At 53.1% G+C, this 57,671-nt stretch carries 48 protein-coding genes and 2 pseudogenes (2 of these 50 cut by a window edge); 23 read left to right on the forward strand and 27 right to left on the reverse strand.

All coding sequences use genetic code 11. The annotated features are described in order from the left end of the window. The 7 genes and pseudogenes from hisH to lysA form a co-directional block, all read left to right on the forward strand. Positions 1-115: the end of an imidazole glycerol phosphate synthase subunit HisH gene (gene hisH, locus G604_RS0100240; protein ID WP_028908779.1), read on the forward strand. Its footprint begins 473 nt before the window's first position; only the last 115 of its 588 coding nucleotides appear in the window; its start codon lies beyond the left edge, outside the window; it ends in the stop codon at positions 113-115. Continuing rightward, a pseudogene (gene hisA / locus G604_RS15115) lies at positions 112-834 on the forward strand (1-(5-phosphoribosyl)-5-[(5-phosphoribosylamino)methylideneamino]imidazole-4-carboxamide isomerase); the annotation flags it as partial. The gene hisH and the pseudogene hisA, both read left to right, overlap by 4 nt. Continuing rightward, positions 820-1,602: an imidazole glycerol phosphate synthase subunit HisF gene (gene hisF / locus G604_RS0100245; protein ID WP_028908780.1), complete on the forward strand. Its 783-nt coding sequence runs from the start codon at positions 820-822 to the stop codon at positions 1,600-1,602. The pseudogene hisA and the gene hisF, both read left to right, overlap by 15 nt. 66 nt (positions 1,603-1,668) lie before the next feature. Continuing rightward, positions 1,669-2,319: a bifunctional phosphoribosyl-AMP cyclohydrolase/phosphoribosyl-ATP diphosphatase HisIE gene (gene hisIE / locus G604_RS0100250; RefSeq protein WP_028908781.1), complete on the forward strand. Its 651-nt coding sequence runs from the start codon at positions 1,669-1,671 to the stop codon at positions 2,317-2,319. 5 nt (positions 2,320-2,324) lie between these two features. Beyond that, positions 2,325-3,041, forward strand: coding sequence for a cell division ATP-binding protein FtsE (locus G604_RS0100255; protein WP_028908782.1), 717 nt, complete (start codon positions 2,325-2,327; stop codon positions 3,039-3,041). Positions 3,042-3,298: 257 nt separating this feature from the next. After that, positions 3,299-4,618: an aspartate kinase gene (locus tag G604_RS0100260; RefSeq protein ID WP_028908783.1), complete on the forward strand. Its 1,320-nt coding sequence runs from the start codon at positions 3,299-3,301 to the stop codon at positions 4,616-4,618. 7 nt (positions 4,619-4,625) lie between these two features. Continuing rightward, entirely contained in the window at positions 4,626-5,783 is a 1,158-nt protein-coding gene (gene lysA, locus G604_RS0100265) for a diaminopimelate decarboxylase (RefSeq protein ID WP_028908784.1), read from the forward strand. A 113-nt stretch (positions 5,784-5,896) separates the two neighbouring features. Here lysA and G604_RS0100270 read toward each other — a convergent pair whose 3' ends face one another. Together G604_RS0100270 and G604_RS0100275 are read right to left on the reverse strand one after the other, a co-directional pair. Continuing rightward, positions 5,897-6,181 (reverse strand): type II toxin-antitoxin system YafQ family toxin, encoded by a 285-nt coding sequence (locus G604_RS0100270; protein WP_036904181.1) that lies wholly within the window; start codon positions 6,179-6,181, stop codon positions 5,897-5,899. A gap of 2 nt (positions 6,182-6,183) precedes the next feature. Then, a complete protein-coding gene (locus G604_RS0100275) occupies positions 6,184-6,453 on the reverse strand; it encodes a DUF6364 family protein (protein WP_028908786.1) in 270 nt (89 codons plus the stop codon). A gap of 112 nt (positions 6,454-6,565) precedes the next feature. On the opposite strand from G604_RS0100275, the gene G604_RS0100280 reads away from it, so the two are divergent. From G604_RS0100280 to G604_RS0100290, 3 genes are all read left to right on the forward strand, one after another. Further along, entirely contained in the window at positions 6,566-7,747 is a 1,182-nt protein-coding gene (locus tag G604_RS0100280) for a glycosyltransferase family 2 protein (RefSeq protein ID WP_036904184.1), read from the forward strand. A gap of 8 nt (positions 7,748-7,755) precedes the next feature. Beyond that, positions 7,756-8,634: a glycosyltransferase gene (locus tag G604_RS13090; protein ID WP_051220128.1), complete on the forward strand. Its 879-nt coding sequence runs from the start codon at positions 7,756-7,758 to the stop codon at positions 8,632-8,634. 69 nt (positions 8,635-8,703) lie between these two features. Then, positions 8,704-10,692: a fructose-bisphosphatase class III gene (locus G604_RS0100290; RefSeq protein ID WP_028908788.1), complete on the forward strand. Its 1,989-nt coding sequence runs from the start codon at positions 8,704-8,706 to the stop codon at positions 10,690-10,692. A 45-nt stretch (positions 10,693-10,737) separates the two neighbouring features. Here the strand turns inward: G604_RS0100290 and G604_RS0100295 are convergent, their stop codons facing one another. Together G604_RS0100295 and lepA are read right to left on the reverse strand one after the other, a co-directional pair. Next, positions 10,738-11,334: a Crp/Fnr family transcriptional regulator gene (locus tag G604_RS0100295; protein WP_028908789.1), complete on the reverse strand. Its 597-nt coding sequence runs from the start codon at positions 11,332-11,334 to the stop codon at positions 10,738-10,740. A gap of 42 nt (positions 11,335-11,376) precedes the next feature. Continuing rightward, positions 11,377-13,170, reverse strand: a complete 1,794-nt coding sequence (gene lepA / locus G604_RS0100300; RefSeq protein WP_028908790.1) for a translation elongation factor 4 — start codon at positions 13,168-13,170, stop codon at positions 11,377-11,379. 121 nt (positions 13,171-13,291) lie between these two features. Between lepA and G604_RS0100305 the strand changes: the two genes are divergently transcribed. Continuing rightward, complete coding sequence (locus G604_RS0100305; protein ID WP_316928657.1) at positions 13,292-13,690, forward strand: hypothetical protein; 399 nt, start codon at positions 13,292-13,294, stop codon at positions 13,688-13,690. A gap of 91 nt (positions 13,691-13,781) precedes the next feature. Here G604_RS0100305 and G604_RS0100310 read toward each other — a convergent pair whose 3' ends face one another. The 5 genes from G604_RS0100310 to G604_RS0100330 all read right to left on the reverse strand — a co-directional run bounded on the left by G604_RS0100310 (position 13,782) and on the right by G604_RS0100330 (position 21,020). Next, the gene (locus G604_RS0100310; RefSeq protein ID WP_028908792.1) at positions 13,782-14,516 is read right to left on the reverse strand and encodes a YebC/PmpR family DNA-binding transcriptional regulator; all 735 of its coding nucleotides are present in this window, start codon (positions 14,514-14,516) and stop codon (positions 13,782-13,784) included. Between the two features lie 58 nt (positions 14,517-14,574). After that, on the reverse strand, positions 14,575-17,043 hold the full coding sequence (gene pheT, locus G604_RS0100315) for a phenylalanine--tRNA ligase subunit beta (protein ID WP_028908793.1): 2,469 nt from the start codon (positions 17,041-17,043) through the stop codon (positions 14,575-14,577). A 193-nt stretch (positions 17,044-17,236) separates the two neighbouring features. Then, on the reverse strand, positions 17,237-18,457 hold the full coding sequence (locus G604_RS0100320) for a rhomboid family intramembrane serine protease (RefSeq protein ID WP_196801072.1): 1,221 nt from the start codon (positions 18,455-18,457) through the stop codon (positions 17,237-17,239). A gap of 360 nt (positions 18,458-18,817) precedes the next feature. Then, on the reverse strand, positions 18,818-19,438 hold the full coding sequence (locus G604_RS0100325; RefSeq protein WP_028908795.1) for an AAA family ATPase: 621 nt from the start codon (positions 19,436-19,438) through the stop codon (positions 18,818-18,820). Positions 19,439-19,445: 7 nt separating this feature from the next. Beyond that, positions 19,446-21,020 carry an NAD(P)/FAD-dependent oxidoreductase gene (locus tag G604_RS0100330; protein ID WP_028908796.1) on the reverse strand — a complete coding sequence of 525 codons (1,575 nt, stop codon included), beginning with the start codon at positions 21,018-21,020 and terminating at the stop codon, positions 19,446-19,448. Positions 21,021-21,151: 131 nt separating this feature from the next. Between G604_RS0100330 and G604_RS0100335 the strand changes: the two genes are divergently transcribed. The 5 genes from G604_RS0100335 to G604_RS13095 all read left to right on the forward strand — a co-directional run bounded on the left by G604_RS0100335 (position 21,152) and on the right by G604_RS13095 (position 29,349). Then, positions 21,152-22,357, forward strand: coding sequence for a pyridoxal phosphate-dependent aminotransferase (locus G604_RS0100335; RefSeq protein ID WP_028908797.1), 1,206 nt, complete (start codon positions 21,152-21,154; stop codon positions 22,355-22,357). A 1-nt stretch (position 22,358) separates the two neighbouring features. Then, the gene (locus tag G604_RS0100340) at positions 22,359-23,609 is read left to right on the forward strand and encodes an ABC transporter permease (RefSeq protein ID WP_036904187.1); all 1,251 of its coding nucleotides are present in this window, start codon (positions 22,359-22,361) and stop codon (positions 23,607-23,609) included. Between the two features lie 121 nt (positions 23,610-23,730). Next, positions 23,731-25,392 carry an AMP-binding protein gene (locus G604_RS0100345; protein WP_028908799.1) on the forward strand — a complete coding sequence of 554 codons (1,662 nt, stop codon included), beginning with the start codon at positions 23,731-23,733 and terminating at the stop codon, positions 25,390-25,392. 21 nt (positions 25,393-25,413) lie between these two features. Beyond that, positions 25,414-27,078: an AMP-binding protein gene (locus tag G604_RS0100350; RefSeq protein ID WP_028908800.1), complete on the forward strand. Its 1,665-nt coding sequence runs from the start codon at positions 25,414-25,416 to the stop codon at positions 27,076-27,078. 93 nt (positions 27,079-27,171) lie between these two features. Further along, on the forward strand, positions 27,172-29,349 hold the full coding sequence (locus G604_RS13095; protein WP_051220156.1) for a helix-turn-helix domain-containing protein: 2,178 nt from the start codon (positions 27,172-27,174) through the stop codon (positions 29,347-29,349). 34 nt (positions 29,350-29,383) lie between these two features. Here G604_RS13095 and G604_RS15690 read toward each other — a convergent pair. Continuing rightward, positions 29,384-29,710: pseudogene (locus G604_RS15690) on the reverse strand (Bro-N domain-containing protein); the annotation flags it as partial. Here G604_RS15690 and G604_RS15455 point away from each other — a divergent pair. The 3 genes from G604_RS15455 to G604_RS0100380 all read left to right on the forward strand — a co-directional run bounded on the left by G604_RS15455 (position 29,675) and on the right by G604_RS0100380 (position 32,154). Further along, entirely contained in the window at positions 29,675-30,031 is a 357-nt protein-coding gene (locus G604_RS15455; protein ID WP_051220129.1) for a hypothetical protein, read from the forward strand. The pseudogene G604_RS15690 and the gene G604_RS15455 sit on opposite strands and share 36 nt — an antisense overlap. 770 nt (positions 30,032-30,801) lie before the next feature. After that, positions 30,802-31,095 carry a hypothetical protein gene (locus tag G604_RS0100375; RefSeq protein WP_028908803.1) on the forward strand — a complete coding sequence of 98 codons (294 nt, stop codon included), beginning with the start codon at positions 30,802-30,804 and terminating at the stop codon, positions 31,093-31,095. Positions 31,096-31,113: 18 nt separating this feature from the next. Next, a complete protein-coding gene (locus G604_RS0100380; protein ID WP_081657592.1) occupies positions 31,114-32,154 on the forward strand; it encodes an acyltransferase family protein in 1,041 nt (346 codons plus the stop codon). A 205-nt stretch (positions 32,155-32,359) separates the two neighbouring features. Here G604_RS0100380 and pyk read toward each other — a convergent pair whose 3' ends face one another. Beyond that, entirely contained in the window at positions 32,360-33,805 is a 1,446-nt protein-coding gene (gene pyk / locus G604_RS0100385; RefSeq protein ID WP_028908805.1) for a pyruvate kinase, read from the reverse strand. Between the two features lie 192 nt (positions 33,806-33,997). On the opposite strand from pyk, the gene G604_RS0100390 reads away from it, so the two are divergent. The 4 genes from G604_RS0100390 (at position 33,998) to G604_RS0100405 (ending at position 40,037) form a co-directional block, all read left to right on the forward strand. Continuing rightward, a complete protein-coding gene (locus G604_RS0100390) occupies positions 33,998-34,270 on the forward strand; it encodes an HU family DNA-binding protein (protein WP_028908806.1) in 273 nt (90 codons plus the stop codon). Positions 34,271-34,533: 263 nt separating this feature from the next. Continuing rightward, a complete protein-coding gene (locus G604_RS0100395; RefSeq protein ID WP_028908807.1) occupies positions 34,534-36,105 on the forward strand; it encodes a ribonuclease E/G in 1,572 nt (523 codons plus the stop codon). Positions 36,106-36,319: 214 nt separating this feature from the next. After that, positions 36,320-38,041 (forward strand): single-stranded-DNA-specific exonuclease RecJ, encoded by a 1,722-nt coding sequence (gene recJ / locus G604_RS0100400; protein ID WP_028908808.1) that lies wholly within the window; start codon positions 36,320-36,322, stop codon positions 38,039-38,041. A gap of 91 nt (positions 38,042-38,132) precedes the next feature. Continuing rightward, a complete protein-coding gene (locus G604_RS0100405) occupies positions 38,133-40,037 on the forward strand; it encodes a RecQ family ATP-dependent DNA helicase (protein WP_028908809.1) in 1,905 nt (634 codons plus the stop codon). Positions 40,038-40,179: 142 nt separating this feature from the next. On the opposite strand, the gene ilvC is transcribed toward G604_RS0100405, so the two are convergent. The 16 genes from ilvC to G604_RS0100485 all read right to left on the reverse strand — a co-directional run. Next, entirely contained in the window at positions 40,180-41,229 is a 1,050-nt protein-coding gene (gene ilvC, locus G604_RS0100410; protein ID WP_028908810.1) for a ketol-acid reductoisomerase, read from the reverse strand. 140 nt (positions 41,230-41,369) lie between these two features. Beyond that, positions 41,370-42,152 carry an acyl-[acyl-carrier-protein] thioesterase gene (locus tag G604_RS0100415; protein ID WP_028908811.1) on the reverse strand — a complete coding sequence of 261 codons (783 nt, stop codon included), beginning with the start codon at positions 42,150-42,152 and terminating at the stop codon, positions 41,370-41,372. Positions 42,153-42,304: 152 nt separating this feature from the next. After that, complete coding sequence (gene ilvN / locus G604_RS0100420; RefSeq protein WP_036904193.1) at positions 42,305-42,853, reverse strand: acetolactate synthase small subunit; 549 nt, start codon at positions 42,851-42,853, stop codon at positions 42,305-42,307. Positions 42,854-42,934: 81 nt separating this feature from the next. Further along, positions 42,935-44,656, reverse strand: a complete 1,722-nt coding sequence (gene ilvB / locus G604_RS0100425; RefSeq protein ID WP_028908813.1) for a biosynthetic-type acetolactate synthase large subunit — start codon at positions 44,654-44,656, stop codon at positions 42,935-42,937. Between the two features lie 13 nt (positions 44,657-44,669). Then, entirely contained in the window at positions 44,670-46,472 is a 1,803-nt protein-coding gene (gene ilvD, locus G604_RS0100430; RefSeq protein ID WP_028908814.1) for a dihydroxy-acid dehydratase, read from the reverse strand. A gap of 310 nt (positions 46,473-46,782) precedes the next feature. Beyond that, positions 46,783-47,832: an OmpA family protein gene (locus G604_RS0100435; protein ID WP_028908815.1), complete on the reverse strand. Its 1,050-nt coding sequence runs from the start codon at positions 47,830-47,832 to the stop codon at positions 46,783-46,785. A 202-nt stretch (positions 47,833-48,034) separates the two neighbouring features. Next, entirely contained in the window at positions 48,035-48,916 is an 882-nt protein-coding gene (gene folD, locus G604_RS0100440; RefSeq protein WP_028908816.1) for a bifunctional methylenetetrahydrofolate dehydrogenase/methenyltetrahydrofolate cyclohydrolase FolD, read from the reverse strand. Positions 48,917-48,958: 42 nt separating this feature from the next. Further along, positions 48,959-50,314 (reverse strand): signal recognition particle protein, encoded by a 1,356-nt coding sequence (gene ffh, locus G604_RS0100445; RefSeq protein WP_028908817.1) that lies wholly within the window; start codon positions 50,312-50,314, stop codon positions 48,959-48,961. Positions 50,315-50,428: 114 nt separating this feature from the next. After that, positions 50,429-50,992: a hypothetical protein gene (locus tag G604_RS13105; RefSeq protein WP_155941815.1), complete on the reverse strand. Its 564-nt coding sequence runs from the start codon at positions 50,990-50,992 to the stop codon at positions 50,429-50,431. A 95-nt stretch (positions 50,993-51,087) separates the two neighbouring features. Then, complete coding sequence (locus G604_RS0100455; protein WP_028908818.1) at positions 51,088-52,428, reverse strand: NAD(P)-dependent oxidoreductase; 1,341 nt, start codon at positions 52,426-52,428, stop codon at positions 51,088-51,090. A gap of 3 nt (positions 52,429-52,431) precedes the next feature. Continuing rightward, entirely contained in the window at positions 52,432-52,914 is a 483-nt protein-coding gene (locus G604_RS0100460; RefSeq protein WP_028908819.1) for an outer membrane beta-barrel protein, read from the reverse strand. 110 nt (positions 52,915-53,024) lie between these two features. After that, the gene (locus tag G604_RS0100465; protein ID WP_028908820.1) at positions 53,025-53,810 is read right to left on the reverse strand and encodes a prephenate dehydrogenase; all 786 of its coding nucleotides are present in this window, start codon (positions 53,808-53,810) and stop codon (positions 53,025-53,027) included. 1 nt (position 53,811) lies between these two features. Further along, positions 53,812-54,876: a bifunctional 3-deoxy-7-phosphoheptulonate synthase/chorismate mutase type II gene (locus tag G604_RS0100470; protein WP_028908821.1), complete on the reverse strand. Its 1,065-nt coding sequence runs from the start codon at positions 54,874-54,876 to the stop codon at positions 53,812-53,814. A 104-nt stretch (positions 54,877-54,980) separates the two neighbouring features. Continuing rightward, positions 54,981-56,147: a pyridoxal phosphate-dependent aminotransferase gene (locus G604_RS0100475; RefSeq protein ID WP_028908822.1), complete on the reverse strand. Its 1,167-nt coding sequence runs from the start codon at positions 56,145-56,147 to the stop codon at positions 54,981-54,983. A gap of 117 nt (positions 56,148-56,264) precedes the next feature. Continuing rightward, positions 56,265-57,095 (reverse strand): prephenate dehydratase, encoded by an 831-nt coding sequence (locus G604_RS0100480; RefSeq protein ID WP_028908823.1) that lies wholly within the window; start codon positions 57,093-57,095, stop codon positions 56,265-56,267. Positions 57,096-57,525: 430 nt separating this feature from the next. Next, positions 57,526-57,671 carry the 3' portion of a hypothetical protein gene (locus G604_RS0100485; RefSeq protein ID WP_155941816.1) on the reverse strand. It continues 85 nt past the right edge of the window, so 146 of the gene's 231 nt are visible here — the last part of the coding sequence; its start codon lies beyond the right edge, outside the window — the gene reads right to left on this strand; its stop codon occupies positions 57,526-57,528.

Raw genomic sequence — 57,671 nt, forward strand, 5'->3', positions numbered from 1 at the left:
TATCGTCCCCTATAGTGCCGCGCTCCACAAGGACAACTTCTATACCACCCAGTTCCATCCCGAAAAAAGCGGGAAGATCGGAGAACAGATTCTGAAAAATTTCCTCGCCCTATGAACAGCATTGAACTCATCCCAGCCATCGACCTCATCGACGGCAAATGCGTCAGACTCACCAAGGGCGACTATGCCCAGAAGAAAGTATACAATGAAGATCCCGTCGCCGTGGCCCGTCATTTCGAGGCCCTCGGCTTCACGCGCCTGCATGTCGTAGACCTCGACGGCGCAAAGTCGAAGCATATCGTCAACGACGGCGTGCTGCGGGCCATCACCGACGCCACGAACCTCACCGTCGATTTCGGCGGAGGCATCAAGACGGAGGAAGATATCGAGAAGGCCTTCGCCGCCGGTGCCTCCATGGTCACCGTGGGCAGCATCGCCGTCACGGAGCCCAACCTCTTCCTGCGCTGGCTCGACCACTATGGCGCCCATCGCATGATCCTCGGTGCCGACGTACGCAATGGTAAGATCTCCATCAACGGCTGGAAGGAGGACTCCTCGGAAGACCTCCTGCCCTTCCTGAAGAAATATGTAGACCATGGCGTGAGGAATGTCCTCTGTACGGAGATCAGCAAGGACGGCACCCTTCAGGGTCCCGCCACCTTATTATATAAGGAGATCATGGACGCCTATCCACAGCTCCACCTCATCGCTAGTGGCGGCGTGAGCAGTAATGCCGATATCGAGGCTCTGCAGCGTGAGGGCATCCCCGCCGTCGTCTTCGGCAAGGCCTTCTATGAGGGAAAGATCGACGTGGCACGGCTGCCCCTCCATCGTCCCACCGGTCATGGTTTGGCAAAGCGTATCATCCCCTGCCTCGACGTGAAGAACGGCGAGACGGTGAAAGGCACGAATTTCGTCAACCTCCGTTCCGCCGGGGATCCCGTGGAACTCGGCAAGGCCTATAGTGATGCTGGTGCCGACGAGCTCGTCTTTCTCGATATCACAGCCTCCTTTGAAGGCCGCAAGACCTTCACGGATATGGTCACACGAGTGGCCCGGGAGATCAATATTCCCTTCACCGTCGGCGGCGGCATCAACAGTCTTGAGGATGTCGACCGACTGCTGAATGCCGGTGCTGACAAGATCAGTGTCAACAGTGCCGCCATCCGCCGTCCCGAGCTCATCACGGAGATCACGCGGCATTATGGCTCACAGGTCTGTGTCTGTGCCATCGATGCCCGTCAGGATCCCGACGGATGGCATTGTTACGTGAAAGGCGGCCGGGAGCGGGTGGAGCTCGGCCTCTTCGACTGGGCCCGTGAGGTCGCCGACCGTGGTGCCGGAGAGATCCTCTTCACGAGTATGGATCATGACGGTGTGCAACAGGGATTCGCCAATGAGGCCCTGGCACGTCTGGCCGATGAGGTCGATATCCCCATCATCGCCAGTGGTGGTGCCGGTAAGCCGGAGCATTTCCGTGATGCCTTCGTCAAGGGCAAGGCCGATGCCGCCCTCGCCGCCAGCGTCTTCCACTTCGGCGAGATCAAGATTCCAGACCTCAAGGCATACCTCCGGGAGGAAGGGATCAACGTGAGAATGTAACCCCTGCAATGGACAATGGAGAATGGACAATAGATAATGGACAATAGACAATAAGAAATAGAAACAATGACACTCGACTTCAATAAAATGGGCGGACTGGTTCCCGCCATCATCCAGGACGCCAAAACGAAAAACGTCCTCATGCTCGGATTTATGAATGAGGAAGCCTACCAGAAAACCCTCGAGACCGGAAAGGTAACTTTCTGGAGCCGCAGCCGCCAATGCCTGTGGACAAAGGGCGAGACTTCCGGCAACTTCCTCCACCTCGTGAGTATGAAGGCGGACTGCGACAATGACACCCTCCTTGTGGAGGCGAAACCCGACGGCCCTACCTGTCATAAGGGCACCGACACCTGCTGGGGCGAAGATAACCTCTATAATCCGATTCTCTTCCTCACGGAACTGCAAGACTTCATCAACAAGCGCCACGAGGAGATGCCCGAGGGATCCTATACCACTGCCCTTTTCAAGAAAGGGACGAACCGTATCGCCCAGAAGGTCGGCGAGGAAGCTCTGGAGACCGTCATCGAGGCTGTCCGCGGTAACAAGGAGAAGCTCGTCTATGAGGCCTCTGATATCCTCTACCACCTCATCGTCCTGCTCGCCGACCAAGGGCTGCGCATCGAGGATGTCGCTGCCGAGCTCCTCAAACGCCATAATCCCAACTGGGACAAGGACCGCCGGTTGGCAAAGTTTAATGGTACTTATAAGAAATAAACATCATGCTAGTCAACTATCAGAACGTCAATATCTATCAAGAGGACAATAAGGTCCTCGAGCATGTCAACTTCCACGTTGACGAAGGGGAATTCATCTATATTATCGGAAAGGTAGGCTCAGGCAAGACGAGTCTGCTGAAGACCTTCTACTGTGAGCTCGACCTTCACAAGGACGAAGCAGAGAAAGCGGAAGTCCTCGGTCGTGAACTGAAGACGATCCACCGCCGGGAAGTTCCTTCCCTGCGTCGTGAGATGGGGATCATTTTCCAGGATTTCCAGCTGTTGCGTGACCGCAGTGTCCGTAAGAACCTGGAGTTTGTACTAAAAGCTACGGGATGGAAGAAAAAGAAGGAGATTGCCACACGTATTGATGAGGTTCTCGAACAAGTCGGTATGTCTGACAAGATTGACCGCCTGCCTCATGAGCTCTCTGGTGGTGAGCAGCAGCGTATCGCCATCGCGCGCGCTTTACTGAACAAGCCGAAAATTATCTTTGCCGATGAGCCGACGGGAAATCTCGATCCAGAGACTGCCAGCGATATCATTGCCTTGCTCCGCGACCTGACGAAGAGTGGCACCGCCGTTGTCCTGACCACCCATAACATCCCCCTGCTGAACCAGTTCCCCGGCATCGTCTACCGTTGCAAGGACGGACATATCAGTGACGTTACGGGAGAATACCGCCAGCTGGATCTCACCGAAGACGGAGAAGAGGGATAAGATCCACCGTAGGGGCACCCCTTGTGGGCGCCCTAACCGGGAATGCAGGGGCCGTCCACCCCCTTCGTTTCCCCCGTGCCCGGGGGACAGAAATGTGGCGGCCCGATGCCGGTTACGGCATTCCATATGCGCATTACCATTCGGCGTTCCGCCGACGGGCCGCCACAAGGGACGGCCCCTGCAAGAGGACCATGAGGCTAAAAAAGCCGCACCCTACGGTGGGAAAAATAGAAAAATTTAAATTTTTAAGTTGCGATATGAAAGTAATGAAATTTGGAGGTACATCCGTAGGAAGTCCCGAACGGATGCAGAATGTAGCCTCACTGATCACGGAATCGGGCGAACCCACTTTCGTTGTCCTCTCTGCCATGAGCGGCACCACCAACTCCCTCGTGGAGATCTCCGACTATCTGTATAAGAAAAATCCTGAGGGTGCCAACGAGGTCATCAATAATCTGGAGAAGAAATACCTCAAGCATGTCGAGGAGCTCTACGCCACGGAAGAAGCCAAGAAGACCACCCGTGACTTCCTGCAGGGTGAGTTCGACTACCTCCGCTCTTTCACCAAGGATCTCTTCACGAGTTTCGAGGAGAAGAGCATCGTAGCACAGGGTGAGATCATGTCGACCAATATGATGGTCAACTACCTCAAGGAGCAGGGCGTGAAGGCCGTCCTCCTCAATGCCCTCGACTTCATGCGTACGGATAAGAACGCTGAGCCCGACACACAGTATATCAAGGAGAAACTGCACCCGATCATGGAGGCCAACCCCGATCAGCAGATCTATGTCACCCAGGGCTTCATCTGCCGTAATGCCTATGGTGAGGTTGACAACCTCCAGCGTGGCGGCTCCGACTATACGGCATCGCTCATCGGTGCTGCCCTGCCGGCCGACGAGATTGATATCTGGACGGATATCGACGGTATGCACAACAACGACCCGCGTGTCGTCGACAAGACGGAGGCTGTCCATCAGCTCAACTTTGAGGAGGCTGCCGAGCTGGCCTATTTCGGCGCGAAGATCCTCCATCCTACCTGTGTCCAGCCTGCCAAGTATGCCGGTATCCCCGTTCGTCTGAAGAACACGATGGACCCGAAGGCTGAAGGTACGATCATCGACAATGTCATCGTACGCGGCAAGATCAAGGCCGTCGCTGCCAAGGACAACATCACGGCCATCAAGATCAAGTCGAGCCGTATGCTCCTGGCTACGGGGTTCCTGCGTAAGGTCTTCGAGATCTTCGAGAGCTACCAGACTCCGATCGATATGATCGCCACCTCTGAGGTAGGTGTGAGCATGAGTATCGACAATGTCAGCCATCTCGGTGAGATCGTCGATGAGTTGAAGAAATATGGTACCGTAACGGTAGACCAGGACATGTGCATCATCTGTGTCGTCGGTGATCTCGACTGGAGCAATGTCGGCTTCGAGACGCTCGTCATGGATGCCATGAAGAATATCCCTGTCCGCATGATCTCCTACGGTGGCAGCAACTACAATATCTCCTTCCTCGTTCGCGAGAGTGACAAGAAGCGTGCGCTGCAGAGTCTGAGCGATACGCTGTTCAATAAATAAGAAAACGATGAAAGGGACATTTCCTATAGATAAGTTTGCCAAGATGCAGACACCGTTCTACTATTATGATACGGATCTGCTGCGGGAGACACTTCGTACGATTAATGCCGAGGCCGGTAAGCATCCGAACTTCGTCGTGCACTATGCCATCAAGGCGAATGCCAATCCGAAGGTCCTCAACGTCATCTGTCAGGCCGGTCTCGGTGCCGACTGTGTCAGTGGCGGTGAGATCCAGCGCTGCGTGGAGACAGGTTTTCCGGCTTCGAAGATCGTCTACGCAGGTGTCGGCAAGAGCGACTGGGAGATCAACCTCGGCCTCGACCGTGATATCTTCTGCTTCAACGTGGAGAGTATTCCCGAACTGGAGGTGATCAACGAGCTTGCCGGCAAGAAGGATAAGGTGGCACGTGTCTGCTTCCGTATCAACCCCGATGTCGGTGCCCATACCCATGCGAACATCACCACGGGACTCGCCGAGAACAAGTTCGGCATCGCCATGCGAGACATGGAGTCTGTCATCTCCGAGGCAGAGCAGATGGCGCATGTGAAGTTTATCGGTCTCCATTTCCATATCGGCAGTCAGATTCTTGACATGGGTGATTTCGAGGCCCTCTGCAACCGTATCAACCAGTTGCAGGACCAGCTCGAACAGCATCATATCAAGGTGGAGAACATCAATGTCGGTGGCGGTCTCGGTATCGACTATAATCATCCGAACCGCGTGCCCATCCCCGACTTCAAGAGCTATTTCGACACCTTCGCCCATCATCTCAAGCTCCGCGAGGGCCAGAAGCTCCATTTCGAGCTCGGCCGTTCCGTCGTCGGACAGATGGGCTCACTGATCACCCGTTGCCTCTATGTCAAGCAGGGCACGGCGAAGCAGTTTGCCATCGTCGATGCCGGCATGACGGACCTCATCCGTCCGGCGCTCTACCAGGCTTATCATAAGATCGAGAACCTCACGAGTGATGAGCCCGTAGAGACGTATGATGTCGTCGGTCCGATCTGTGAGTCGAGTGATGTCTTCGCCAAGGCCATCGACCTCAACAAGACGCACCGTGGTGACCTCATCGCCCTGCGTTCCGCCGGTGCCTACGGTGAGATCATGGCCAGCCAGTATAACTGCCGTCCGTTGCCGAAAGGATTTATCACGGAAGAACTGTAAGAGAAGTAAAAAAGTAAGAGAAGTAAAAAAGTAAAAAAGTAAAAAAGAAAAATGCGCGCGAACCTTGCGGCAGCTTTACTTTTTTACTTCTTTACTTTTTTACTTTTATAGAACTATTTCTTCTTTCCTTTACCGAATAATTCAGCGTGAGACCCCAAACGGAGTAATTTGATAACAGGTTCCGACTTATCAAACCAGATAAGAAGAAAGTCATCCATAACATGACATTCCATACAATCCTTATAATCTCCACGTAAAGGATGGGGAAGATATTCCGGAGCAACTTCTCCTTCTTCCTGTAATCTACAAAGAACGATTTCAAGAGAATTCATCAAATTGACATGATGCTTGTATCTCTTCAAGTCTTTTTTGAACTGTGTAGTGACCTTAAGTTCCATCACTATAAAGATTTTACGAAATCCTTAAAATGATCCATATGAAGAGTTTCCAACTCTTGGCCCGATTTGGCTTCGTTTATAGCATCTAATGTGGCTTGATTAGGAATATCCTTCTCTACTTCCTTATCTGAAAGGATATTAGAGATCAGAGTCTCCGTAAGATTACTGAGACTACGATTATGCTCTTTAGCTATAGCTTTGAGTTTATTGACCAGTTCTGCATTCCATCGGAAAGAGACGGTCTGCTTGGGAGATACGATTGCCTGATCCATTTTCGTTTCTATTTATTGTCTGCATGCAAAAATACGACAAAATATTTGAACAGACAAATTTATTTTTATATTCTTTCTTATCTCAAAAAAATAAAGTAACTTTGCAGTCGTTATGGTAAAGATCAGTTTTAACATCGACACAGTTACGATTATTCTCGGGTCTATGACCCTCCTCATAGCGATCATAGCCTCTATCGTCAACCCCTTCCTATGGACATACCAACGGAAGAGCAAGACGGATGAAGACGGCGGGAGCAGTGAGGCGGAAGGCTCGGCGCTGCCCGGCATCAGCATCATCCTCACCACCCATGATGATGCTGAGGTGCTGCAGCACAACCTTCCTCATTTCCTCACTCAGGACTACCCCGACTATCAAGTCATCGTCGTCTCCGAACAGGGGCAGGGCGAGACCGAGGAGATCCTCAAGCGCATGAAAGCCAACTATGGCGACCGCCTCTACTATACCCTCATTCCCGAGAGCTCCCGCTATATGAGCCGGAAGAAACTGCAGATCACCCTTGGCGTGAAAGCTGCCAAGCATGAGTGGATCCTGCTCTCCGATCCATCCTGTTGTCCCCAGTCAGACCACTGGCTGGCAACGATGGCCCGTGGTTGCCACAGAGGAAACCATGTCGTCATGGGACCCGTTCTCTTCGATGAGGAAACCCCTACCGGTCGCCGTTTCGAGCATATCCTCACAGCTGAAGACCTGCTGCATGCAGCCTCCCAAGGAAGGGCTTGGCGGACAAACATGCAGAACATCTGTTTCCATAAGGATGAGTTTCTTCAGCAGGAAGGCTTCCGCGGCAACCTGCAGCTCATCCGTGGTGAGTACGACTTCATCATCAACAAATATTCTCAGGGAGATGACACGGCCGTCATTGATGACGAGAAGAGCATCCTCATCGAACGGGCACCGAGCGACAAGACCTGGCACAACCGCCATCTCTTCCTCCGTGCCTCCATGCCTCTGTTGAGGAACCACTGGCGGCTGCGGCTTTGGCACTATGCCACCAACGGTTTTCTCTACCTCAGCATTTTCATGAGTCTGGGAAGTATCATCTTCGCGGCCATTACGCAGCGCTGGATCCTCCTCACTGTCGCCGTCATCGCCCTCCTCATACTCTTCCTTGTCCGTCTGTACACCGGACGCAAGGCCATCCGTCAGTGGGATGACAGCATCTCCACCATCGCCATCCCCTTCCATGAACTGGCCTTGATGTGGAAAGGTATCGGCAACACCTTCCGCTACTGTTTCGCCGACAAAAATGATTTCACGAGCCATAAGCTATAAAAGAATATATGAAAGTTTTCTTTTATATGAGTCCACGCCTGAAGAAATATTCCTTCCATGAAGATTATTTCAAGGTTTTGAGCGAGGGAGACCACGTCGCCACCCTTGCCGAGGCCGATGTCGTCCATCTCTTCGGCACCTGGGACCACCGTCTGGCGACGATAGCCCGTAAAGCTCAGCGCATGGGCATCCCCTATGTACTCACGCCGATGGGTGGCATCTCCCCGTGGAATATGAAGAAGCCGGCAACACGCCGTCCGCTGCAGCGACTGTGCTATCTCCGCAGTCTCGTCCGCCATGCCGGTGCCGTCATCACGACGACCCCAATGGAGAAGGCCTATGTGCTGAAGACGAAATGGAATCTCCGTACAGTATGTATTGCCAACAGCATCTTCACCCATCATATCAGTGACACTGAGATGCTCGCCGAACATGCCGAGGCCCACCGGGATGTACTGGAGAAATATGAGGCCGACAAGGCGGCAGTCATTGCCAAGAAAGTCGTCAGGGCACTCTCCGACGAGCTCACGGCAGAGCGTATCTTCCTGGAGGAAAAGAGTGAGGTAGCCCCGAAGGAGCCGCAGAACTCCGCCGATCACTATACCGCCGAACAGGCTATCCTCAGACAGATCGTACAGATCCACTCGCGGATGCCCCACCGGAACATCCCCCACAGCTACCTCGACGAGCTTCACCGCCTCCTCAACGAGACTGACTATGACGAGGATCTCCTCGACGCTACGCTGAAGCGTATGAAGCTTCTACCGTTCGCCCGCCAGCTCTTTGAGGTCATGACCCAGGCGACGGGGCTCACGGAAGGGTTTATGCCCGCCGAAGCGAAGAAAGGCCATACGGAGAAGCTCATCCGCGAATACTTAACTCAGTAAGTGTAAGCCTCTCCCAACCCTCCCCCCAAAAGGAGGGCTTTAAAATACCAACATTCAAATTTTACCGCTATGACGAAACATTATGACATTGACAAAGACCTACGCTATCTGGAACTACTATCCCACACCTTCCCTACTGTCGCCGATGCCAGTACGGAAATCATCAACCTCCAGGCCATTCTGAACCTCCCGAAAGGAACGGAACATTTCCTGGCCGATATCCACGGAGAGTATGAGGCTTTCCTCCACGTGCTGAAGAACGCGTCGGGAAATATCAAGCGTAAGGTCAACGAACTCTTCGGCAACACGCTCCGTGAGGCTGAAAAGCGCGAGCTGTGTACGCTGATCTATTATCCCGAACAGAAACTGGAACTCGTCAAGCAGAGTGAGGAGGATATCGACGACTGGTATCATATCACCCTCCATCAGCTCGTTGCCGTCTGCCGTGACGTGTCGAGCAAATACACCCGTTCGAAGGTGCGCAAGAACCTGCCGCCCGACTTCTCCTATATCATCCAGGAGCTGCTCCATGAGCGTACCGACGACTACGACAAGCGTGACTATGTCAACGTCATTGTCGATACCATCATCTCCACAGGACGCGCCGACGACTTCATCATCGCCATCGCCAATGTCATCCAGCGTCTGGCCATCGATCAGCTGCATATCCTCGGTGATATCTACGACCGCGGTCCCGGCGCACATATCATCATGGACACGCTGCGCCACCGCCGTAACTGGGATATCACGTGGGGCAACCACGATGTTCTGTGGATGGGTGCCTGCGCCGGCAATGACGCCTGCATCTGCAATGTCGTACGCATCAGTCTGCGCTATGCCAACCTCGCCACCATCGAGGAGGGCTACGGCATCAACCTCATCCCCCTGGCCACCTTCGCCATGGATACCTATAAGGACGACCCTTGTACGGAGTTCATGCCGAAGATCAATCCCGACGACCATCTCATCGACGACAAGACCATCCGCCTCGACGCCCAGATGCACAAGGCCATCGCCATCATGCAGTTTAAGATTGAGAGTCAGATCTTCGAGAGTCATCCCGACTGGCAGATGACCGACCGTTGTCTGTTGAACCATATCGACTACGAGAAAGGAACGATAGACCTCGACGGGAAGACCTACGCGCTGACTTCCAACAACTTCCCCACCATCGACCCGAAGGACCCCACACGGCTCACCGATGAGGAGAAGGAGCTCATGCGCAAGCTCCATCACTCCTTCGTCATCTCCGAGAAACTCCATAAGCATATCAACGCCTTGCTGCAGCATGGTTGCATGTATGCCGTATACAACAATAACCTCCTCTTCCATGCCTCCGTGCCCCTCAATGCCGACGGCACGCTGAAAGAGGTGGAGATCAACAAGGGCCAGCGCTACTGTGGCCGTCAGCTCCTCCACCGTATCGGTATGCAGATCCGTACGGCCTTTCAGAGTGACAGCGATCCCGAGGAGCGTCAGTATGCCATCGATTATTTCCTCTATCTGTGGTGTGGTCCCGACAGTCCCCTCTTCGACAAGAGTAAGATGGCGACGTTCGAACGCTATTTCATTGCTGATAAAGAGACGCATAAGGAGGTGAAAGGCAACTATTTCACGCTCCGTGACTCTGAGGAGACGGCCGACTATATTCTCGACGCCTTTGGCGTAAAGGGGCCCAACCGGCATATCATCAACGGTCATGTGCCCGTGAAGGCGACGAAGGGTGAGAACCCCATCAAGGCCAAAGGCAAGATTCTCGTCATCGACGGTGGCTTCTCCAAAGCCTATCATAATGAGACAGGCATCGCGGGCTACACGCTCATCTTCCACTCCCGTGGCTTCCAGCTCGTACAGCATGAGCCGTTCACGAGTACCGAGGATGCCATCCTCCGCGGCACGGATATCAAGTCGACAACCCAGATCGTGGAGATGTCCAACCGCCGTCTCCTCGTTGCCGATACGGACAAGGGTGTGGAGCTCCGCCAGCAGATTGCCGACCTCGAGGAGCTCCTCTTCGCCTACCGCCACGGCTATCTGAAAGAGACGGAGAAAAAATAGGGGCCTTGTGCTTGCAAAGCGCAAGCACACAATGGCAGGCCCTCACTACACTCCGAGTTCCTCCTTTCTCACGCGGGATAAAGTCTCGGGGGTCATCTGGAGATAGTTGGCGATATAGTTCAGGGGAGCCCGGAGAACAATCTGCGGACATAGCTTACTGAACTTCTTGTAACGGGCCTGTGCCGACTCGAAACGGACGAGGTCGGCATGGACCTGTGAGATAATCAGACTCTCCTCAAGAATCTTACGATAGAGCATCTGGATATTGACATTATGGATAGCCTCACGCTCCAATGCCGCCTTCGGCAGCGCAAAGATCAGCGTCGGTTCGAGGGCTTCCACCTGCAGGTGTGTCGGCTCCTCCTTGAAGAGACTCTCGATACACATGAAGATAGAGCGGTCACAGCCGAGATGCTCCGTGAGTTCCTTGCCATTCTTATAATAAAATTGTCTGACGAGACCATGCTCGATATAGCTGATATCACGGCAGACCTCTCCTTCCTTGAGGATCATCTCGCCCTTGGCATATTTCCGAGGCACGAGGATGCTCTCGAGGACATCCAGCTCAGCATGGGTCATCGTACTGTATTTCCGAGCCAGTTCCCTGGAAATATCATGTGCCGTTTTTGGTTCCTGTTTCATTTTCTTCCTCCCTATAATTGTTTAGTAAATTTCTTCTTTTACCTAATCAAGTTTCAGCACGGCGAGGAATGCCTTCTGAGGTACCTGGACGTTGCCCACCTGCTTCATGCGTTTCTTGCCTTTCTTCTGTTTCTCCAGAAGCTTACGCTTTCGACTGACATCACCACCGTAGCATTTCGCCGTGACATCCTTACGGACCTGCTTGACGGTCTCACGGGCCACGATCTTGCCGCCGATAGCTGCCTGGATGGCGATATCAAACTGCTGCCGTGGGATGAGCTCCTTGAGCTTCTCGCACATCCGACGTCCGAAGGCCACAGCATTGCTCTCATGGGTCAGCGTCGACAAGGCATCGACGGGCTCTCCGTTGAGCAGGATATCGAGCTTGGCGAGTTTCGAGGGCCGGTAGCTGTCGATATGGTAGTCGAACGAGGCATAGCCCTTCGAGATACTCTTCAGCTTATCGTAGAAATCGATGACGATCTCTCCCAACGGCAGGAAGAAATGCAGTTCCACACGGTTGCCACTGACATACTCCTGGTTGATGAGCTCGCCACGCTTGTCGAGGCAGAGCTTCATGATCGGCCCGATATAGTTCGTACTCGTGATGATCGAGGCACGGATATACGGTTCCTCGATATGGTCGATGAGCGTCTGGTCGGGCAGTCCAGAGGGGTTATGGACCTCCTTGGCATGTCCTTGCTTGTCGTAGACCATATAACTGACGTTCGGCACCGTCGTGATGACATCCATGTTGAACTCACGGTCGAGGCGCTCCTGGACGATTTCCATGTGGAGCAGACCGAGGAATCCGCAACGGAATCCGAAGCCGAGGGCCACGGAACTCTCCGGCGAGAATGTCAGCGACGCGTCGTTGAGCTGCAACTTCTCCAGCGATGCCCGCAGGTTCTCATAATCATTGGGATCGATGGGATAGACACCGGCGAAGACCATCGGCTTCACCTCCTGGAAACCCTCGATGGCCTCCTTACACGGGTTGTCGACCGACGTGACGGTATCACCGACCTTCACCTCCGTGGCATCCTTGATACCCGAGATGATGTAGCCTACCTCACCGCAGGCCAGTTCCTTGCGTGGCACCATGTCCATCTTCAGCACACCGACCTCATCGGCGGTATACTCCTGACCGGTATTGAAGAACTTCACCTTCTCTCCCTGGCGGATCATGCCGTTCTCCATCTTACAGAGTACGATGATGCCACGGAAGGAGTTGTAGAGGGAGTCGAAGATCAGGGCCTGTGCCGGTGCCTTCGGGTCGCCCTCGGGATGGGGGATGCGCGTCACGACGGCCTCGAGGATCTTATCGACACCCTCACCGGTCTTGCCACTGGCGCGGATGATATCCTCACGGTCACAGCCGATGAGTTCCACGATCTCGTCCTCCACCTCGTCGGGCATGGCATTGGGCATGTCAATCTTATTGATCACGGGGATGATCTCCAAATCATGCTCGATAGCCATATAGAGGTTCGAGATCGTCTGCGCCTGGACGCCCTGGGTGGCATCAACGACGAGCAAGGCACCCTCGCAGGCAGCGATGCTGCGGCTCACCTCATAGGAGAAGTCGACATGTCCCGGGGTATCAATGAGGTTGAGGATATATTTCTTCTTGTCCTCCGCCGTATATTCCATCTGGATGGCATGGCTCTTGATGGTGATGCCACGCTCACGCTCCAGATCCATATCATCGAGCATCTGACCCTCCGTGATCTGGATGGTCTTCGTCTTCTCCAGCAGCCGGTCCGCGAGGGTCGACTTGCCGTGATCGATATGGGCGATAATGCAGAAATTGCGGATTTGATTGATATTGTCCATCGTTAATAATTTTCGTTTGTGCAAAATTACTGAATTTTTTCGAGAAAAGCACTATCGTACCCGAAAAAAGATGTACCTTTGTAATAATATTTAGATAAAGCGTAACAAATAAGGTATTAGAATGATGAAGAAGAAAAACGCGTTAATCGGTCTTGCCACCGCTCTCCTACTGTTGCCCCTGACGGCCTGCCATGAGAGCATCGAGGACCGTGCAGCCCGTGAGGCGAAGGAATATACGGAGAAGTTCTGTCCCACACCGGTGAAAAACGGCCAACGCACGGACAGTATGACCTTCTCAAAGGATACGAAGACGTTCAACTACTATGTCACCCTCAGTGGCATGGCGGATAATCCTGTTGCTCTGGCGAAAAACAAGAAGAAGATCACGACACTTCTCTCCCAGGGTCTCCATGACGATCCCGGTACGAAGGTCTATCGTGACAACGGCTTTCAGTTCCGTTATATCCTCCGGTCCACCAAACAGAAAGGGAAAGTCCTCTACGAAGCAGTTATAAAGTAAAGAAGTAAAAAAGTAAAAAAGTAAAAGGAGGCAGGGATGTGATCCACTGCGGTAGCTTTACTTTTTTACTTCTTTACTTTTTTAATTTTCCTTACTCTTCTTCTGCCGGCTTCATGTTGGTGTACACATTCTGTACATCATCGAAGTCCTCGAGCTTCTCAACCATCTTATCGATCGTCTCGCGCTCCTCGGGCGTGACGTCCTTCAGGTCATTGGGGATACGCGTGAACTCAGCACTCGTGATCTCATAACCATTATCCTCGAGATATTTCTGGATATCACCGAAGCTCGTCGGGTCACCATAGATCGTGATCTCACCCGTCTCCTCGTCAGTGTCATACTCGTCGTCCACACCGTAGTCGATGAGGTCGAGGATGAGGGAGTCCATATCCATGTTGTCCTTCGGCTTGAAGGTGAACACGCACTTATGGTCGAAGAGGAAACTCAGGGAGCCCTGTGTGCCGAGGTTACCATTAAACTTATTGAAAACGGAACGGACGTCAGCGACGGTACGTGTGGTGTTGTCCGTCAGCGTGTCGACGAAGATAGCGATGCCGTGGGGGCCATATCCCTCATAGGGCACCTCTTTGTAGTCGCTCTGGTCCTTACCCATGGCATTCTTGATGGCACGGGTGATATTGTCCTTCGGCATGTTCTCACGCTTGCAGGTGGCGATGATGGCACGCAGGCGCGGGTTGTTCTCAGGCTCCGGACCACCGGCTTTCACAGCGATGGCAATCTCCTTACCTAATTTCGTAAACGTACGGGCCATGTGACCCCATCTCTTCAGCTTGGTAGCTTTACGATATTCAAATGCTCTTCCCATTGGAATGAAAAATTTATTTTATTTGTTTTCTTGTTATTATCAATCTTCCGCAAATGGATTATCTTAATTCCGCGTGCAACTTATTCGTCAACTGCTTGATGAGCTTCTGCATCATGGCGTCGATAGCCTTGTCGTTGAGGGTCTTCGTGTCATCCTGAAGGATGAAGTTGACGGCATAGCTCTTCTTGCCCTCGGGGAGGTTCTTTCCCTCGTAGACATCGAAGAGCTCAACACGCTTCAACAGTTTCTTCTCCGTCTGACGGGCGATCTGCTCGATATCGGCGAACTTCACGCTCTTGTCGACGAGGAGGGCGAGGTCACGGCTGACCGCCGGATACTTGCTCAGCGGCTGATAGAGGAGTTCGTTCTTCTTCGTGGCCTTCATCACCTGATCCCAGTGGATATCGGCATAGAACACTTCCTGCTCCACACCAACCTCCTTGGCGAGTTTCGGAGAGATGATACCGACCTCGGCGAGGATCTGTCCCTGGCGGGTCTGCAGCGTCTGTGCCTTGGCGAAGATATTGTTGTCACTCTCCTTCTCCACGATGATGCCGGGGTTGACACCGCAGCGCGTGAAGATATTGTCGACATCAGCCTTCAACTCATAGAAACTGCTGTCCTCATCGGGATGAGCCCAGGAGCCCTCGACACGCTTACCCGTAAGCCACAGGGCGATATGATGCTCCTGCGTATAGGCCTTGATGGGAGCCTCGGGGGTACGCTTCTCGGCATGGAAATGATAGCAGTTGCCACTCTCGAAGAAGCGGAGGTTATGGAGCTTGCGGTTGATATTTCTTGCGATACTCTCCAGACCACCGAAGAGCAGCGTCTGACGCATCACGCCGAGATCAGCGCTCAGCGGGTTCATCACCTTCACCGTCTCTGCCCACGGATAGGCATTGAGGGTATCCTGATCATAATAGGAGGTCTTCGTGAGTGAGTTGTTGAGGATCTCATTGAAGCCACAGCCGACGAGCTGCTCACCGACGAGATTCTCCAAGTGTGCATGATGATCGGCATCACCCTGCACGTTGAGGGACGACTTCAGCGTCGTGGGGATCTCCACATTATTATATCCATAGATACGGAGGATATCCTCGACGACATCACAGGGACGCTGCACGTCGACACGGTAGGCGGGGACAACGAGGTCGAGACCGTCCTCATCCTCCTTTGTGATCTTCATCTCCAGACTTGTGGCGATGTTCTTGATCGTCTCCTTGCCGAGCTGCTTACCGATCAGGCGGTCACAGTACTCATAGTTCAGACGCACGGGGAAGTCGGGCAGCGGATCGGGATAGACATCCTTGATCTGCATGCTCACCTTTGCGCCGGCGAGTTCCTTGGCAAGGATAGCGGCCTGCTTGAGGGCATAGATCTGACCATTGGGATCGACGCCACGCTCGAAACGGTAACTGGCATCGGTGCTCAGGCCGTGATGGCGGGCACTCTTGCGGATCCATGTGGGATGGAAATAGGCACTCTCGAGGACCACATTCTTCGTCGTCTCATAGGTACCACTACCTTTGCCGCCGAAAATACCGGCGATACACATCGGCTCCTCACTGTTGCAGATGCTCAGGTCATGCTCACCGAGGATATGCGTCTCTCCGTCGAGGGTGACGAACTTCGTTCCCTCGGGCTGCGTGCGCACGACGATCTTATGACCTTTCACCATGTCAGCATCGAAACAGTGCATCGGCTGGCCGTAAGCCATCATGATATAGTTCGTGATATCCACGATATTGTTGATCGGACGGAGACCGATGACGGTCAACTTATCCTGCAGCCATTTCGGACTCTCCTTGACGTCACAGTCCGTCAGACTCAGACAGGCATAACGCTTGCAGGCCTCATGGTTCTGAATCTCCACATCGATCGGCAGGTCCTCATTGTCCACCGTAAAGGCGGAGCAGTCGGGACGGTGCAGACTCGTTGGATAGCCGTTCTGCTTCAGCCAGGCATAGAGGTCACGGGCCACACCATAGTGAGAGAGGGCATCGGCGCGGTTGGCGGTGATGTCGATCTCGATGACCCAGTCGCTCTCGAGGTGATAATATTCTGCAGCGGGCATGCCCACGGGGGTATCCTCGGGGAGGACGATGATGCCGTCATGGCTCTTGCCGACGCCAATCTCATCCTCAGCGCAGATCATGCCGTAGCTCTCAACGCCACGGAGCTTGCTCTTCTTAATGGTAAACTCCTTGTCACCGTCATAGAGCGTGCAACCGAGGTCGGCGACGATGACCTTCTGACCAGCAGCAACATTCGGAGCACCACAGACAATCTGCTGCGGCTCGCCCTTACCGAGGTCGACGGTGGTGATATGGAGATGGTCGGAGTTGGGGTGCATCTCACACGTGAGCACCTTACCGACATACAATCCTTTCAGGCCACCACGGATAGCCTGTACTTCTTCGAGATCGTCAACTTCCAGACCCGTGGACGTCAGCGCGTCTGCCGTCTGCTGCGGGGTCATGTCGATGTCAACGTATTCTTTCAACCATTTATAAGAAATCTTCATTATAATGAGTTTTTATATCATTTTCGAAAACGGTGCAAAATTACAAAAAATTCTGATAATGAACAAATATCCCACATATTTTTTAGTTCCGCCCTCAATCGTAGGGACAAGATTCACCATGTTCCGCAACAGAGGCAGAGGAAAAAGACAGAGTAACAGATGGAACAGATACTGTGCTGAATAGGAAGATATATTATTCCGCCTTCACCATCCCATACAACATTCTGAGGGACTCGATGACAAAGCCACCGGCAAGGCCACCAAGATGTCCGGTGAGACTGAATCCGAACCCGAAACTGGACAATAAGGTGAGGGCTGTCAGAATGCCCACGATGAGCAATCCTTCTTTGTTGACTCCCTCCCCTTTCAAGAAACGGAATATCTCGATCGTGATATATGCGCCGGCCATACCCATGATGCCACCACTGGCCCCAATCGTCGATCCATGCGAGAACATGAACACGGCCAGACTGGAGGTCACCACGGTGATGAGAAAGATGGCAGAGGCACGGAAGGCATTCATCTCCGAACAAAGATAGTAAGATACGACGACAAAGACGCTCAGATTCCCCGCCAGATGCTTGATTGAACCATGGAGGAATCCACAGGTCAGCATTCTCCACCACTGTGGCTCATAATCCAACGCGTAAGTATCGAATCCACCTAACCGATAGACAACATCCGGGTAAGGATGGACACCATAAGACATCAGAACTTCAATCAGAAACATCACACCCCATGACGCGCCGATGAGCACCAAGGGTCCATAAGCCTTGACAAACCTCACCACTTCATCCTGAGCCCACAACGACTCAGCCTTTTCTTCTTCTTTCACGGCGACGATATCCTCCCGCTTTCCTTTCTTCAGATAGGGGAACAAGAACACCAGAAGAGAGAAGACGAGATAAAAGAGAAAGAGGTATACGCCTACCGAAATTTCCGACCATAGCGACGGAGCCTCGTTGATATCAGGGATTCTCAGCATGACACAATGGTCCTCATCGAGATCGTTCTGCTCTAAAGAGTACGCTGCCGCTTGGAGATTTCCGGATGACGGATGAAGTACCCGCTCCAAATGTGACACACGATGTGACAACACGTACTTCAAATCATCATTCAACCTCTCCGATATCTTCTTTTGGACTTGATTTGCTTTTTCGTCAGAACCGGAGATATAGCCCGTCTCTTCACTTCTCTCCAAGAGCAGACAGGCATGATGAAGGCCTTTGATGGGTATCGTCACACTGCCTTTGTATCGGATATTCTCATCCCCACGGCTGTAGTCAACTACAGAACTCTCCATGGCCGTGCCTACCATCATCGTATTTAAGGGCAGATGGGCGACATCGAAGAAATAGCCATCCCTGACATTCTCGTCCGTCAACACGTTCACCTTCTGAACACTGCTATTCAAAACGCGGTAGCCTTTTGACAATGATGCTCCCACAAAGATGAGTGTCACCAATCCCACAATATAAAAAATATTACGCACCCATCCGTGCCGTATCACTTGCAGGCGTTGACGGACAAGATACCACCAGATGCCAAAACAGGGAAGGGCAGTAAAGATGAATAGACCTTTCCGTGACAGAATATCATCATCAATAAAGATCCAAATAACGCCAAACAGTATGCTACATCCCAAGAATGTCAACAGGGTCATGCCCCATGCATTCAATATTCTTTTCACTTGTATATTCATTGATCCACTTGTAGGTGGCCGCCATGTTGCGGCCACACACCCGCATTGGGCGGAACATGATGAATCATGTCCCTACAATATTCTCATCAGGAACTCCACGGCACCGTTGACACCGATGTTGCCGACATTCATGGTGAAGTCGTAGTTGCGGGCATCGAAGACCTCCTTACCCGTGAACGTCTTCGTATAGAGCTGGCGCTGATAGTCACTGTCGGCAATGCGCTGGCGGGCCTCGGCATCACTGCAGTGGTAACGGCTGACGATCCGCTCCACACGCTTCTCCATCGGCGCATGGACGAAGAGGCGCAGACTGTTGGGCTCATCCTTGAAAATGTCGAAGGCACACCGGCCGATGATCACGCAACTCTCCTTGGCCACGATCTGCCGCATCGCCGTGGCCTGAGCATAGAAGAGCTGACGCGACGTGATCTCCGGCTGTATGCCTTCCTCATAGGGATTCACGGAGATGAACCGCTTATAGAACATGGCAAAGTCCTCCCACCACGACGGCCGCTTGTTCTCCAGCCGCTCGGCGTCGAGCTCGGAGATGCCGAACTTCTCGGCCACGGCCTTGAGGAGCTGCTTGTCGATGAGTTTCACACCCAACCGCTGAGCCAGCAGACTGCCTATGGCATGTCCGCCGGATCCGTATTCCCGGTTGATCGTAATCAAGAATTTTTTCTTCGTGTCCATATCGTTTCTATTTGTTTACTTTCACATAAAGCTCCGCCGCATCCGCGCACCGCTCCCCGTCAACACCCGCGCTGACGATGCCACCGGCATAACCGGCACCCTCACCGCAGGGGAAGAGGCCCTCGATACGTACGTGCATCAGCGTCTCACGGTCACGGAGGATTCTGACGGGCGACGACGTCCTCGTCTCCACGGCGATACATACGGCCTCATTCGTCAGGAAGCCATGGGCCTGACGGCCGAAGACCTTAAAGCCCTCCTGGAGCCTGTGGGCGATACCCTTCGGCAACCAGAAATGGAGCGGTGAGGAGATCAGTCCCGGCGCATAACTGCTCTTCGGCAGGTCATACGACAGTTTCCCGTTGACGAAGTCAGCCATGCGCTGTGCCGGTGCCGTCTGCCGCCGGTTGCCCTGTTGCCAACAGTCTTTCTCCACCCGTTCCTGGAAGTGCATGACCCTCAGGGCATCGTCACCGGGGATATCCTCGGGGCGCAGCTCCACGACCATACCACTGTTGCTCCATGCCGTGCCACGGTTGCTCGGACTCATGCCGTTGACGACGATCTGCTCGGGACCCGTGGCAGCGGGGATGACGAAACCACCGGGACACATACAGAACGAGTAGACGCCACGGCCGTCGACCTGCGTGACAAAGCTATACTCCGCCGCCGGGAGATATTTCCCGCGGCCGTTCTTATTATGATACTGTATCTGGTCGATGAGCTGACTCGGATGTTCCAGTCGCATGCCCACGGCGATACCCTTCGCCTCGATCTCCACCTTCGCCTCGGCGAGATAGCGATAAACATCACGGGCACTGTGGCCTGTGGCGAGGATGACGGGCCCGCGGAAATTTTTCTCCTCCCCCGTCCGCAGATCCACGGCCTCGACACCGACGACGGTATCCCCCTCGAGGATGAGCCGCGTCATCTTCGTCTGGAAATGGACCTCACCGCCACAGCGCAGGATCGTCTCGCGCATGCCCTCGATGACACGCGGCAACTTGTCGGTGCCGATATGCGGATGGGCATCGGCGAGGATCGCCGTGGAGGCACCATGCTGACAGAACACGTTGAGGATCTTCTCCACCGACCCGCGCTTCTTCGACCGGGTGTAGAGCTTACCGTCACTGTAGGCACCGGCGCCGCCCTCCCCGAAGCAGTAGTTGCTCTCGGGATCCACCTGCTGCGTCTTCGTGATGAGCGCCATGTCCTGTTTCCGGGCCCTGACATCCTTGCCACGCTCGAGGATCACGGGGCGCAGGCCGTGCTCGATGAGCCGCAGGGCCGCGAAGAGTCCGCCGGGGCCCTCACCGATGACGAGGACACGCGGTGCCCCCTCGGGGACCTCCCGGTAGTCGGTGGGCGTATAGGCGAGGTCGTGCGGGTCCTCGTTGATATAGGCGCGGACCTTCAGGTTCACGAAGATCTGTCCGTGACGGGCGTCGATGCTGCGGCGCAGCACCCTCACGGCATGGATCGTCCTGATGTCAAGGCCTTTCTCCTGTGCCAGATAGCGTTTGATATGCTCTTCCGTATAAGCGGTCTGCGGCGTCACCCGCAGCTGATATTCATTTTCCATAAACTATTTATTTTCTATCGCAAAATTAAATAAAAAAGTTGAGACAACAAGGATATTGGCGAAAAAGTTTGGCATTTAAAAATAAAATCTCTACCTTTGCCCCTTGAAAAGAAAAAATAACAACTATAGCAATGCCTGAAATATCAGTACGCGGACTGGAAATGCCCGAGTCGCCCATCCGGAAACTGGCACCGCTGGCAGCAGCTGCCAAAGCACGGGGTATCAAAGTCTATCACCTCAACATCGGACAGCCCGACCTGCCCACGCCGCAGTGTGGCCTTGACGCCCTGAAGCATATCGACCGGAAAGTCCTCGAATACTCTCCGAGCCAGGGCTATCTCAGCTACCGCAAGAAGCTCGTTGACTATTATAAGAAATACAACATCAATGTCACGCCCGATGATATCATCATCACCTCGGGAGGAAGTGAGGCTGTGCTCTTCGCCTTCATGAGTTGTCTGAACCCCGGCGACGAGATCATCGTCCCCGAGCCGGCCTATGCCAACTACATGGCCTTCGCCATCTCCGCGGGCGCGAAGATCCGCACCATCGCCACGTCCATCGAGGAAGGCTTTGCCCTGCCGAGGGTGGAGAAGTTCGAGGAGCTCATCAACGAGCGTACGCGCGGCATCCTGATCTGTAACCCCAACAACCCGACGGGCTACCTCTATACCCGCCGTGAGATGAACCAGATCCGTGACCTCGTGAAGAAATACGACCTCTACCTCTTCTCCGACGAGGTCTACCGTGAGTATATCTACACGGGCTCACCCTATATCAGTGCCATGCACCTCCAGGGCATCGAACAGAACACGATCCTCATCGACTCCGTCTCGAAGCGCTACAGTGAGTGCGGCATCCGTATCGGTGCCCTCATCACGAAGAATGCCGAAGTACGCAAGGCCGTGATGAAATTCTGTCAGGCACGCCTCTCCCCGCCCCTCATCGGACAGATTGTCGCCGAGGCCTCCCTCGACGCCCCCGAGGAGTACTACCGTGATGTCTACGACGAGTATGTCGAGCGCCGTAAATGCCTCATCGACGGACTGAACCGCATCCCCGGCGTCTATTCGCCGATCCCCATGGGTGCCTTCTATACCGTCGCTTCCCTCCCCGTCGACGACAGTGAGAAGTTCTGCCGCTGGTGCCTCAACGACTTCAACTACGAGGGAGAGACGGTCATGCTCGCCCCCGCCGCCGGCTTCTACACCACGCCCGGCGCCGGCATCAACCAGGTGCGTATCGCCTATGTGCTGAAGAAGGAGGACCTCACACGCGCCCTCGTCGTCCTGCGCAAGGCCCTCGAGGCATACCCCGGAAGGGTTGATCCCGAATAATATGAGAAATTTTCCACTATTTATCGCCCGGCGGATCTATGGATCCCACGACGGGAAACAGAAGGCATCACGACCCGCCATCAACATCGCCACGGCCGGTGTCGCCATCGGTCTGGCCGTGATGATCATCTCCGTGGCCATCGTCCTGGGCTTCAAGCATACCATCCAGCGCAAGGTCATCGGCTTCGGCGGACAGATCGAGGTCGCCGACTTCATGACGCTCCAGAGCTCCGACCAGTATCCCGTCGTGATGAACGACTCCATGCTCACGGTCCTGCGCCGCATCCCCAATGTGGCGCATGTGCAGCGCTATGTCCTGAAGGAGGGTATCCTCAAGACCGACTCCGACTTCCTCGGCGTGGCCTTCAAGGGTGTGGGACCGGAATGGGACTCCACGTTCATCCATCAGAACATGGTGGCGGGCTCCATCCCCCGTTTCTCCGACAGCGCGAGCCATAACCGCATCGTCATCTCCCAGGCCCAGGCCGACAAGCTCCACCTCCATGCCGGCGACCGTATCTTCGCCTATTTCATCGACCATAACGGCGTGCGCACACGACGCTTCACCATCGCCGGCATCTATCAGACCAATCTGAAGAAATTCGACGAGAGCATCGTCTTCACCGACCTCTATACCGCCCGGAAACTCAACGGCTGGTACGACGACCAGGCCAGTGGCGCCGAGGTCATGCTCCATGACTTCAGCCGCCTCGACGAGACGGAACAGTATTTCGTGACCCTCGTCAACCGCACCGTCGACCACTACGGCGAGACCTATGCCTCCGCCACCATCCGTGACCTCTATCCGCAGATCTTCCAGTGGCTCGACCTGATGAACCTCAACGTATGGGTCATCCTCGGACTGATGATCGCCGTGGCCGGCGTGACGATGATCTCCGGCCTGCTCATCATCATCCTCGAACGGACCACGATGATCGGCATCCTCAAGGCCCTCGGCGCCCGCAACAAGACCATCCGGCACACCTTCCTCTGGTTCGCCGCCTTCATCCTCCTGAAGGGCCTCGTCATCGGCAACGCCATCGCCCTCGGGCTCCTCGCCCTGCAGCGCTATACGGGCTTCGTACATCTCGACGCCCGTACCTATTATGTCTCGACAGTCCCCGTGGAGTTCGCCTGGCCCTATTTCGTTGCCATCAACATCGTCACGATCCTCCTCTGTCTCCTCATCCTCGTGGGTCCGAGCTTCCTCATCAGCCATATCCACCCGTCGAAGAGCATGAGATACGAATAAGTAGGTGGCCGCCATGAGGGGTTTGCGCATAATTTTCCCCTCTAAATGAAAATTTTGCACAAAATATTTTGAAATGTGCAGAAACGTTTGTAACTTTGCACAAAATTTGAAATATTGTGCAATGCAACCCATACCAAGTTTCAATCAAATCATTGAGGAGAGCATCATCAAGTTCTGGGACCGCGATGCTTTCACCGACTACAAGGGCGCCACGCTCCAGTATCACGATGTAGCGCGCAAGATCGAGAAGGTACACATCCTTTTCGAGGCCTGCGGCGTGAAAGTCGGCGACAAGATCGCCCTCTGCGGCCGTAACAGCAGCAACTGGGCCGTGGCCTTCCTGGCCACGCTGACCTATGGTGCCGTTGCCGTGCCCATCCAGCATGAGTTCACCTCTGAGCAAGTCCACAACATCGTCAACCACAGCGGCGCCAAGCTCCTCTTCGTCGGCGATGTCGTGTCCACGCAGCTCGACGCCCGCATGATGCCGGGCCTCGAGGGCATTGTCTATATCCCCGACTTCTCCGTCACCCTGGCGCGCACGGAAAAGCTCGTCTATGCCCGTGAGCACCTCAATGAGCTCTATGGCAAGCGATTCCCCAAATATTTCCGCAAGGAGCATGTCCACTACTACCGTGACCACAGCGATGACCTCGCCATGATCAACTATACCAGTGGCACCACAGGATTCTCCAAGGGCGTCATGCTCCCCTACCGTGTGATGTGGAGCAACTGGGACGGCCTGAAGCATGCCTTCCTCGAAGGACACATTCCCTCGGGCAGCAATGTGCTGAGCATCCTCCCCATGGCCCATATGTACGGTCTGATGGTGGAGTTCATCATCGAGTTCTGCTGGGGAAACCATATCTATTTCCTCAACCGGCTCCCCTCCCCGACGACCATCGCCCAGGCCTACAGCGACATCCACCCCTCCGTCATCGTCGCCGTGCCCCTGATCATCGAGAAGATCGTGCGCAAGAAGATCTTCCCGCTGATCCAGAACACACGCATGAAACTCCTCATGTCCATGCCCGTCGTCCGTGAGAAGATCCGCGAGCGCATCTGCGAGATGACACGTCAGGTCTTCGGCGGCAACATGTATGAGATTATCGTCGGCGGCGCCGCACTGAACAAGGAGATCGAACAGTTCTTCACCTCCATCGGCTTCCCCATCACCATCGGTTATGGCACCACGGAGACCGGCCCGATGATCTCCTATTCCGACTGGCATGACTTCGAGCCCGGCTCCTGCGGCACCGTCATCGAGCACATGGAGCTCCGTGTGGCCAGCGATGATCCCGCCCATGTCCCCGGTGAGATCCTCTGCCGCGGACTCAACGTCATGGACGGTTATTATAAGAACGAGCAGGCCACGAAGGCCGTCATCGACGACGAGGGCTGGTTCCATACCGGCGACCTCGGCACGATGGACCAAACGGGCCACCTCTTCATCAACGGACGTATCAAGAACATGCTCCTCGGCGACAACGGACAGAATATCTATCCCGAGGAGATCGAGAACAAGCTCAACTCCATGGCCATGGTCGGCGAGAGCCTCATCATCCAGCGTGACAACAAGCTCATCGGCCTCGTACACCCCGACATGGAGGAAGTGCGCAGCCTCGGTTTCTCCGATGCTGACCTCGAGGCCATCATGGAACAGAACCGCAAGGAGCTCAACGCGCAGCTCCCCGCCTTCTGCCGTCTGGCACAGATCCAGCTCCACGACCAGGAGTTTGAGAAGACACCGAAAAAGAGTATCAAACGATACCTCTATCAATAAACTATTTATTGGACTTATTCTATGGAAACTATTCCGTCTTTCAATGCCCTTATCGAGAAGAGCATCATCGACCACTGGGATCTCGACGCCCTCACCGATTACAAAGGGGCCACGCTGCAGTATCATGACGTAGCGCGGAAGATCGAGAAACTGCATATCCTCTTCAAGGCCTCCGGCGTCGTCAAGGGCGACAAGATCGCCCTCTGCGGCCGTAACAGCGCCTGCTGGGCCGTGGCATTCCTGGCCACACTCACCTACGGCTGCATCGCCGTGCCCATCCTCCATGAGTTCACCCCCGACCAGATCCATAACATCGTCAACCACAGCGACGCCAAGCTCCTCTTCGTCGGCGATGTCGTCGCCACACAGGTCGACGCCACGAAGATGCCGGGCCTCGAGGGTATCATCTATATCCCCGACTACAGCCTCGTCATCTCCCGTACCGACAAGCTGACCTATGCCCGGGAGCACCTCAACGAGATGTTCGGCCACGAGTATCCGAAGTTCTTCCGCAAGCAGCATGTACACTACTATCACGACGAGGACCCCGACGAGCTCGCCGTGATCAACTATACCAGTGGCACCACGGGATTCTCCAAGGGTGTCATGATCCCCTACCGTGCCCTGTGGAGCAATGCCGACTTCGCCGAGAGCGTCCTGGGCAAGATCCTCAAGGCCGAGGACAGCGTCATCAGCATCCTCCCCATGGCCCACATGTACGGCATGGCCTTCGAGTTCCTCTATGAGTTCCTCAAGGGCTGCCACGTCTACTACCTCACACGTATCCCCTCCCCGGCCATCGTCGCCGAGGCCTTCGGACGCGTCAAGCCGAAAGTCATCATCTCCGTGCCCCTGATCATTGAGAAGATCATCCGCAAGAAAGTGTTCCCGAAGATACAGAACAACTACATGCGCATGCTCCTCCACATGCCCGTCGTGGCCAAGAAAGTACGCGACAAGATCTGCGAACAGGTCACGAACGCCTTCGGTGGCGAGTTCTACGAGGTCATCATCGGCGGCGCCGCCTTCAACCAGGAGATCGAGCGTTTCCTCCATAAGATCAACTTCCGCTACACCGTGGGCTATGGTGCCACGGAGTGCGCCCCGATCATCTGCTATGCCGACTGGAAGACCTTCCGCCCCGGCTCCTGCGGTCGTGCCGCCCTCCATATGAAAGTACGCATCGACAGTCCCGACGCCGAGAACACGCCGGGAGAGATCCTCTGCAAGGGTCCCAACGTCATGCTCGGATACTATAAGAACGAGGCCGCCACGAAAGCCTCCATCGACAGCGACGGCTGGTTCCACACCGGTGACCTCGGCACCATGGATGCCGACGGCAACGTCTTCATCAAGGGACGGTCGAAGAACATGCTCCTCGGCGCCAACGGACAGAACATCTATCCCGAGGAGATCGAGGACAAGCTCAACTCCATGCCCCTCGTCAGCGAGAGCGTCGTCATCCAGGAGGGTGAGAAACTCGTCGGACTCATCCATCCCGACTACGACGAGGCCAACAACCTCGGACTCTCCAAGGATGATATCCAGAAGATCATGGAGCAGAACCGCGTGGACCTCAACGCCGCCATGCCTGCCTACAGCAAGCTCGCCGCCGTCCGCGTCCACGAGGAGGAGTTTGAGAAAACACCGAAAAAGAGTATCAAGAGATTCTTGTATCAGAAATAAAAAAAAGGGAAAATTCTTTCCACCATAGAGACATCACAGATACATTTTCTATCTGTGATGTCTTTCATGATCATCCATTTCATTCTTTTGCCTATGACTAATCCTGAACTTCGTAACGCATGGGAGTTTGTCAACAATACGGACATCTCCATCTTCCTTACCGGTAAGGCCGGAACAGGTAAGACCACCTTTCTCAAGACCCTCAAAGACCGCTGCACGAAACGCAAAATTGTCGTGGCACCCACCGGCGTTGCTGCCATCAATGCGGGAGGCGTCACCATCCATTCCTTTTTCCAGCTTCCTCTCTCCCCGTTTGTCCCCAGCATGAAAACGGAGCAGCGTTTTGCCTTCTCCAAGGAGAAAAGGAATATCCTCAAGACCCTCGACCTCCTCATCATCGATGAGATCAGTATGGTGCGCTGCGACCTTCTCGATGCCATTGACGATGTGCTGCGGCGCTATCGTGAACATGACAAGCCTTTCGGAGGGGTACAGCTTCTGATGATCGGTGACCTGCAACAGCTGACACCCGTCGTCACGCCGGAAGACGAGAAAATTCTGTCTACTTATTATCAAACCCCTTATTTCTTTGGCAGTAAGGCGTTGCAAAGCATCAACTATGTTACAATCGAGCTCACACATGTCTATCGTCAACAAGATGAGCGGTTCATCAATATTCTCAATCATGTCCGCAACGGGAAACCAACCGATGAGGACCTGAGTGTTCTCAACAGTCGGGTAAATCCATCGTTTACGCCTCAAGAGAGTGAGGGATATATCCGACTCACCACCCATAACCGCATTGCCGATGAGGTCAATGATCACCAGCTTCAGCAACTCAATACGCCTATATTCTACTATAAGGCTGAAACGAAAGGAGAATTTCCGGAATATATCTATCCCACCAGTCCCATGCTTCAGTTGCGGGTAGGTGCCCAGGTGATGTTCATCAAAAACGACAATTCTTCCGATCATCTCTATTATAATGGAAAAATCGGGCATATCACCTATCTTGATAAGGACAAGATCGAAGTGCTCTGCCCCGATGACGAAGAAGCTATTTCCGTGGAGAAGGCCCAATGGGACAATGTGAAATATACCCTCAACGAACAGAGCAAGGCCATAGAACCGGAAGTACAGGGTTCTTTCTTTCAATATCCGTTACGACTGGCCTGGGCGATCACGATCCACAAGAGTCAAGGCCTGACCTTTGAACATGCCATCATTGACGCGCAACTGTCGTTTGCCTCCGGTCAGGTCTATGTAGCCTTGAGCCGTTGCAAGACTTTGGAAGGAATGGTACTGTCAAGTCCTCTTGAACGCCGGAACATCATCACGGACAGTCGCGTGGACGAGTATATAGCCCATCAACATGAACGGGCACAGGAGAGTATCCGTCAGTTACCAGTACTCAAACAGGAATATGAGCGCCACCAACTCATCGACCTTTTCACCTTCCAACAGTGTGTCAATGCCAAACAGCATCTCTACCGGGTGCTGGCGGAGGACTTCCCAAAATATCCCAAAATCATCAGTCTACACCATATCGCCATACAGGATGCGGAGAAGAATATCCTCATCATTGCGGAGAAATGGACGGGAAAAATCCGCCAAATGCCCTACGACATGCTCCGAAACAAGGACTTTTTGGACCGTGTGGGCCGTAGCTGCTCCTATTTCCTGGAACAGTTGGATCATGTCTTCGCCTCACCGCTGGACTTTACCAAGGGCGTGGCGAGTCAGAACAAACAGAATGTGAAACGGCTGGAAGCTGCCTTCAGTGACGCCCGACAGACCTATCTCGCCAAGCGATACTTGCTGAAAGATATCGAGACCAATGGCTTTACCGTTGACGCCTATATCAAATATAAGCAGGAGGCTATTCTCGATGCCGTGGAGGGCAACGCGAGAAAGCGGAAAAAAGAGAAACGGGAGCGTCCCAATCCTACGAGTCTCGTTACCCTCACCCTCTTCCGTCAGGGCAAGAGCATTGAGGAGATAGCGAAAGAACGGGAACTGGCCCCATCGACGATATTCTCCCATCTCGCGTCCTTCGTTGCCTCGGGTGCCGTGGATCCCCGCCGACTATTGTCGAAGGAGAAGCATGACCTCATTTTCAAGGTCATTGCTGAGGTCGGTGCCGACAAGGGCAAAGGCATCATCAAGGAACATTGTCCCGACAAGATCACGTATAACGACATCACCGTGGCACTGGGAGAATGGAAAAAGAAGGACTCTTCCAACCCTCCCCAAAATGCAGGACGTTCGTAGGGACATGATTGATTATGATCCGCCATAAACGGATTCTTGTCACCCAGTGCTTGAACTTCTTGGCGGAGGGGAGTTTGCTGCCGAGGATGAGACTGTAGAGGCCGGACTCGTTGATCATATTTACTCTCGAAACCAAATGCTGATTTCCCAGATACCCGTTTTGAGTACCTCGGTTGATTATCAGCACTTTACGGTTATCGCAGTCAACATGTGATGTAGTAGCGTTCTTAGGATTGACATATCCAAGAGCGCGTGTTACATCAATACCCGTGAACCAGGGCTCGCCCTGCTCGTCGACCATCGTCCGGACCGTTCCGAAGACCGGATGATTGAAGTTCAAGATTTCATTGTTCTGTTCCATAACTTTACATTTTTATTGTTTTACATTTTATCTTTGCAGGGGCCTGCAATTGGCCTCGTTTTGTTTTCTGTTTGCAAAGATAGTTCAGAAATTCAAAGAAAAAAAATCCGAATTTATCCGAAAAACCATTTTCGGATAAGTCTTGACAGCCAACCGGTTACCCCTCCTTCTCATAAGTTGCCGAAATGGGCTTGGTTACAGCGCCTTATCCACCATGAAAAAAACTGCCCCAAATGGCTGCGCAAAAGTGCATTTTCGGATAAATCGGCGTTTGAGCATGATAAGTGGTGTCATCGAAAAGTAAAATTTTATATTTCGTAGATAAATAGCAATGATTGGTTGGTGATATTTTATCCGATGATCATGAACGGATAAAAAATATCACAAAATCACAAAATCACAGTTTGGCGCAATCTGAGGGACTGCCACCCCGGGGGATATATTATATTATAATAACTATTATAATATAATATATCATTATTTTTGTGATAATCTGAAACTATCCCCAAACCCAACTTACGGCAATTTGTGATTTTGTGATTTTCGAGCATCTGTCGGAGACGCTCAATTCTCTCTCGAAGAAAAATTTTTCTCTTCGTCATTTTCATCCGCCAAAATCAGCGAAAATTTTTTCCCGATGGTGTTTTGTAAATATTTGATAATCAATATCTTGCAGAGCCTTTTTCGGGAAGATTCGGGCTCCGCGGCCAGCCTTAAAATATAGTATTTTACAATATTTAACTACAACAAGCCATTTTGTTAACAGATTTTCACAGGTTATCGAGGCCGAAAATTTGGAGATCCTTGTTTTCCGTTGTATCTTTGCCATGTCGAAAGGAAAAACCGCATAACGTTCGGAAAAACATCGATCTCATTAACCCTTTAAATATCAACGCTTATGCTTAAATCCATATTTACAAGAACAACAACAAGAAGAGCACGACGACGGTTAACCCGTAATCCGGGCCTGGTAGGTGGCCGTCCTATTGCGGCCACGCCAGGAAAATGGGAAATAAGTAGGGACATGATTCATCATGTTCCTTCCAATGTAAAAAAATTTTCGTACATTTGCAGACGAAAGAAAAGAAATTATGGCACATAAATACAGATATCGGTGTAAGGCATGCGGGTATGAAGCGGAGATCTATGACGGCTTCGGCTTCATGGGTCAGCATATCGTGACGGTGAGCTGTCCGGACTGCCGGACGCTGCAGCCCCTCGTCGTCGGGGGCGTCATCGGCGACGCGGCACCATCGTTCTCCACGGAGGCGGGGCGGCTGTGTCTGAACTGCGGCAGTGCCCTCATCCGTCGTTGGGACGGGAAGACGTGTCCTAAATGTGGCGGCGAGATGGTGAAGACGGGAGATGTGGGATTTTGGACATAAATATGGTCAATAAGAAAAATGAAGATTATTCCTATCCGACAGCATGAGCTGATACCGCCATTGAAGGGCGGACGGCTCGAGGGGCTGGACTTTCTGAAATGTGTCATGATCCTGCTCATGATCACGTTTCACCTGGTATATATCGAAGGACTCTACCCTACGGTGAAGACGGCGGTATATACGTTTCACATGCCCGTATTCCTCGTGATCTCGGGGTTTCTGATGAACCTGAACAAGAATCCGCGGACGTTCTATGGCCGTACGATACTCTGGCTCCTCGTACCCTATCTGTGGATCGAAGGGGCGTATATCGTCGGGGCTGCTGTGCTGCCGATCCATGAGCATATCGACGGGCTCACGGCGGCGGTGTTCCTCGACCGGCTGCTGCTCCATCCTCTGGGACCGTACTGGTATCTGCAACTGATGGTGATCTGCGGCAGCTGCTACTATGCCGTATGTTGGGCGACAGACAGGCTGTTGGAGCAGTGCACTCCCCTGCCCCGTCCGTTATGCAACCCGAACGTGCGCCTCTCAGTGAAGATGTTGATTCTCTTCGGATTATACTATCTCTTCGGGGCTCTGGGCATCGTATCATTCCCCTGCGCCCTGTATTTCCTCCTGGGGGCACTGCTGCGCAACGAGGGCGGCGAGCGGGCATTCACGCAACTGTTTATCCCGCGCCGGCCACTGCTCTTCATCGCCATTGCCCTGCTCCTGGTGCCGGAGTTCCGTGACAAGGCGAGCTTCGGGGGCATCCTCGTCGTCGTCGCCATGACAGGGGGCCTGATGGGTGTCTTCGCGAAGATGAAAGACGGAAAGGTCCGGCAGACGGCGTGCTTCCTGGGGCGTAACTCCCTGCTGCTCTATATCTTCTCACCGGTATTTACGATCCTCTGTAAAGTACTCATCCCCCTTTTCCGGTTTGATCCCACGGGGATCCTCTACTGGATCATTTGCCTCACCGTCTGTGTCTGCGGCTGTCTCGCCGTAAGCTGGTTCCTGGAACGGACGAGGCTCTCCGTGGTCCTTTTCGGGAAGAGACAGATCATCTCGGTTTAACATTTGTAGGTGGCCGCCATGTTGCGGCCACGCACCCGCATGGGATGGAAAAAAGTAAAGAAGTAAAAAAGTAAAAAAGTAAAGCTGCCGCAGAGGTAGAAGTAAAAAAGTAAAGAAGTAAAAAAGTAAAAGCTGGCAGGGACGCGATCCACTGCGGCAGCTTTACTTTTTTACTTTTTTACTTCTTTACTTTTTTACTTCTAAATTATTCTTTGTTTTCCGGCAACTTGAACTTATAACTGTTGTCGAAGACTTTCTGGACCTTGTTAATCTCCACGAAGGTCGTGCCGCCACCCTCACCGAAGGAACCGGAGAGGTAGGCGATGTTGTCCTCGTTCTTCAGATAACCTTTCTGACGGAGCATACGGACGGCAGCGAAGAACATCTTGTCGGCACCAATCTGGTCACGCTGATACACGGGGATGACACCATAGCTGAGGTTCAGCCACCGCTGCGTCTTCTCCTTATAACAGATGGCGAGCACGGGGACGGGACCACGGAAAGACGCGAGGTTTCGGGCCGTCTCACCCGTCTCACTGTCGGTGATGATACCCTTCACGCCGATGCGGCGTGTCGACTCGATGGCTGCCTGGGCCAGGAAAAGGCGCTGGTCGGCAGCATTGCCCTGCGTCGGGTCGATCATGTCCTCGGGCGTACGGTCCTTCTCCGCCTGTTCGGCAATGCGGGACATCGTCTGTACGGCCTCGAGGGGATACTTGCCGCTGGCGGTCTCCCCACTGAGCATGAGGGCATCGGTGCGGTAGAAGATAGCGTTGGCGATATCCGTCACCTCCGCACGTGTAGGCCGCGGGTTGTTGATCATCGTATGGAGCATCTGCGTAGCCACAATGACGGGTTTCTTCTTCAGGATACACTTACGGATGATACGGCGCTGGATGCCCGGGATACGCTCGATGGGCACCTCGATGCCGAGGTCACCACGGGCCACCATGATACCATAGGAAGCATCAATGATCTCGTCGATATTGTCAACACCCTCCTGATTCTCAATCTTCGAGATGATCTTGATGTCGGAGTGATGCTCGTCGAGGATCTTCTGTACCTCATGGACATCATCGGCATTGCGCACGAAGGAGTGGGCGATGAAATCGATGTCGAGCTCGATGGCCAGGAGGATATTGCGCTTGTCCTTCTCCGTGAGCGCCGGCAGGTCGATATGCTCGCCGGGAACGTTGACACTCTTGTGGGCGCCGAGATCACCGTCGTTCTGCACCTGGGCCACGAGATAGGGACCGACATTCTCGATGACCTTCATATCGATGAGACCATCATCGAAGAGGACATCATCGCCGACCTTCAGGTCGGAGGCAATATTCGGATAGGACACGTTGATGATGTCGTGCGTCGTGTCCATCCCGGGACGACCGAAGATCTTCACCACCTCACCGGTCTTATAGTGTATGGGAGCCTCGACATTCGTCGTGCGCACCTCCGGACCCTTGGTATCGATCATGATACCGATATGGGGGGAGACGGCTCTGACATTACGCACTATCTTACGGATTCCCTCCTCCGTGGCATGGGCGGTGTTCATACGCACGACATTCATGCCGGCGAAGAAAAGCTGGCGGATGAAGTCGACATCACATCTGAGGTCACTGATGGAGGCTACAATCTTGGTCTGTTTCATATTCTTTTTACCTTATTATATATACAACGTTCTGTTTCTAGTGCAAAGTTACTAAAATAATATCATTCTCAACAAGTTAGGGAAAGATTTTTTGCAAAAAAATTGAAATACATTTCCTTTTCTCACAAAAAACTTGTACCTTTGCACTCCGAAAAAAGAATAACAATTAGAAAGAAGTAAGATTTTAAGACAATGACGAAAGCAGATATCATCAACGAAGTCGCCGAAGCCACAGGCATGTCAAAGAAAGAGGTGACGGCCGTTGTCGAGTCCTTCATGGAGACCGTCAAGGGCCACATGATCAAGAAAGAGAGCGTATTCCTCCGCGGATTCGGCAGTTTCATCATCAAGCACCGTGCTGAGAAGACTGCCCGCAACATCTCCAAGAACACCACGATGGTGATCCCTGCTCATGATCTGCCGGCCTTCAAGCCTGCCAAGAGCTTCATGGAGGAGATGAGATAAGCAAAAGAAGATTATAACAATAACATTTTAAAAAATTCATTATTATGCCAAACGGAAAGAAAAAGAAGGGCCACAAGATGGCTACTCACAAGCGTAAGAAAAGACTGCGCAAGAACAGACATAAGAGCAAGTAAGGCCCCTCGGGGCCATAGACCGCTCGAGGTCTGTGTCTAAAAAAAAGACTGGGGGTGTGCCGATGGATCTGAAGTGATAGCCATGAGGCCCACCCCTTTTTTGGTTATATCTTATAAAAAGAAGAAGAAATGACAAGCGAAGTAGTGATCGATGTCCAACAGAAGAATATCTCCATCGCTCTGCTGGAAGACAAGCGACTGGTAGAATACCAGAACGAGCCCCGCGAGGCGAGTTTCTCTGTGGGCAACATCTACGTGGCAAAAGTTAAGAAAATGATGCCCGGCCTGAACGCCTGCTTTGTGGACGTAGGCTATGAGCGCGACGCCTTTCTTCACTATCTCGACCTGGGACCGCAGTTCGCGAGTTTCCAGAAATACCAGAAACAGGTACAGAGCGACCGCCGGAAGCTGTTTCCTTTCAGCAAGGCCTCCCGTCTGCCCGATATCGACAAGGACGGCACCATCACCAGCCTCCTCAAGCCGGGTCAGGAGGTCCTCGTACAGATTGTCAAAGAACCCATTTCCACCAAGGGGCCGCGCCTCACGGGAGAGCTCTCCTTCGCCGGCCGTTACCTGGTGCTTATCCCCTTTGGGGATAAGGTCAGCGTCTCCTCAAAGATCCGCAAGGGCGAGGAGCGTACAAGATTGAAACAGCTCATCCAGAGCATCAAGCCGAAGAACTGTGGCGTCATCGTGCGTACCGTCGCCGAGGGCAAGAGGGTTGCCGAGCTCGACAACGAACTGAAAATCCTCACCCAGCGTTGGGAGAAAGCCCTGGAGAAAGTACAGAAGACGCAGAAGCGGCCCCAGCTCATCTATGAGGAGACAGGGCGCGCCGTGGCTATGCTCCGTGACCTCTTCAACCCCAGCTACGAGAGCATCGTGGTCAACAACGAGGAGATCTTCCACGCCGTGAAGAACTATATCGGACTCATCGCCCCTGAAAAGGCGGGTATCGTGAAGCTCTATGACGGAAAGGTCCCCGTCTTCGACGCGTATAATGTCACCAAGCAGATCAAGGCCAGCTTCGGAAAGGTCGTCAACTACGCCCATGGCGCCTACCTCATCATCGAGCATACCGAGGCACTCCATGTCGTGGATGTCAACAGTGGCAACCGTACACGCGAGAAGGAACAGGAGGCCAATGCCCTCGATGTCAACCTCGGTGCCGCCGACGAGCTTGCCCGCCAGTTGCGGTTGCGTGATATGGGTGGCATCATCGTGGTCGACTTCATCGACATGCACCTCGCCGAGGACCGTCAGATGCTCTATGAACGGATGTGCAAGGACATGCAGAAAGACCGTGCGAAGCACAACATCCTGCCGCTGAGCAAGTTCGGCCTGATGCAGATCACGCGCCAGCGTGTCCGTCCCGCCATGGACGTCAATGTCGAGGAGACCTGTCCTACCTGTAACGGTACGGGAAAGATCCGGTCGTCCATCCTCTTCACGGATCAGTTGGAGAGGAAGATTGACCGACTGGTGAACAAGATCGGCATCCGTAAGTTCTACCTCTACGTACACCCCTACGTAGCCGCTTATATCAACCAAGGCATGATTTCCTTGAAGCGGAAATGGCAGATGAAGTTCGGTTTCGGCGTTCATATCGTACCCTCACAAAAACTCGCCTTCCTGCAGTATGAGTTCTACGACGACAAGGGGGAGTTCATCGATATGAAAGAAGAGATAGAGACGAAGTAGGGACATGATTTATCATGTTCCGCCTGCCTACAAAAAAAAGACAGAGTAACAGATTTATACATATCTTTTGCAATATATGTTTGAGTCTGTTACTCTGTTTTTTATATTATATCTGTCCGCATCTGTTGCGGAACATGATAAATCATGTCCCTACTATTTGGCAGATTTACTTTTTTTTTGTACTTTTGGGGCTAGAAAGAAAAAAGAAAAAAGCATGCATTATAAATGGAAATATTCATCGCCCTCGACAGCGGAAGATGAAGCTGCTAAAGAACTGGGAGAGAAGCTGAATATCAGCCCTATCCTCGCCCATCTGCTCATCCGCCGCGGCATCACGACGGAATCGGCGGCGAAGCGCTTTTTCCGTCCGCAGCTCGCCGACCTCATCAACCCCTTCCTCATGAAGGACATGGATGTCGCCGTCGACCGCCTCAACGATGCCATGGGACGAAAGGAACGCATCCTCGTCTATGGTGACTATGATGTCGACGGATGCACGGCCGTGGCGCTGGTATACAAGTTCCTGCAACAGTTCTACTCCAACATCGACTACTATATCCCCGACCGCTACGACGAAGGCTATGGCGTCAGCAAACAGGGTATCGACTACGCGCATCAGACGGGCGTGAAACTCATCATCATCCTCGACTGTGGCATCAAGGCTATCGACGAGATCGCCTACGCCAAGAGCCTGGGCATCGACTTCATCATCTGTGACCATCATGTGCCCGACGAGGAGATGCCTCCGGCTGTGGCTATCCTCAACCCGAAGCGTCCCGATGATCCCTTCCCCTTCAAGCAGCTCTGTGGCTGTGGCGTGGGATTCAAGTTCATGCAGGCCTTCGCGAAAAACAACAGCATTCCCTTCTCGCGTCTTATCCCCCTCCTCGACTTCTGTGCCGTGGCTATCGCCGCCGACATCGTCCCTGTGGTGGAGGAGAACCGCATCCTCGCCTTCCATGGCCTCAAACAACTCAACCAGAACCCGTCAGTGGGCCTGAAGGCCATCATCGATATCTGCGGGCTCAGCGGCCGTGAGATCTCCATGAGTGACATCGTCTTCAAGATCGGACCGCGCATCAATGCCTCAGGACGTATGGAGAACGGCAAGGAGAGCGTGGACCTCCTCGTGGAGCGCGACTTCTCTACGGCCCTGAGAATGGCCAAACATATCAATGAATATAATGAGCAGCGTAAGGGTATCGACAAGCAGATGACGGAGGAGGCCAACCAGATCGTCTCCCGCCTGGACGCGCAGACGCACCACTCCTCCATCGTGCTCTACGACGAACACTGGAAGAAGGGGGTCATCGGCATTGTCGCCTCCCGGCTGACGGAACTCTACTTCCGACCCACCGTCGTCATCACGCGTGACGGCGACCTGGCGACAGGATCGGCACGCAGCGTCACCGGATTCGATATCTATTCGGCCATCAAGAGCTGCCGGGACCTCCTGACGAATTTCGGCGGACATACCTATGCTGCCGGACTGACCTTGAAATGGGAGAATGTCGTGAAATTCCGGGACCGCTTCCAGCAGTATGTCGAGGAACATATCCAACCGGAGCAGACGGAACCGATCCTGAATATCGACGCGGTCATCGACTTCCGGGATATCACGAAGAAGCTCTTCAACGACTTGAAGAAATTCTCTCCCTTCGGGCCGGGAAATCAGAAACCCCTCTTCTGTACGATCGGCGTCTACGACTATGGGACCAGTAAGGTCATCGGAAGGCACCAGGAACATATCAAACTCGAACTCGTCGACTCGAAATCGAGCAATATTGTCAACGGCATCGCCTTCGGACAGTCTGCCTCCGCACGGTATATCAAGAGTAAGCGCTCCTTCGATATTGCCTATACCATAGAGGAGAATGTCTTCAAACACGGACAGGCGCAGCTGCAGATCGAGGATATCCGCCCGTCGGAGACATAATCACGCCGTTGGGGCAACCTAAATGCCACCTACAAGAGGATCCTCCGACCCTAAGTTTAATTTTTTACTTCTTTACTTTTTTAATTTTTAATTGGATTATCGTCAGGTTCTTCAACAATACTGGGGATATCCCGACTTCAGGGGTATCCAACGGGAGATCATCGAGAGTATAGGAAGCGGTCATGATACACTCGGACTGATGCCTACGGGCGGTGGAAAGAGTATCACGTTCCAGGTACCGGCGATGACGATGGAGGGTACATGCGTCGTCATCACACCCCTCATCGCCCTGATGAAAGACCAGGTGCAGCATCTCCGCGACCGAGGCATCACTGCCGCCGCCATCCATTCGGGGATGAGCCGCCGCGATATCGTTCAAACGCTGGAGAACGCCATCTTCGGTGGGTGTAAGTTTCTCTACGTCTCGCCCGAACGACTCTCTTCGGAGCTTTTCCTGACGAAGTTCCGCCACATGAAGGTCTGCTTCATCACCGTCGACGAGGCCCACTGCATAAGCCAGTGGGGCTATGACTTCCGGCCTTCGTATCTCCATATCGCCGATATAAGGGCGTTGAAACCCGACGTCCCCGTCCTTGCCCTCACGGCGACGGCAACACCACAGGTGGCTGAGGACATCCAGCAGCAACTCCATTTCCGGGAGCCATGCCTCTTCCGCATGAGTTTTGAGCGGAAGAATCTCACCTATGTCGTACGACCGACCAATGACAAGAAGGAGGAGACACGTCATATCCTTCAGGCCGTCGACGGCTGCGCCATCGTCTACACCCGTAACCGGGAGAAGACGGGCGAGATCGCTGAAGCGCTCAACAGTGTCGGCATCTCAGCCACCTCCTTCCATGCCGGCCTCGACACCGCTACGAAGGACGAGCGACAGAAAGCCTGGCAGGAGGATAAGATCCGCGTCATGGTGGCCACGAACGCCTTCGGTATGGGTATCGACAAGCCCGACGTGCGCATGGTCATCCATGCTGACGTACCCGACTCCATGGAGGAATATTTCCAGGAAGCGGGACGGGCAGGAAGGGACGGTAACCATAGCTATGCCGTACTCCTCTTCGACCAACATAGTGATATCACAACGCTTGAACGCCGCATCGACAACACCTTCCCCTCCCGTGACTATATCCGGGATATCTATGAGCATCTCGCTTATTTCTTCCAACTGGCCAGCGGTGACGGCTGTGGCAGGACGTTCGAGTTCAATATGGGACAGTTCTGTCATATCTATCATTTCTTCCCCATACCCGTCAATGCCGCCCTCCATATCCTCGAAAGGGCGGGATATATCCATTATGAGGAGAACCCCGACAGTGCGGCACGCGTGTATATCCCCATCGATCGGGATGACCTCTACCTGCTCGACAATCTAGACGCCAGAGAGGATCAGATTCTCTCAGAGATGCTGAGGATGTATGAGGGGCTGTTCTCAAAATTCGTGTATATCCGTGAGGAAGATATCGCGCAAAACTGTGGGCTGACACGGCAACAGGTCTATATGACGCTCAAAGAACTCCGGGAGAAACGTATCATTCAGTTTGTCCCAAGGAAAAAAATTCCGATGATCACCTATCTCACGGACCGAGAGGACGAGGACCGCATCATCATCCCACGGGAGATCTATGAGGACCGCCGGAAAATCTATGCCCGTCGCATCAAGGCCATGGAGGACTATCTGCAGAACAGCCATGTATGCCGCAGCCGGCAGCTCCTCGACTATTTCGGCGAACGATCAACGGCAGACTGTGGCCGTTGTGATGTCTGCATCGATCACCGCCACCATCCCGAGCGTATTGCCGAGGATAACCGCCGGCATGCCATGGACCTCATCATGAACCTCCTCGCCGACGGGAAGCCCCATGAACTCTCCACCCTGGATCAGCTCCTTCCCCTGGCCCCCGAAGAGATCACCGACGCCCTCCGGGCCCTCGTGGCCGAGGAAGTGATCCACGTGAACGGAACGACTGTAGGGACATGATTTATCATGATCCACCGTGGGTTTCGGAACATCATAAATGATGTCCCAATACAAAAAGAAAGGGAATTCATTCCTCACGGAACAAATCCCCTCAAAACATTATGTACGAGAAAAAAATTAGTCTTTCTCTGTCAAACAACCATTAGTTGTTCTCATTCTCCGGACGGAGCTTGCGGACGGTCTCACCGGCGCGCCACATCTCCATATCGTGCATAGCCTTCAGCTCAGCATTCAGCTTCTCACGATAGTCGGGCTTAGAGTTGCTGTCGATGGAGATCTGTGCCTCCTCGCCAGTCTTCACACTCAGATACAGCCACTCCATGACCGGCGTGATAGCCTCACGGAAACGGGGAGCCCAGTCGAGGGCACCACGCTGAGCGGTGGTAGAGCAGTTGGCATACATCCAGTCCATACCCTTCGCACCGAACAGCGGCATCAGGGACTGCGTCAGCTCCTCAACGGTCTCGTTGAAAGCCTCAGAAGGTGTATGGCCATGACGACGCAGCACATTGTACTGTGCCTCCAGCAGACCCTCGATGGCACCCATCAGTGAGCCACGCTCACCCGTCAGGTCGGAGGTAGCCTCACGCTGGAATGTTGTCTCGAAGAGGTAACCGGAACCAATACCGATACCCATTGCCAGGGTCTTCTCCTTGGCCTTACCGGAAGCATCCTGGTAAACAGCGTAAGAACAGTTCAGACCACGGCCCTCCTGGAACATCGTACGCAGAGACGTACCGGAACCCTTAGGAGCTACCATGATGACATCGATATCCTTGGGAGGAACGACACCCGTACGGTCCTGCCAGTTGATGGCGAAACCATGAGAATAGTACAGAGTCTTACCCGGAGTCAGATATTTCTTGATCTTCGGCCACTGATCAATCTGGCCGGCATCGGAGAGCAACATGCAGATGATGGTACCCTTCTCGACAGCCTCCTCGATGGAGAACAGCGTCTTGCCCGGCACCCAACCGTCGGCCTTGGCCTTCTCGAAGGTCTTGCCCTGACGCTGGCCGACAATCACGTTGAAGCCATTATCACGAAGGTTGCAAGACTGACCAGGACCCTGGATACCGTAACCAATGACGGCGATGGTCTCATTCTTCAGAACTTCACGTGCTTTCTCCAAAGAGAACTCTTTACTGGTGACGACATTCTCAACTACGCCACCGAAATTCATTTCTGCCATACTACTAATTTTTTATGCAACGTCCTCTCTCGCGGGCGCCGCGGTTTACATATTTAATCTATTTCTTCGTTGTGATTCTAATTATCTCTCGAAAACATTTGCAAAGGTAATAACTTAAAACGAAACTACCAAATAAAATTTCATTTATTTACAAATTTAACACTACTTCTTACGACTTCATTTTCATTTCCATCACCATTCGTAGATTTTGTAAGGCGGATAGTCCACTCATTTTCACCACTTTGAACCGTATAAAAATGCAGACTGTCACCCCAATAGGTCTCTGCGACATAAGCGATCTCCAGACGCTCCAGACGTTTGGTCTCCCAGATGTCACGGGGGAAGAGGTCGAGAATATGCTCGATATATTTCACGGAGTTGATATGTCCGTTGACGTCGACATCATGATAATAGGTGCCGATGGTACGAACCAGCGTCCCTTCCTCCTTCATCACTACCCTACTGCAGGGCTTGATGGGACAAGGTTTCTCCTTTTCTATATAATCTGTGATAATACCGTCGTTTACCTCAAGGATATTCGACGGTTCACGCGTATCGGTATCGATCATCGCCCAGATGGAACGGCCATAACCATAGACGTGTCCGTCGGAACCCGTCACGGCGAAGTTTCGCGACGTGAAATAACGCATGGCACTCTCAACCCATGTCTCAATACTGAAATGATCATAGGCCGCGGGCATCGTCTCCATCTCTATAGCCAAACGGCTGAGGACCCAAGTACGATGGATGGTATTGAGATAGGTCATCCCATACCCTCGCTCCTGACTGTGGAAATCGGCTGCATTAAGCATGAGATTTCCTACATGTCCCAGCAACAGGTGATGGGTGAAATCGCAATGAAAGGGCTCCGCCAGGAAGTCATATTTTCCTACCTTGGAAATGAATTGTCTTTTCTCACACATAATCATAAAGTATTATTTGTAGGGGCAGTCCCATTCCGATTGCAAGGGCCGTCCCTTGTGGCGGCCCGTCGGCGGTACGCCGAATACTATGGGGAGGGAATGCCGTACCGGCATCGGGCCGCCACAAGGGACGGCCCCTGCAGTTGATTCTACTATTCTCCCAGCAGCTCACTCACCGGCTCCTCAAAACTGCGCGTCACGGCAATGCGGCCACTGCGCGTGTACTGCAGGATGCAACCGAAACTGTTCAACTTCTGAAACAGATCGGCTATATCCGGGGTAAGACCCGCCAAGAGGACCGTACTGTAGGTAGGATTCACCTCCATCATGCGGGCATCATGCTTACGGATGGTACGGCTGATCTCCGGATTCTCCAACAGTTTCGCTGTGGAGATCTTGAAGAGGGCGACCTCATGGATGAACAGGTCCTCATCAAGATAATAATCGGCCTTGACGACATCAATCTTCTTTTCTATGGCCTTCGTGATCTTCTGGATCTGCTCCTCGTCACTCCATGCCGTGATGGTATACTTATGAATATTCTCTATGCTGCTGGCACTCACATTGAGACTCTCGATATTCACCTGACGGCGCGTGAACACGGCTGTCACCTGATTCAGGATACCGGCCACATTCTCTGAATACACCAACAGCGTATAGAGTTTCTTGCCTTCGTGATTCTTCGGATTTGTATCACTCATATCTATTATCTTCGTTTTTATTCCTACGAAGAAACTGCTTGCGGCAGCTTTACTTCTTTACGTTTTACCTTTTTACTTTTCCTAGCAGTCCAGATGCAGCTGCATCTCGTTGACACTCTTGCCCGGAAGGGTCATCGGTACGATGTTCTCATCCTCCTTCACGGCACACTCCAAGAGGAACGGGCCCTTGTGAGAGAGCATCTCAGCGATCTTCGCGTCGAGGTCCTTACGGTCGGTGACAACGGCATAGCCGATGCCATAGCCCTTACAGATCTCCTCATAACGCGGGTTGAGCATATGGGTGAAGGAACGACGGCCACCGAACATGAGGTCCTGCCACTGACGGACATTGCCGAGGTAGTTGTTGTTGAGCATGATCATCTTCACCGGTACCTGCTGCTCCATGATCGTACCCAACTCCTGGATACTCATTTGGAAGCCACCATCACCCGTGAAGAAACAGACCTGACGGTCGGGAGCGCCGAAACAGGCACCGACGGCAGCGGGAAGGCCGAAGCCCATAGTGCCGAAGCCGCCACTCGTGACGATGGACCGCTTCTTGTTGAAACGGAAATAACGGCTGGAGATCATCTGATTCTCTCCGACATCATTAACGAGGATAGCGTCGCCCTTCGTAGCCTCGGAGACCTTACGGACAATCTCGCCCATGAGCAACGGGCCCTCCTTCGGATGGGTGGCCGGCTCAATGACCTCACGTTCCTCTTCATCCTGATACTGCTTGAAAGAGTCACGCCATTCACGGTGGGTATTCTTCTTCAACAGTCGCGTGATGGCGGGGAGACTCATCTTACAGTCACCGAGAACGGGGACGTCGACGGGAATGTTCTTACCAATCTCCGCACGGTCGATATCGAGGTGGATAATCTTGGCTTGTTTGGCATAAGTAGAAGGCAGTCCCGTGACACGATCGCTGAAGCGCATACCAATGGCGATGAGGACATCACATTCCTGTGTCTTCATATTCGTGGCATAGGAGCCATGCATGCCGAGCATGCCCATATCGAGGGGATGTCCCGTGGGGAGAGCACTGAGACCGAGAAGGGTACGGCCGGCAGGGATATCAGCTTTCTCCAAGAACTCCACCAGCTCATTCTGTGCGCCACCGAGTTCCACACCCTGACCAACGAGGGCGAAGGGGCGCTTGCTGCTGTTGATCAGTTCGGCGGCCTCCTTGATACGGGCCTCGTCGAGCTCGGGATAAGGACGATAGCTGCGGACATTGTCGACCTTCACGGGCTCCCAGGCACACTTATGGGTCTGCGCGTTCTTCGGGAAGTCAAGGACTACAGGTCCGGGGCGGCCGCTGCGGGCGATATAGAAGGCACGGCTGACGGCCCATGCCACATCCTCCGGACGCTGGATCTGATAGGCCCATTTCGTGATCGGCTGGGCAAGACCGACGAGGTCTACCTCCTGGAAGGCATCGGTACCCAGGGCACCGACACTCACCTGACCGGCGATGACGACGATAGGCGTGGAGTCCATCATCGCGTCGGCAACACCCGTCAGCGTGTTCGTAGCGCCGGGACCACTGGTGACAATGGCTACACCGACTTCACCGCTGACGCGGGCAAAGCCCTCGGCGGCATGGGCAGCTGCCTGCTCATGACGTACGAGGATATGGTTGAAGAGTTTATTCTCACCTCTTGTATACTTATAGATGGCATCATAGACCGGCATGATGGCACCACCGGGATAACCGAAGATGGTCTTTACCCCTTCGTTATGCAGCGAGCGCATCAAGGCCTCTGAGCCGGTAATCATCTCTTTCTCGTTACTCATATCTCATTCTTTGTTAATCGATTATTCTCACACCACCCTTGTCAGCACTGGAAACACTCTGAGCATAGGCCCGGAGCGCCTTACTGACGACGCGATGGCGCTTCAGCGGCTGTTGTGGACGGGCAGCGAGTTCTTCATCGGAGAGCTTGACATTGATGGTACGGCTCGGGATATCGATGACGATGATGTCACCATCCTTGAGCTTACCGATATTTCCACCGCTGGCGGCCTCCGGAGAGATATGACCGATGCTCAGGCCACTCGTTCCGCCGGAGAAACGGCCGTCGGTGATCAGCGCACACTCCTTGCCGAGGTGACGACTCTTAATATAAGAGGTAGGATAAAGCATCTCCTGCATACCCGGGCCACCCTTAGGACCTTCATGGGTGATCACGACGCAGTCGCCGCTGTTCACCTTACCATTCAGAATACCCTCACAGGCATCCTCCTGGGAGTCGAAGCAGACGGCGGGGCCCTCGAAATGCCACAACTCGGGAGCAACACCGGCGGTCTTCACAACACAGCCGTTCTGCGCGATATTTCCGAAGAGGACAGCGAGGCCGCCATCTTTCGTATAGGCATGTTCGAGATCACGGATACAGCCATTGGCACGGTCGGTATCGAGACTCTCCCACTGCTCGTTCTGTGAACCCATGACGGTGGAGAACCGACGGCCGGGAGCGCTGTGATAGATACGGCTGGCCTCGGGATCGATGGTGTCGCCCGTGATATCATATTTCTTCATCTGCTCATCTAGGGTCTTACCGTCAACACGCTTACAGTTACCGCGGATCAGGCCGCCCTTATTGAGTTCATTGAGGATTCCGAGGATACCACCGGCACGGTTGCACTCCTGAACACTGTATTTCTGCGTGTTCGGCGCAAGCTTGCAGAGGCAGGGGACATGGCGGCTGAGCTTGTCGATATCCTCCATCTTGAAGTCTACCTCTCCCTCCTGGGCAACAGCAAGGAGGTGGAGCACGGTATTCGTACTGCCACCCATGGCGATATCAAGCGTCATGGCGTTGAGGAAGGCATCACGTGTGGCGATATTACGCGGCAGCACACTGTCGTCGCCATCCTCATAATAGGCAAAGGCATTCTTCACGATCTGACGGGCAGCATCCTTGAAGAGCTGGATGCGGTTCTTATGGGTGGCGAGGATCGTACCATTGCCGGGGAGGGCAAGTCCGATAGCCTCCGTCAGCGAGTTCATCGAGTTGGCGGTGAACATTCCGGAACAACTGCCGCAACCCGGACAAGCACACTGCTCGATCTTCGTCAGGTCCTCATCGCTGACACTCTTGTCACCACCATTGATCATGGCCGTGATGAGGTCGGCATTCTCTCCTTTCCAACGACCGGCCTCCATAGGACCGCCGGAACAGAAAATCGTAGGGATATTCAGACGCATGGCAGCCATGAGCATACCCGGCGTCACCTTATCACAGTTGGAGATACAGATCATGGCATCTGCCTTGTGGGCATTGACCATATATTCCACGGAATCAGCGATGATATCACGACTGGGAAGGGAATAGAGCATGCCGTCATGTCCCATGGCGATACCGTCGTCAATGGCGATGGTGTTGAACTCTGCGGCATAGCAACCCATGGACTCGATCTCGTTCTTCACGATCTGACCAATCTCATGGAGATGGGTGTGACCAGGGACAAACTGAGTGAAACTATTGACAATGGCAATAATCGGTTTTCCAAACTGCTCGTGCTTCATTCCGGCTGCTACCCACAGGGCACGCGCTCCGGCCATTCGTCTTCCTTCCGTACATACTGCACTTCTCAACTGGTGTTTCATAAGCTATAATCTTGTTCTTATTCTATTTCTTTCCTGAATATGTTGTTTTACTTACAAATTTCTTGCAAAGATACACATATTTATAATAACTCACAAACTTTTTCATGAATATTTTTAAGATTTCACCATAAACACCCGTTTGAACTTTAAAAATAGGAATGGCTTGCCCCCGAGGCAGCGTTGAATGGCCTGCCGTCCAGTGTCGTTGAATGGCCTGCCGTCCAGTGCTTGCGCTTTGCAAGCGCAAGGCAAAAAAAAAGCGCCGCCACAAATGTGGCAGCGCCCTATCTTAAGTTGTCTCTTGTTTCGATTACTTCACATAAACGACAGCGATACGGTTGGAGGTAGTACCCTGTACACCCTTACCGGTAGCCTCGTCAACAGTGACACCCTTGCTCTTCAGGTAGTCAGCGACAACGTCAGCACGAGCCTGAGAAATCTTGTCGTTGATTTCCTTAGAACCCTCAGGAGATGCAGTACCAACGATCTGTACGTGCTTGCCGGCAGCAACACCGTCGAGAGCCTTCTTGGCTTCCTTGGTCAGAGCGCTCTTGCCCTGTGCGAAGGTGACGAAGATCAGATTGTCTACGCGTACCTCAGGAGCAGCCTTGACAACCTCCTTAACAACCTCCTTAGGCTTCTTGGCGAGTTCCTCACGGAGCTGGTTGATCTGGTCGTTCAGACCGTCGATCTCAGCCTGGTCGCGGAGCTGTGCGATCTTGAAGTTGTGAGTACCGTTGGAGTTACCAAACTTGTAAACGATACCAGCATTGAGCTGAACGAAGCTCTTGTTGATATTGTAAGCAACTTCCTGCTTGCCGTCGAAGCCGTTGAGTGCCCACGTGATAGAAGGCTCAACGTATGCCTGCCACTGCTTTGCAGAACCGAAGTTGAAGGCGAAGTCGATACCTGCCTTAGAGGTCAGCGCATCCTTCTTTGCAAAGAAGTTAGTCGTATTGCTGTGGCCGAAGCTATGATACCAACCGAAGCCGAAGACCGGAGATACCTCGAAGAGGCGGGGCTCACCCTTGTAACCACCGAACCAGTTGCTCAGGTTGACGGTAGCCAGCAAGCTGGTGTTCAAGGCACGGACAGCGGTGCCGAAGGACTCTGCGGGCTTGTTGGAGAAGTAAGCGTTGCTCTCAGCAGCAAGACCGAAGACCGGAGTGAAATAACGGCCCAAGCGAACACCGAAGTTAGGATCGAGACCCTTCATCCAAGCATGGCCCGTAGTCTTGGTAGCAACACCACCATTGATTCCTACATACCAGTTGTCGAAAGTCTTACTCTCCTGAACGGTCTGAGCAGATGCGGAAGCTGCCAGAGCAGCTGCTGCAAACATCAAAAATAACTTTTTCATGTCTCTCTGAATTTTAATTTATAAAATTAATTATTATTCTTATACTAGCTTTGCGGAAGGTCTCCCTCCCACTTTTCGGTTGCAAAGTAACAAAAAAAAACGCTAAACTCCAAATCTTTTCTATTTTATTTTATGTTGCAGAACATAAAAGCATTAAAAAAATTCAAAATTTAGCGCTTTTTTAGGTTATTATGCATAATTATTACCGATAAAATTCCTTCTTACCGGCCGACAAAGTATTTTTCATCAATGAACAGATCGTCATTGGACCAACGCCACCGGGGACGGGAGTGATGAAAGAACACTTCGGGGCAACCTCATCGAACTTCACGTCACCGTTGAGCCGGTAGCCGCGCTTCTTCGTGGCATCGGGGACACGTGTCGTGCCGACATCGATGACGACAGCACCCTCCTTGACCATATCGGCAGTGACGAAGTTCGGCTGGCCGATGGCAGCAATGATGATGTCGGCCTCACGGCATTCCTCTTTCAGCGTCTTCGAGTGGCTGTGGCAGACGGTGACGGTGGCATCGCCATACTGCTTCTGAAGCATGAGCTGGGCCATGGGCTTTCCGACGATATTGCTGCGACCGAGGATGACGCATTTCTTGCCGCTCGTCTCAATATGATAATGTTGGAGCAGCGTGAGGATGCCCAGCGGCGTGGCGGAGATGAAACACGGCAGACCGATCGCCATGCGGCCGACATTGATGGGATGGAAACCGTCGACATCCTTGCGGTAGTCGATCGCCATGATGATCTTCTGCTCGTCAATATGCTTCGGCAACGGCAGTTGGACAATGAAACCATCGACATCGGCATCCTTATTCAGACGGTCCACACAGGCCAGCAGTTCCTCCTCCGTGACATCATCCTCATAACGGATGAGCGTGGACTTGAAACCGCACTGCTCACAGGCGATAACCTTGTTCTTCACATACGTCTCACTGCCACCATCATGGCCGACGAGGACGGCAGCCAGATGGGGCTGCTTGCCACCGGCGGCAATGATGTGCTTCACTTCTTCCGCAATCTCGGCCTTGATAGCCGTGGCGGTGGCTTTTCCATCAATTAATGTGTACATATACCTTATTATATATAGTCTCTCTTAAATCCCCCCGGGGTCTTACGCCTTGGCACCAAAGCCCGGCATGCCTTTCATGCGGGCCATCATGCTCGCCATCTTGTTGCCCGTGAGCATCTTCATCATCTTTCTCGTCTGATCGAACTGCTTGATAAGACGGCCCACCTGCTGGATGTCTGTACCGGAACCCTTGGCGATACGCTTACGGCGACTGCTGTTGAGAATCTCGGGATGGGAACGCTCCTGAGGCGTCATGGAACGGATGACGGCCTCGATGCTCTTGAAGGCATTGTTGGCCTCGCCATCGATATCGACATCACGGATGGCCTTACCGACACCGGGGATCATACTGGCGAGTTCCTTCATATTACCCATCTTCTTGATCTGTTCGATCTGTCCGAGAAAATCGTTGAAGTCGAACTTGTTCTTCTGAATCTTCTTCTGCAGCTTACGGGCCTCCGCCTCGTCAAACTGCTCCTGGGCACGCTCCACGAGAGAGACGACATCACCCATACCGAGGATTCGGTCGGCCATACGAGCCGGATGGAACACATCGATGGCTTCCATCTTCTCACCCGTTCCGATAAACTTGATCGGCTTCGTCACGACAGTACGGATACTCAGGGCGGCACCACCACGGGTATCACCATCGAGTTTCGTCAGGACGACACCGTCGAAATCAAGGCGGTCATTGAACTCCTTGGCGGTATTCACGGCATCCTGACCGGTCATGGAGTCGACGACGAAGAGCGTCTCGTCGGGATTGACATGATTCTTCAGACTGCTGATCTCATCCATCATCTGCTCATCAACAGCCAAACGACCGGCGGTATCGATGATCACGACATCATTACCCTTCGTCTTCGCCTCCTGGATGGCATGATCGGCAATCTCATTGACATTCTTGTTCTCCGGCTCACTGTATACGGGGACACCGATCTGCTCACCGACAACCTTCAACTGGTCGATGGCGGCGGGACGGTAGACATCACAAGCCACAAGCAGCGGCTTCTTGCCCTGTTTCGTCTTCAACAGGTTGGCGAGCTTACCGGAGAACGTTGTCTTACCGGAACCCTGGAGACCACTCATGAGGATCACGGCGGGATGACTCTTCAGCACCAACGGCGCGTCCTCGCCACCCATCAGCTCTGCCAACTCATCATGGACGAGCTTGACCATCAACTGACCCGGCTTGACCGCCGTGAGGACATTCATACCCAACGCTTTCTCCTTCACCTTATTGGTGAACGCCTTGGCTACTTTATAGTTGACATCGGCATCCAGGAGGGCGCGGCGTACGTCCTTCATCGTCTCGGCCACATTGATCTCGGTGATCTGACCTTCACCTTTCAGTATCTTGAAACTTCTCTCAAGTCTGTCGCTAAGATTTTCAAACATAATATTTTATTTCTATTTTTGACTGCAAAAGTACGAAAAAAAACATACATCTCCAAATGTCTTTATCAATATATGTTTGATCTGTTACTCTGTCTTTTTAAAAAAGCTCTGTCCCTAGTTGCCGGAGAGCCGTTGTTCCTCCTCTTCCTGTTTCTGTTTGAGGTATGCGTCCATGATGGGATCACCGGTCGTTTTCTTGTCTGCATTGTCATAGTTCTGCAGGATCTTCTGCGCCTCCTTGCGGTGCTTACGGTCACGGGCGGAACGGCGGTCCATCCACCCGAGGAAATCACCGTTGAGGATACCCCGCGGCGCGCCGTTCTCCGAGGCCGTCTGCCGCGCCGACTCTTCCATGGCCTTGAGATGTTGCTGGTCCTGCCCCCAGATCGTCACCTCATGGAGCTGGCGTGCCTGCGGCAGGAGGAAGATGGTGTCGGGAAGACTGTTGAGATAAACTGTCGTCTTGATATATCCCGGCTTGGAGACAACGGCAGAGTCGAAACTGTATTTCATCGCCCAATAGCCACGGTAGTCGGTACGCGCCCAGTGGTTCGTGTTCGTATGAATGATGGCGTCCCGGAGCGGGATATGATCCTCCATACTCGCCACGACACACGTGCGCTGTCCCCACCCCGTGAGGGCGACAAAGCTAAAGATAAAAAGCAAAACTGTTCTCATAATATGATCCTAAAAATCCGGGCGCGCCGTTCCGGGCCTGCCGTTGTGTGCTTGTGCTTTGCAAGCGCTAGGAAGCGCAGGCCCCGCCCCCGCTCTCACGCTTTGATCTCCACGCCGACATCCTCGAGGAGCTTGATGGCATCGACATACTGCGCGATGCCCTGCGCCACCTCTTTCGCGGCTTTCATGGCCAGGACGACGGTCTGCGGACGGTGCACGACATCACCACCGGCGAAGACGCCACGGCGTGTCGTCATTCCGAAGGGACGTTCCTGCGTCTTCACATAACCCTTCTCGTCCACCTCGATGCCTTCCGTTGTGGAGACGATACGATTGGCAGGGCGGGAGCCGATAGCCAGGAAGATACGGTCGAACTTCTCTTCCCGTTCCCCCTCCGGCGTCTTCAACCGACAGGCAGCGAGGCGACCATTACTTCCGGGGAGAAACTCCTCCACCGTCGTCTCCCACTCGAACTTCACGCCCTCAGCTACGGCAGCCTCATACTCGGCAGCGATGGCCGGCATCTCCTCCTGGGTACGCCGATAGAGGACGGTGACGTCAGCACCGAGGCGGATCGCCGTACGGGCGGCATCCATGGCGACATTTCCGCCACCGATAACGCCGACCTTCTCCCCTTCTTTCAACGGGATGGCATTCCGACTCATCGCACCCTCATTGACGGCATTGACATTATGCAGAAAATAAGTAGACTGGCTGACACCATGGAGGGTGGCCCCGGGCGTACCGTCCATATTCTGCGGTACGGCCGTTCCCGTTCCCATAAAAATAGCGTCATAGCCATCCCGGAACAACGAGTCAACCGTAATACCGTTCTCACCCACAAGACAGTCACACTCGAAGTCAACACCGAGGGCCTCGATCTTCTTGATCTCCGCACGAACGACGGCTTTCGGCAGACGGTACTCGGGAATGCCATACATCAGTACGCCTCCGGGCTCATGCTGTCCCTCGAAGATCGTGACATGGAAACCCTGACGGGCAAGATCACCGGCAACGGTAAGTCCTGCGGGCCCGGAACCGATGACGGCAATGCGGCCACGAGTCTTCTGCGGAAGTTTCTCACGCGTGAGGTTCATCTTCGTATCAAAATCAGCGATGAACTGTTCGAGCTTACCTATCTGAATGGGATTACCTTTCTTGTTTAATACACAATGTCCCTGACACTGCTTCTCATGCGGACAGACACGACCACAGATAGCAGGGAGGTTACTCTTGTTGTTGATGATCTGCATCGCAGCACCCATATTACCCATAGAGAGTTCATGGACAAAATCAGGGATGTCATTCTCAATAGGACAGCCCTTACGGCACTGCGGTACCTTACAGTGAAGACAACGATGGGCCTCAGCAATCGCCTCGCGAATGGTGAAGCCCTCATTGACAACTTGGAAATTGTTGTTGATATTTTCTGACATGTTTTATAAGTAGATTCCTATTCCTACCTTAACGCCAATGGTGGAATAATCACTGTGGTTCTTGAAACTCTGGTCATAATAGATGGCCGGCTCCACAGTGACACTGCCATTGAGGAAGAAGGCATAACCGACCTCGAGGCCGGGCATCAGGTCATTATAACTATGATTGGCATGCAACAACTTGACACCGGCACCGAGATAGAGGCCATTCTGAATGATATAATAGCGCCCCTGGGCACCCACCGTCACCTCGTCGGCGACATTGTCATCACTGACATGCTGGTAACTGGCCTCCCCGAGCAACATCAGGTTGTCGGCAACCAGATAACCACCTTTGGCCTGGACACCAAAATTAGCACCATGGCCACGGTAGTTTAAGTCAAGCCCCGTAAGAGAGGCTCCGATATATGTTTTGCCCTGTTCAAACTGAGCACTGGCGGTGAGCGTCATCAAAAACGCAAAAAGTAACGCAGCAATTTTCTTCATTTCTAGATCGTGTTAAGTGATACTTCTATTACAACGTTGCAAATATACGATTTTATTTTCAAATAATACGCTCCACCGCCTAAGTTTACGCATTTATTAACACCACGCCACTAGTCGATATCCTCGGCCACGTTCTTCCGGATCTTCGTCAGGAAGGCCTTCATGCCCTTGGCATCCTTATGGTCGATGATGTCGATGAGCGTCTTCAACTCCTCACGGATCTTCTCCACCTGTTCACTAGTATAGGGGTTGAAGAGGATCTCCTGCAGGAGGTAGTCATCCTCATGGAGCACGCCCTTGGCGATCTGCATGTGCCGTTTGAAGGTCGTGCCCGGCGCGTCCTGGTGCTTCATCACGGCAGCGAAGCAGAACGTCGAGACGAAGGGGATCGACAGGGAGTAAGCCACCGTCTCATCGTGTTCCTGGAAAGAATACTCATAGATATTCAGTCCGAGCTTCTGATACAGGTCCTTGAAGAAGATACGCCCCATATAGTCGCCCTCATTGATGATGATGGCATTCTCCTCACTGAGTTGATTGAGGTTGGCAAACGTAGGACCGAACATCGGATGCGTGGAGACATAGGGATGGCCAGCCTGTTCATAGAACGCCTTCAGTCCCGTTTTCACACTCGCGATATCAGAGATGATACAGTCGTCGGGAAGATACGGCAGCACTTCCTTGAATGCCGACAACGTGTATTTCACCGTTACGGCATTGATGACGAGTTCGGGCTTGAAGTCACGGATCTCCTCAAGTTTTTGAAAACGATAACAGTTATAGGTGAACCGCAGCCGCTTGGGGTCTTTCTCATAGACGGCCACCTCATGATCGAAACTGAGCAGGTCGATGAAGAAACTCCCCATCTTTCCTGCTCCCATAATTAATATTCTCATTTTACTGGTTTACAATTTCCAACTGCTGACGGACACTCTCCTCATGCACCAACTCGAACACCTTCGCGGCGAACTCGGGGCTCATGCCGCAGAGCGAAGCCTGGGCGCCACGCTTCTCGAGGATCTCGTTGTAGCGGGCAGCCTGCAGCACCGTCATGTTATGCTCTTTCTTGAACGTACCGATCTCACGGCAGATGCGCATACGCTTGGCCAGAAGGTCCATGAGCTGGTTGTCGACCTCATCGATCTGCGAACGGAGCTGACGGATACCCTCCGTCGTGGTATGCTCATCACGGACGACGAGGAGCGAGAGGATATAGTCGAGGATCTCCGGCGTCACCTGCTGCTTGGCGTCACTCCAGGCCTCATCGGGATTGCAGTGGCTCTCCACGATCAGTCCGTCGAAGCCGAGGTCCATGGCCTGCTGGCACAGCGGGGCGATGAGGTCGCGACGGCCGCCGATATGACTGGGATCACAGATGATCGGCAGATCGGGGATACGACGGTGCAGTTCGATAGGAATCTGCCACATCGGCAGGTTACGGTAGATCTTCTTGTCGTAGCTGGAGAAACCGCGGTGGATAGCGCCGAGACGTTTCACGCCGGCCTGGTTGATACGCTGCAGGGCACCGATCCAAAGCTCGAGGTCGGGGTTCACGGGGTTCTTCACGAGGACAGGACCTTCGAAACCTTTCAGCGCGTCGGCGAGGGCCTGCATGGCGAAAGGATTGGCGGAGGTGCGGGCACCGACCCACAGGATGTCAATACCATATTTCACGGCCAGTTCCACATGCTCAGGCGTAGCGACCTCAGTAGCCACGAGCATGCCCGTCTCTTCCTTCACTTCCTTCATCCACGGCAGGGCCTTCTCACCGTTGCCTTCGAAGCCTCCGGGTTTCGTACGCGGCTTCCAGACACCGGCACGGAACATGTGGCAGCCGAGTTTGGCGAGGGTCTTCGCCGTTGTCATCACTTGTTCTTCCGTCTCAGCAGAGCAAGGGCCTGCGATGACGATAGGACGTTCCTGATCAGAGGGGAGGTTGAGGGGTTCTAATTCGAGTTCCATAAGCGTTATTGTTTTATATTCTTAATCAATGATTCTTATATTTGTTTCGGTCCCAATGTGGGTGCGTGGCCACAACATGGTGGCCACCTACAAATGGCAGGATGCTACCACTGGAATTGTTGGATTCTCTTCAGCGCCTCCTTCATCTTCTCATCCTTGGCGCAGAGGGAGATGCGGACATAGCGCTTGCCGTTATTGCCGAAGATGAAACCGGGGGTGATAAAGACGCGGGCCTCATGGAGGACACGCTCCGTGAGCTCTTCCACATCCTTGTATTTCTCGGGGATCTTACCCCAGAGGAACATGCCGACCTGCTTCGGATCGAAGGTACAGCCGAGGGTCGTCATAATCTCTTCGGCGATGTCACGGCGACGGCGGTAGGTCTCCACATTATATTCATGGTGCCACTCCGGCGTGTTCGTGTTGAAAGCCTCGGCGGCAGCGAGCTGGATACCCCGGAAGGAACCATTGTCGACATTCGACTTGATCTTCAGGATCCAGGAGATGAACGTCGGATTACCGACGACCATGGCGACACGCCAGCCGGGCATGTTGAAGCTCTTCGACATGGAGTTGAACTCCAGGCAGCAGTCCTTGGCGCCTTCGACCTGCATGATGCTCAGCGGATGATCATTGAGGATCAGCGAGTAAGGATTATCGTTGACGATGACGATGCCATGGCGCTTGGCGAAGTCGACGAGCTTCTCATAGGTCTCCATACGGGCATTGCCGCCGGTGGGCATGTTCGGATAGTTCGTCCACATGAGCTTCACATGACTGAGGTCCATCTGCTCGAGCTTGTCGAAGTCGGGCTGCCAGCCATTGTCCTCCCGGAGATCATAATACGTGATCTTCGTACCGAGGATCTTGTTCAGTGCCGTATACGTCGGATAACCGGGATCGGGGATGAGGACCTCATCACCGGGATTACAGAAAGCGAGGGTGACATGGAGAATGCCCTCCTTAGAACCGATGAGCGGCTGAATCTCACTCTTCCAGTCAAGATCGACATCGTACCATTTCTTATAAAAGTGGGCCATGGCCTGACGGAGTTCGGGGATACCGACGGTGGGCTGGTAGCCATGGGCATCGGGACGGCGGGCGACCTCACAGAGCTTGTCGATGGTCTGCGGCGACGGCGGCATATCCGGACTGCCGATAGCCAATGAGATAATATCCTGGCCCTCGGCATTCAGACGGGCCACCTCCTTTAACTTTCTACTGAAGTAGTACTCTTGTATTTCATTTACTCGGTTTGCTGGCTGTATCATATTTTTTCTGTTTTGTGATCTATTGATTGATCCTTTTGTAGGTGGCCACCTACAAGGGGCAGTTCTTTACTTTTTTACTTCTTTACTTTTTTACTTCTTTACTTTTTTACTTCTCCTTTATGCCCCGATGTACTCCCCCAGTATCCGGATGTTCTTCACCAACGGCGTGATGGCATCGATAGACTGGCGGTAACGCGTGAGATTGTCGAAGCTGACATCCACATAGAAGAGGTACTCCCATTCCCGTCCGATGATCGGCAACGACTGGATCTTCGTCATGTTGATATTATAGAAACTCAGGATCGTCAGCACCTTACTCAGGCTGCCCTCCTCATTGGGAAGACTGAAGACGAGGCTGGCCTTGTTGGCTTTCTCCAGCGGACGGATGAAATCGGCCTTCTGCGGATTGCAGACCACGAGGAAGCGCGTGAAGTTATGCTTGTTGTCGTGGATGTCATCCTCCAGGACCTTCATGCCATACTCCTTGGCGGCATAGGCGCTGCAGATGGCCGCCCAGCCATGGACCTGGTGCTTGGCGATGTAGGCGGCACTGCCGGCAGTATCCTCGGCCTCCACGGCCTTCAGGTCGGGATGGTTGGAGAGGAAACGGCGGCACTGCTGCAGGGCCACGGGGTGCGAGTGGACCTCCTGGAGATTCCCCCAGTCATCATCAGGGAGACAGCAGAGGGCATGGCGGATATGGAGTTTATGCTCGCCGACGATGGTGTCGCCGCTGGCCCTGAGGAGCTCGTAGTTATGGAGCAGTGATCCGGCAATGGTATTCTCGATGGCGACGAGACCGATCACCGTAGGATCTTTCCGGATATTCTCAAAGACCTCCTCGAAGGTGGCGCAACAGATGAGTTGGATCTGCTCGCCGTCGAAATATTCATGGGCGGCAATATCATGGAAGGATCCCCGCTCTCCTTGTATGGCTATTCTTTTCATTCGTCTTATATTTTTATTTGGCTTACCCGTTGGGTGCCCCAACCTTTTACTTCTTTACTTTTTTACTTCTTTACTTTTAAGTAAAAAAAAACGGTCCTGCTCCATCATGAGCGGGACCGTTTCGTTATCTTATCGTTTCAATTTTCCTAAGTTGAAATTCACACGCAACTTCCCGCTCTACAATTCCTTGCAAAGTAAAAGTAATAGTAAAAAGATGCGTAAGAATTCATCATCGTTCTGTTCTTTTTATTGTCGTTATTTTATTTTGACAATGCAAAAGTATAACTTTTCAGCGAACCGTGCAAATATTTTGACGTTTTTCTTCAAAAATAAATAATAATTCCTTATTTATGCGGTATCCCGCCTATTATCCATTGTCCATTATCCATTGTCCATTGTCCATTATCCGTTGTCCATTGTCCATTGTCCATTATTCCGTCCCTTTGGCCTCAAACTTCCCCGTCATGGCTTTGGCGGCCTCGGGGTCAAGGGCGATGAACTTCCGGGCATCGGCCTCGGCACCTTTCATATCTCCCATCTGCCGAAGCAGTTCACCCCGTTTCTTATACAAGGCGG

This window comes from Prevotella sp. AGR2160, assembly GCF_000424185.1.
In the GTDB taxonomy this organism is placed as follows: Bacteria; Bacteroidota; Bacteroidia; order Bacteroidales; family Bacteroidaceae; genus Prevotella.

Excerpts from the sequence above, each read along its gene's own strand:
- G604_RS0100325 (WP_028908795.1), bottom strand. The coding sequence starts at position 19,438 with ATGGACACGAAGAAAAAATTCTTGATTACGATCAACCGGGAATACGGA.
- G604_RS0100380 (WP_081657592.1), top strand. The coding sequence starts at position 31,114 with ATGAAGATTATTCCTATCCGACAGCATGAGCTGATACCGCCATTGAAG.
- G604_RS0100435 (WP_028908815.1), bottom strand. The coding sequence starts at position 47,832 with ATGAAAAAGTTATTTTTGATGTTTGCAGCAGCTGCTCTGGCAGCTTCC.
- ilvC (WP_028908810.1), bottom strand. The coding sequence starts at position 41,229 with ATGGCAGAAATGAATTTCGGTGGCGTAGTTGAGAATGTCGTCACCAGT.
- G604_RS0100295 (WP_028908789.1), bottom strand. The coding sequence starts at position 11,334 with ATGAAACAGGAACCAAAAACGGCACATGATATTTCCAGGGAACTGGCT.
- G604_RS0100345 (WP_028908799.1), top strand. The coding sequence starts at position 23,731 with ATGCAACCCATACCAAGTTTCAATCAAATCATTGAGGAGAGCATCATC.
- G604_RS0100480 (WP_028908823.1), bottom strand. The coding sequence starts at position 57,095 with ATGAAAAGAATAGCCATACAAGGAGAGCGGGGATCCTTCCATGATATT.
- pyk (WP_028908805.1), bottom strand. The coding sequence starts at position 33,805 with ATGAAACAGACCAAGATTGTAGCCTCCATCAGTGACCTCAGATGTGAT.
- pheT (WP_028908793.1), bottom strand. The coding sequence starts at position 17,043 with ATGAAGATTTCTTATAAATGGTTGAAAGAATACGTTGACATCGACATG.
- G604_RS0100290 (WP_028908788.1), top strand. The coding sequence starts at position 8,704 with ATGACGAAACATTATGACATTGACAAAGACCTACGCTATCTGGAACTA.
- G604_RS0100310 (WP_028908792.1), bottom strand. The coding sequence starts at position 14,516 with ATGGGAAGAGCATTTGAATATCGTAAAGCTACCAAGCTGAAGAGATGG.
- G604_RS0100395 (WP_028908807.1), top strand. The coding sequence starts at position 34,534 with ATGACAAGCGAAGTAGTGATCGATGTCCAACAGAAGAATATCTCCATC.
- G604_RS0100460 (WP_028908819.1), bottom strand. The coding sequence starts at position 52,914 with ATGAAGAAAATTGCTGCGTTACTTTTTGCGTTTTTGATGACGCTCACC.
- G604_RS0100335 (WP_028908797.1), top strand. The coding sequence starts at position 21,152 with ATGCCTGAAATATCAGTACGCGGACTGGAAATGCCCGAGTCGCCCATC.
- ilvN (WP_036904193.1), bottom strand. The coding sequence starts at position 42,853 with ATGAGTGATACAAATCCGAAGAATCACGAAGGCAAGAAACTCTATACG.
- G604_RS13105 (WP_155941815.1), bottom strand. The coding sequence starts at position 50,992 with ATGAGAACAGTTTTGCTTTTTATCTTTAGCTTTGTCGCCCTCACGGGG.
- ilvD (WP_028908814.1), bottom strand. The coding sequence starts at position 46,472 with ATGAAACACCAGTTGAGAAGTGCAGTATGTACGGAAGGAAGACGAATG.
- hisIE (WP_028908781.1), top strand. The coding sequence starts at position 1,669 with ATGACACTCGACTTCAATAAAATGGGCGGACTGGTTCCCGCCATCATC.
- G604_RS0100280 (WP_036904184.1), top strand. The coding sequence starts at position 6,566 with ATGGTAAAGATCAGTTTTAACATCGACACAGTTACGATTATTCTCGGG.
- G604_RS0100330 (WP_028908796.1), bottom strand. The coding sequence starts at position 21,020 with ATGGAAAATGAATATCAGCTGCGGGTGACGCCGCAGACCGCTTATACG.
- G604_RS0100375 (WP_028908803.1), top strand. The coding sequence starts at position 30,802 with ATGGCACATAAATACAGATATCGGTGTAAGGCATGCGGGTATGAAGCG.
- G604_RS0100305 (WP_316928657.1), top strand. The coding sequence starts at position 13,292 with ATGATGAAGAAGAAAAACGCGTTAATCGGTCTTGCCACCGCTCTCCTA.
- G604_RS0100255 (WP_028908782.1), top strand. The coding sequence starts at position 2,325 with ATGCTAGTCAACTATCAGAACGTCAATATCTATCAAGAGGACAATAAG.
- G604_RS0100390 (WP_028908806.1), top strand. The coding sequence starts at position 33,998 with ATGACGAAAGCAGATATCATCAACGAAGTCGCCGAAGCCACAGGCATG.
- G604_RS0100465 (WP_028908820.1), bottom strand. The coding sequence starts at position 53,810 with ATGAGAATATTAATTATGGGAGCAGGAAAGATGGGGAGTTTCTTCATC.
- recJ (WP_028908808.1), top strand. The coding sequence starts at position 36,320 with ATGCATTATAAATGGAAATATTCATCGCCCTCGACAGCGGAAGATGAA.
- G604_RS0100470 (WP_028908821.1), bottom strand. The coding sequence starts at position 54,876 with ATGGAACTCGAATTAGAACCCCTCAACCTCCCCTCTGATCAGGAACGT.
- lysA (WP_028908784.1), top strand. The coding sequence starts at position 4,626 with ATGAAAGGGACATTTCCTATAGATAAGTTTGCCAAGATGCAGACACCG.
- G604_RS0100415 (WP_028908811.1), bottom strand. The coding sequence starts at position 42,152 with ATGTGTGAGAAAAGACAATTCATTTCCAAGGTAGGAAAATATGACTTC.
- lepA (WP_028908790.1), bottom strand. The coding sequence starts at position 13,170 with ATGGACAATATCAATCAAATCCGCAATTTCTGCATTATCGCCCATATC.
- G604_RS0100475 (WP_028908822.1), bottom strand. The coding sequence starts at position 56,147 with ATGATACAGCCAGCAAACCGAGTAAATGAAATACAAGAGTACTACTTC.
- G604_RS0100340 (WP_036904187.1), top strand. The coding sequence starts at position 22,359 with ATGAGAAATTTTCCACTATTTATCGCCCGGCGGATCTATGGATCCCAC.
- ffh (WP_028908817.1), bottom strand. The coding sequence starts at position 50,314 with ATGTTTGAAAATCTTAGCGACAGACTTGAGAGAAGTTTCAAGATACTG.
- G604_RS13090 (WP_051220128.1), top strand. The coding sequence starts at position 7,756 with ATGAAAGTTTTCTTTTATATGAGTCCACGCCTGAAGAAATATTCCTTC.
- G604_RS13095 (WP_051220156.1), top strand. The coding sequence starts at position 27,172 with ATGACTAATCCTGAACTTCGTAACGCATGGGAGTTTGTCAACAATACG.
- G604_RS0100455 (WP_028908818.1), bottom strand. The coding sequence starts at position 52,428 with ATGTCAGAAAATATCAACAACAATTTCCAAGTTGTCAATGAGGGCTTC.
- ilvB (WP_028908813.1), bottom strand. The coding sequence starts at position 44,656 with ATGAGTAACGAGAAAGAGATGATTACCGGCTCAGAGGCCTTGATGCGC.
- G604_RS0100350 (WP_028908800.1), top strand. The coding sequence starts at position 25,414 with ATGGAAACTATTCCGTCTTTCAATGCCCTTATCGAGAAGAGCATCATC.
- G604_RS0100260 (WP_028908783.1), top strand. The coding sequence starts at position 3,299 with ATGAAAGTAATGAAATTTGGAGGTACATCCGTAGGAAGTCCCGAACGG.
- folD (WP_028908816.1), bottom strand. The coding sequence starts at position 48,916 with ATGTACACATTAATTGATGGAAAAGCCACCGCCACGGCTATCAAGGCC.
- G604_RS15455 (WP_051220129.1), top strand. The coding sequence starts at position 29,675 with ATGATTGAAGTTCAAGATTTCATTGTTCTGTTCCATAACTTTACATTT.
- G604_RS0100270 (WP_036904181.1), bottom strand. The coding sequence starts at position 6,181 with ATGGAACTTAAGGTCACTACACAGTTCAAAAAAGACTTGAAGAGATAC.
- G604_RS0100275 (WP_028908786.1), bottom strand. The coding sequence starts at position 6,453 with ATGGATCAGGCAATCGTATCTCCCAAGCAGACCGTCTCTTTCCGATGG.